Raw genomic sequence first — 55,726 nt, 5'->3', positions numbered from 1 at the left:
CAAGACGGTGGCCGTGGTGGGCCCCTCGGGCTCGGGCAAGTCGACGCTCGCGCGGCTGCTCTACCGCTTCTACGACGTGCAGCAGGGCCGCATCACCATCGGCGGGCAGGACATCCGCGAAGTGCAGCAGTCGAGCGTGCGGCGCGCGATCGGCATCGTGCCGCAGGACACGGTGCTGTTCAACGACACGGTCGAATACAACATCGCCTACGGCCGCCCCGGCGCCACGCGCGAAGAGGTGGAAGGCGCAGCTCGCGCCGCGCGCATCCACGACTTCATCTCGGCCACGCCCAAGGGCTATGAAACCACGGTCGGCGAGCGCGGCCTCAAGCTGTCGGGCGGAGAGAAGCAGCGCGTGGCCATTGCGCGCACGCTGCTCAAGAACCCGCCGATCGTGATCTTCGACGAGGCCACCTCGGCGCTCGACTCGGCCAACGAGCGCGCCATCCAGTCGGAGCTCAGGAGCGCCGCGCAGGACAAGACCACGCTGGTGATCGCGCACCGCCTGTCGACCGTGGTCGACGCGCACGAGATCCTGGTGCTCGAAGCGGGCGTGATCGTCGAGCGCGGCACGCATGCCGAGCTGCTTGCGAAGCAGGGCCGCTATGCGCAGATGTGGGCCTTGCAGAAGAGCGAAGCCACACCGCTGATGTAGCCCGACCATTTTTGATATCGATGAGGAGTTCAGACGTGTCGACCAAGATTCCCCTGCTGGTGCTCAACAGCCTTTCGAGCGCCCACCAGGCCCAGATTGCCGAGGTCTACGACATGACCTATGCCTTCGACCCCGCCGCGCGCGCCGCGGCGATTGCCGAGCACGGCAAGAAATTCCGCGCGGTGCTGACCATCGGGGTGATCGGCATCACGCCCGAAGAGATCGCGGCCATGCCGGCGCTCGAGCTGATCTGCTGCCTGGGCGCGGGCTACGAAGGCGTGCCGCTCGAAGTGACGCGTGCGCGCGGCATCGCCACCGCCAATGGCGCAGGCACCAACGACGACTGCGTGGCCGACCATGCCTTCGGTCTCTTGATCGGCATCGTGCGCGAGTTCCGCAAGCTCGACCGGCTGTGCCGCGAGGGCGTGTGGCGCGAAGCCATTCCGCAGCCGCCGAACGTGTCGGGCAAGAAGCTCGGCATCCTGGGGCTCGGCACCATCGGCCAGAAGATCGCGAAGCGCGCGGCTGCCTTCGACATGGAGATCGGCTATCACAACCGCAAGCCGCGCGAAGGCGCAGCGCACCGCTACTTCGATGACCTGAAGTCGCTGGCCGCCTGGGCCGATTTCCTGGTGCTGGCCGCGCCGGGCGGGCCTGCCACGCGCCATCTCGTGAATGCCGAGGTGCTCGATGCGCTCGGGCCGCAGGGCTACCTGGTCAGCATCGGGCGCGGCAGCGTGGTCGACACCGAGGCGCTGGCGTCGGCGCTGCGCGAGCACCGCATTGCCGGGGCCGGCCTCGATGTGTACGAGAGCGAGCCGAATCGTCCCGAACCGCTGGTCGGCCTCGACAACGTGCTGCTGACGCCGCACATGGCGGGCTGGTCGCCCGAGGCCACGCAGAAGTCGGTCGACCATTTCCTTGCGAATGCCGAAGGGCACTTCGCGGGGCGCGGCGTCCTCACCCCCATCTGAATCCTTGCTCCTTCCCCCTCTGGGGGAAGGTTGGGATGGGGGCAGGCAGAGCGCTCGATGGATGCGCCGCGTGCCCCCACCCCAGCCTTCCCCCAGCGGGGGAGGGAGTCAAGCCAATACGGGGGGGTGACGAGAGCCCCAGCCGCAGGCCTGGTCATAGGCATGCCCCAGCCGCAGCACCTCGAGGTCCGCATGGATCGGCCCGGCCAGCTGCAGCCCCATCGGCAGCCCGCCTTCGCCGAAGCCGGCGCGCACGTTCAGCGTCGGCAACCCGGCCAGCGTGAACGGCGTGACGATCTCCATCCAGCGGTGATACGTGTCGCTCGCCACGCCAGCGACTTCCTTCGGCCAGTGCAATTCCGCGTCGAACGGAAACACCTGCGCGGTCGGCGCCAGCACGAAATCGAAGCGCTCGAACAACTTGAGGAATGCACGGTACACGTTCGAGCGGTAGAGCGAGGCCTGGTAGAGCGAGGCCGCATCGAGATGCCGGCTCTGCTCGATTTCCCACTGCGCTTCCGGCTTGAGCTGCGCGAACAGCTTCGGGTCGCTCAGGTAGGCGCCGAGCTTGCCGCCCACCAGCAGCTGACGCAGCCGCAGCCAGGCGCTCCAGTTGTGCTCGCGCGGCACGTCGAGCGTGCAGGGCTCGACCTCGCAGCCGATGGCGCGGAAGGTGTCCAGCGCCTTCTCCCCGAGTTCGCGGATGCCGGGCGCGAGCGGCAACTCGGGCCAGAGGCTGCCGAGCCAGCCGATGCGCAGGCCTTTTCCATCGCCGTCAAGCGCGATGGCGTCGGGCGAGGGCAGCGCCTGCGGCGACGACAGCGGGACGCGCGTGTCGAAGCCCGCCTGCACCGCGAGCAGCCGCGCGGCGTCTTCCACCGTCCGAGCCATCGGGCCTTCGGTGCCCAGCTGCTGGAAGAACAGCTCCTGCTCGGGATCGCCAGGCACGCGGCCGCGCGAGGGCCGCATGCCGATCACGTTGTTGAACGCGGCCGGGTTGCGCAGCGAACCCATCATGTCGCTGCCGTCGGCCACCGGCAGCATGCCCAGGGCCAGCGCCACGGCCGCGCCGCCGCTGCTGCCGCCGGCGCTGCGCTCGGGCGCATAGGCGTTGCGCGTGATGCCGAACACCGGGTTGTAGGTGTGCGAGCCCAGGCCGAATTCGGGCGTGTTGGTCTTGCCGATCACGATGGCGCCGGCCGCGCGCATGCGCGCGACGTGCAGGCTGTCGGTGCGCGCCGGCGAGCGCGGCGACAGCGGCGAGCCCATCGAGGTCGGCAGGCCGGCCGCGTGGCTCAGGTCCTTCACCGCCAGCGGAAAGCCATGCATCCAGCCACGCCGTTCGCCGCGCGCCAGCTCGGCATCGCGCTCGCGGGCTTCGGCCAGCAGGGCCTCGGGCTCGCGCAGCGAAACGATGGCGTTGAAGCGCGGGTTGAGCGCCTCGATGCGCGCCAGCGAGGCTTGCATCAGTTCTTGGCAAGACACGCTGCGGGCCGCGATGCGGCGCGAGAGTTCGGTGGCGCTGAGGTCGAGCAGGTCGGCTGAAGGCATGGCGAATGCGGGAAAAGGAGGGGGAGCCCAGTATGGCGCGGCGCTCGCATAATCGCCGCGTATGGAAACAAAGTGGCTCGAAGACTTCATCAGTTTGGCGGAAACGCGCAGCTTCAGCCGCTCGGCCCAGTTGAGGCACGTGACCCAGCCCGCGTTCTCGCGCCGCATCCAGGCGCTCGAAGGCTGGGCCGGCACCGACCTGGTCGACCGCAGTTCCTACCCCACGCGCCTCACGCCTGCGGGCCAGACGCTCTACAGCCAGGCCATCGAGATGCTGCAGTCGCTGCAGAGCACCCGCGCCATGCTGCGCGGCCACTCGGCCGCCGGGCAGGACGTGATCGAGATCGCGGTGCCGCACACGCTGGCCTTCACCTTCTTTCCTTCGTGGGTGACCAGCCTGCGCGAGCACTTCGGCCCCATCAAGAGCCGGCTCATCGCGCTCAACGTGCATGACGCCGTGCTGCGCCTGGTCGAGGGCAGCTGCGACCTGCTGATCGCCTACCACCATCCGTCCCAGCCGCTGCAGCTGGACGCCAACAAGTACGAGATGGTCAGTCTGGGCGAGGAAACCGTGGCGCCCTGGGTCAAGGCCGATGCCGACGGCGCGCCGCGCTTCCGGCTGCCCGGCCGGCCCGGCCAGCCGCTGCCCTACCTGGGCTATGCGCCCGGCGCCTACCTGGGGCGGGTGGTCGACCAGCTGCTGAAGGAGTCGGGCACCGCCATCCACCTCGACCGGGTCTATGAAACCGACATGGCCGAGGGACTGAAAGTCATGGCGCTCGAAGGCCACGGCATCGCCTTTCTGCCGCAGAGCGCGGTGCGCAAGGAGATCAAGACGCGCAAGCTCGTGAGCGCGCTGCCGCCCGAGATCGACAGCCTGGAGGCGACGATGGAGATCCGCGCCTACCGCGAGCGGCCCGGCGCGCCCGCGCCGGTGAAGACCGGCACAGGCCGCGCCGCGAAGGCTTCGGCCTCCGAGGGCCTGCAGCCCAAGCGCACGGCCGATGCGCTATGGTCGTATCTGGTTGGCGCCCAGCCCGGACGCTGACATCCATCGATTGACGCGCGGAATTTGTGCGCTGCACAATCTATAAATGCAGCGCATAACACTCCCCGCAAACGGCATTGGCGCCGCGGGCCGGGCGGCACTACAGTCGCGGCAGTTTTTTGCCGCTGTCACACAGCAATCTTTACGGCACGCGCCATCCGCGTGCTTTTTTTTAGCCGAGGAACCTGTATGAGCCCCAATTTCAGGACCGAACACGACTTTCTCGGCGAGAAGCAGATTCCTGCCATTGCCTACTGGGGCGTGCACACGGCGCGCGCGGTCGAGAACTTCGCCATCTCCGGCACCCGGGTGTCGGCCATGCCCGACCTGGTGCGCGCGCTGGCCTTCGTGAAGAAGGCCGCCACCCGCGCCAATGCCGACCTCGGCGCCATCGACCGCGAGCGCGCAGCCGCCATCATCCTGGCCTGCGAGGACCTCATCGAGGGCAAGCTGCTCGACGAATTCGTGGTCGACGTGATCCAGGGCGGCGCCGGCACCTCCACCAACATGAATGCCAACGAGGTGATCTGCAACCTCGCGCTCGAGAAGCTCGGCCATGAAAAGGGCCGCTACGACGTTCTGCATCCCAACGACCACGTCAACGCCTCGCAGAGCACCAACGACGTCTACCCGACGGCGGTGCGGCTGGCGCTGTGGTTCGCCATCGACAAGCTGCTCGAATCCATGGCCGAGCTGCGCCGGAGCTTCGAGGCCAAGGCGCTCGAGTTCAAGGACATCCTGAAGATCGGCCGCACCCAGCTGCAGGACGCCGTGCCCATGACGCTGGGCCAGGAGTTCCTGACCTACGCCATCATGATCGGCGAGGACGAGGCCCGCCTGGGCGAGGCGCGCGCGCTCATCGAGGAAATCAACCTGGGCGCGACCGCCATCGGCACCGGCATCAACGCGCCGCACGGCTACGCCAACCTGGCCTGCCAGTACCTGGCCGAGCAGACCGGCGTGCCGCTCAAGCAGTCGGCCAACCTCATTGAGGCCACGCAGGACACCGGCGCCTTCGTGCAGCTGTCGGGCGTGCTCAAGCGCGTGGCCACCAAGCTCAGCAAGACCTGCAACGACCTGCGCCTGCTCTCCAGCGGTCCGCAGGCCGGCTTCGGCGAGATCCGGCTGCCCGCGCGCCAGGCCGGCTCGTCGATCATGCCGGGCAAGGTGAACCCGGTGATCCCGGAAGTCATGAACCAGGTGGCCTTCGAGGTCATCGGCAACGACATCACCGTGACCATGGCGTCCGAGGCCGGCCAGCTGCAGCTCAACGCCTTCGAGCCGATCATGGGCTGGAGCCTGTTCAAGAGCATCAAGCACCTGGGCAATGCCTGCACGACGCTGCGGCAGAACTGCGTCGACGGCATCGAGGCAAACCGCGAATTCCTGGCCAAGCGGGTGCGCGAATCGGTCACGCTGGTCACAGCGCTCAATCCGCTGATCGGCTACGAGAAGGCGGCGCTGATCGCAAAAACCGCGCTGGCCACCGGCGGGCCCATCGACCTGGTGGCCGAATCGCTCGGCATCATGACGCGCGCCGAGATGGAGGCGCTGCTCGTGCCCGAGAACCTGACCCAGCCCGTGCGCCTGTCCGCGCCGGTGCCGGCGGCTGCCGAGCCCTCGGGCACAAAGGCTGCTTAGTGAAAGTCGGACAATGCCAATGGGTCCACCTGCACCACGACGGCGCTTCGATGCGCGTGGTCGGTGCTGTCGCCATCGAGAATGCACCGGGTTGGTCCGGGTATTCCCCATGACGTGAATGTCTAGAATTTCGTTGTATCTGTATCTTCCAGTCACCTCAGGAGTTTTCCGTATGAACAAGCAAGTATTGGCATTGGCAATCGCAGCCCTGGCTGCCGGCGGCGCCTTTGCACAGGCCAATGACACCCTGGCCAAGATCAAGGCCTCGGGCGCTATCACCGAAGGCGTGCGGGAATCCTCCGGTCTGTCGTACACGCTGGGCAATGGCCAGTACACCGGCTTCCACTACGACGTGTGCGCGAACATCATCAAGGACATCCAGAAGCACCTGGGCCTTGCCAAGCTGGAAACCAAGTACCAGCCCGTGACCTCGCAGAACCGCGTGCCCCTGGTGCAGAACGGCACCGTCGACCTCGAGTGCGGCTCCACCACCAACAACGCCACGCGCCAGAAGGACGTTTCCTTCGCGGTGACCACCTACGTGGAAGAAGTGCGCATCGCGGTCAAGGCCAACTCGGGCATCACCTCCATCAAGGACCTCAACGGCAAGACCGTGGCCACCACCACCGGCACCACCTCGGTGCAGACCCTGCGCAAGAACGAGCGCGCCGGCGGCATCGACTTCAAGGAACTCTATGGCAAGGACCACTCCGACAGCTTCCTGCTGCTCGAATCGGGCCGCGCCGACGCCTTCGTGATGGACGGCTCCATCCTGGCGTCGAACATCGCCAAGTCGAAGTCGCCCGCCGACTACAAGATCGTCGGCGAGGTGCTCAGCGTCGAGCCCATCGCCATCATGATCCGCAAGGACGACCCCGCCTTCAAGAAGGTGGTGGACGACAGCATCAAGGCGCAGATCAAGAACGGCGACCTCGCCAAGCTCTGGGACAAGTGGTTCCTGAAGCCGATTCCGCCGTCGAACGTCACGGTGAACCTGCCGCTGTCCGAAGCCACGAAGGCGGCCTGGGCCAACCCGAACGACAAGCCGATGGAAGACTACGCGGCCAAGAAGTAAGCACGGCAAGGTCATCTGCGCAACGCCCGCCGCCCCCGGCGGGCGTTTGTTTTCGCAAATGCGGCGCGCGGGCACGGCCTTAGCTAGCCAGCAGTCTGGAAATCTGAAAAAAGGAGAGTCCCCGATGGGATCAAACTGGGATTGGCAGGTCTTCTTGCAAGACCCGGGCGGGAAGTTCCCGACCTACTGGCAGTGGATGCTGTCCGCATGGGGCTGGACCGTGTCCGTGGCCCTGCTGGCACTGATCGTCGCGCTGGTGCTGGGTTCGCTCATCGGCATCATCCGCACCTTGCCCGACAGCCCGTGGCTCGTGCGCTTCGGCAATGCCTGGGTCGAGCTGTTCCGCAACATTCCGCTGCTGGTGCAGATCTTCCTCTGGTACCACGTGATCCCGGCGCTGGTGCCGGTCATGAAGGGCGTGCCCAGCTTCGTGCTGGTGGTGCTGGCGCTGGGCTTCTTCACCTCGGCGCGCATCGCCGAACAGGTGCGCTCGGGCATCCAGGCGCTGCCCAAGGGCCAGCGCTACGCGGGCATGGCGGTGGGCTTCACCACGCCGCAGTACTACCGCTACGTCATTTTGCCCATGGCCTACCGCATCATCATTCCGCCGCTCACCAGCGAGACGATGAACATCTTCAAGAACTCGTCGGTGGCGTTTGCCGTGTCGGTGACCGAGCTCACGATGTTCGCGATGCAGGCGCAGGAAGAAACCTCGCGCGGCATCGAGGTGTACCTGGCGGTGACGGGGCTCTACGTGATCTCGGCCTTTGCGATCAACCGCATCATGGCCTTCATCGAGAAGAAGACGCGCGTGCCGGGCTTCATCGTCTCGGCCAGCGGCGGCGGGGGACACTGACATGATGAATCTCGACCTGTCGTTCTACAACTGGGACGTCATCAGCAACTTCGTCGTCAAGGGCTTCTACTTCAGCATCATGCTGACGATCGTCGCCACCATCGGCGGCGTGCTCTTCGGCACCGTGCTGGCGCTCATGCGGTTGTCGGGCAAGAAGTGGCTCGACGCGCCCGCCGCCATCTACGTCAACGGCATGCGCAGCATTCCGCTGGTGATGGTGATCCTGTGGTTCTTCCTGCTGGTGCCGGCCTCGTTCTACGCGGCCTTCGGCTCCGTCGGCTCGAACTACCGCTCGGAAATCTCGGCCGTGATCACCTTCATCGCGTTCGAGGCCGCCTATTTCAGCGAGATCATGCGCGCCGGCATCCAGTCGATTCCGCGCGGCCAGGTGTATGCGGGCCAGGCGGTCGGCATGACCTACGGCCAGAACATGCGCCTCGTGGTGCTGCCGCAGGCCTTCCGCAACATGCTGCCGGTGCTGCTCACGCAGACCATCATCCTGTTCCAGGACACCTCGCTGGTCTATGCCATCGGCGCCTACGACATGCTCAAGGGCTTCGAGACCGCGGGCAAGAACTTCGGCCGCCCGATCGAGGCCTACCTGCTCGCGGCCGTGGTTTACTTCATCATGTGCTATGCCTTGTCGTGGCTCGTCAAGCGCCTCCACAAGAAGATTGCCATCATTCGCTGATCGAGTGGCTGAACCGGAGAGAAAGAAATGTCCGAAAAAATGATTGAAATCAAGAACGTCTCGAAGTGGTATGGCCCGGTGCAGGTGCTCAACGATTGTTCGGTGAGCATCTCCAAGGGCGACGTGGTGGTGGTGTGCGGGCCCTCGGGCTCGGGCAAGTCCACCCTCATCAAGACCGTGAACGCGCTCGAGCCCTTCCAGAAGGGCGAGATCACCGTCAACGGCATTCCGCTGCACGACCCCAAGACCAACCTGCCCAAGCTGCGTTCCAAGGTCGGCATGGTGTTCCAGCACTTCGAGCTGTTCCCTCACCTGTCGGTCACCGAGAACCTCACGATCGCGCAGATCAAGGTGCTCGGCCGCAGCCCCGACGAAGCCAAGGCCCGCGGCCTCAAGATGCTCGACCGCGTGGGCCTGATGGCGCACAAGGACAAGTTCCCGGGCCAGCTCTCGGGCGGCCAGCAGCAGCGCGTGGCCATTGCCCGTGCGCTCAGCATGGACCCGATCGTGATGCTGTTCGACGAGCCCACCTCGGCGCTCGACCCCGAAATGGTCGGCGAAGTGCTCGACGTGATGGTGAGCCTGGCCAAGGACGGCATGACCATGATGGTGGTCACGCACGAAATGGCTTTTGCCCGCAAGGTGGCGAGCCGCGTGATCTTCATCGACGTGGGCGGCAAGATCCTGGAAGACTGCCCGAAGGACGAGTTCTTCAGCCATCCGGAGAACCGCCAGCCGCGCACCAAGGACTTCTTGAACAAGATCCTGCAGCACTGATCCGCTGCGGCGCAAGGACAAGAGCCACGCTGTTTTGCAGCGTGGCTTTTTTATTGCCTACGGCAGCCGTGCGATGTGCTCCGTCAGCAGGTCGAAGAAGCCCTGCGCATCGCCATCGGCGATCCAGTTCACATTGGGCGTGCGATGCAGGCTGCCGTGCCAGTCGGCCGCCGTCTGGCCAAAGCCCATGCCCTCGCGGCTGTCGATCTCGACGTGGATGCGCCTGCCCTTGAAGAGCGAAGGCCGCAGCAGGTAGGCCGTGACGGTCGCGTCATGCACCGGCCCGCCGGGCATGCCGTAGTGCTGCATTTCCTGCGGCGCGTAGGCGTCCAGGATGTCGGCGACGATGGCGCCGGCCCGGTTGCCGAGGCCGCGCAGCCGCGCGATGCGCTCGTCGCTCGTGAGGATCTTGTGCGTGACGTCGAGCGGCAGCATGGTGATTGGCACGCCGCACTTCAGCACGGCCTCGGCCGCATGCGGATCCGCAAACACGTTGAACTCCGCCGTGGGCGTGATGTTGCCGCCGTTGAAGTGCGCGCCGGCCATGAGCACCAGTTCGCGCAGGCCGCGCGCGATGTCGGGCGCTTGTTCAAGGGCCAGCGCCAGGTTCGTCTGCGGCCCGAGCATCGCGAGCGTGATGCTCTTTTCGGGCGCGGCGCGCAGCGTGCGGACCAGGTAGTCGACCGCATGGCCTTCGGCCAGCGGTGCGGCGGGCTCGTGCACCTTCACGCCGGTGATGCCTTCGCGGCCATGGATGTTGGCCGCGTAGATCGGCGTGCGCCGCAGCGGCCGTTCGGCGCCCGCATACACCGGAATCTCCGGCCGGCCGGCCCATTCGCAGGCGAGCCGCGCGTTGCGCGAGGTCTTGGCCAGCGGCACGTTGCCGGCCACCGTGGTCAGCGCCTGGACCGCGAGCGATTCGGGCGCCGCCAAAGCGAACAGCAGCGCGATCACGTCGTCCGCGCCGGGGTCCGTGTCGATGATCAGGGTGTGCATGGCCGCATTGTCGCGGCCCCCGCCCCGGTCCACGGGGACGCGGGCTTTACTTCTGGCGCGCCGCGATGGCTTTCTCGGCCTTGGCCACGAGGTCCGCGCCCACGGTCGACTTCCACTTGTCGTACACCGGCCGCGTGGCCTTCACGAAGGCGTCGCGCTCGGCGGGCGTGAGTTGGGTCACGGTGACGCCCATGGCGGCAATGTCCTTGAGCACCGGCTTGTCGGCTTCCACCAGGCCCTTGCGCGCGAGCGCGATTTCCTGCTTGCCGGCGTCGACGGCGGCCTGGCGCACGATGGCCTGGTCGGCCGGCGTCCACGAGGCCCAGATCTCCTTGTTGACCACGAACACCAGCGGGTCGGCCACATAGCCCCAGGTGGTCACGAATTTCTGGCCCACGGTGTGCATCTTGAGCACGGTGAACAGGAACAGCGGGTTCTCCTGGCCATCCACGGCGCCGCTGGCGAGCGCGGGCTGCGCGTCGGCCCAGCTCATTTGCGTGGGATTGGCGCCGAGCGCGGTGAACATGTCGGAATAGATCGGCGAGCCGACCACGCGGATCTTCATGCCCTTCAGGTCGGCCGGCGACTTGATCGGCTTCTTCGAGTTGGTGATCTCGCGGTAGCCGTTCTCGCCCCAGGCGAGCGGCACCACGCCGGCCTTGTCGAGGGTCTTGAACATGTCCTTGCCGACCTCGCCCTGGGTGAGCGCGTCGATGGCCGCGTAGTCGGGCATCAGGAAGGGCATGGAGAACAGGTTGAGCTGCTTGACCTGCGGCGACCAGTTGATGGTCGAGCCCACGGCCATGTCGATCACGCCCTGGCGCAGCGCGCTGAACTCGCGCGTCTGGTCGCCCTGGATGAGCGACACACCGGGGTACAGCTTGATGTTGATCCGGCCCTGGGTGCGCTCCTTCACGAGGTCGGCCCAGATCTTCCCGGCCTGGCCCCAGGGCGTCGGCGGGCCGAGCACCAGCGACATCTTGTACTCGGGCTTGTAGGCGGCCTGCGCCATGGCGCCGGTCGAGAACAGGCCCAGGGCGGTGGCTGCGGCGGCAAGGCCGAGCAGGGTGCGGCGGAATTTCATGAGAGGTCTCCTTGTTTTCTGAACACAACTAAGCGATGGATGTTTTCGGGAACGGTACTGGGCTGGAGGTGTTCTTGGCGGTGTTGTTCAGGGCGCGTGCACAGGCCACCGGGTACTCCCCTCCGCGAATGTCCCCCGGCCTGCGGCCTCCTCCTTGATTCGCTGCGGGGAGCACCCGATGCCCTGTGCACAGTGGACGCGGCTCTGGTGCTGGCCGATCAACGACCGCTCTGACCAACGATCACGTCGATGGGGTGCCTTGCGCAGCGAAATCAAGGAGGAGCCCGAAGGGCGGGGGACATTCGCGGAGCAAGGCACCCCGTCGGCGTGATCGCACCCTGAACAAAGCATCCAAACGCACCGCCCCATTTCAGTACCCCAGCTTCCTCGGAAGCCACAAGGCAAGTTCCGGGAACGCGATCACCAGCACCATCACCACGAACATCGAGAACAGCATCCAGCCGACCCACTGCACGGTCTCTTCCATGCGCACCTTGGCGATGCGGCACGACACCATCAGGTTGACCGCGAGCGGCGGCGTGAACTGGCCGAGCGCCACCTTGAGCGTGAGGATCACGCCGAACCACACCGGGTCCCATTTGTAGTACTGCACGATCGGCAGCAGCAGCGGCACGAAGATCAGGAAGATCGATACGCCGTCCAGGAACATGCCGACCGTGATGAGCAGCAGGATCAACAGCGCCAGGATGCCGTATTCGCCCAGGCCCGAATTCACGATGGCGCGCGTCACCGGGTCGATGATGCCGAGCGTCGAGAGCGAGTACGCGAAGATGCCCGCGAGCGACACCACCAGCAAAATCACCGCCGAGAGCTCGCCCGATTCGCGCAGGATGACGAACAGGTCGCGCACCTTGATGGTCCGGTGCACGCACATGCCCACGAACAGGCCGTAGAACACCGCCACCACCGCGGCTTCGGTGGGCGTGAACCAGCCCGCGCGCATGCCGCCCAGGATCAGCACCGGCGCCGCCAGGCCCCAGCTTGCATCGCGAAAACTCTTCCAGAACGGCGGGCGCGGCAGCGTCGCTTCGAGCGCGCCCATCTTGTGCTGGCGGGCCAGCAGCACGGCCGGGATCATCAGCGCCAGGCCGGCCATCACGCCCGGAACCATGCCGGCCGCAAAGAGCGCCGGCACCGAGGCGCCGGGCACCAGCACCGAGTACACGATGAACGCGACCGAAGGCGGAATCAGGATGTCGGTGGCCGCCGCGGCGCCCACCACGCTGGCCGAGAAGGCGGCCGGGTAGCCCGCGCGCGACATGGCCGCGATCATCACCGCGCCCACGGCGGCGGCATTGGCCGGGCCCGAGCCCGAGATGCCGCCGAGGAACATCGCCACCGCAATGGCCACCAGCGGCAGCATGCCGGGCCCGCGCCCGACGATGGCGACCGCAAAGTTCACGAGCCGCAGCGCCACGCCCGAGCGGTCGAAGATGGAGCCCACCAGCACGAACATCGGAATGGCCAGCAGCGGGTACTTGCCGAGGCCGGCATAGAAGTTCTGCGGCACGGCCAAGAGGCCGAACCACTGGGCGTCGCTGTTGGCGAGCGCGATGCAGGCGGCGCCCGCCAGGCCCAGCGCGGCGCCGATGGGCACGCCCACCAGCATCATCGCGACGAAGGCGACGAAGAGCAGGGTGGGGATCACGATGCGTCGCCCTTGCCGCCCGGGTTCTTCGTGTCGCTGCGGTATTCCTTGCGGCCGCGGCGGACCATGAGGCCCACCGCGCGCAGCGCGATGGCGAACGACACGACCGGCAGCCAGATCGAATACCACCAGGCCGGCAGGCCGATGCCCGGCGTGGTCTCGTCGAAGCGGTAGTCGTCCCACACCATGCGGATGCTGAGCGCGCCGATCAGCGTGAACAGGATGGCGATCATGAGCGCGCCGAACTGCGCGAGCCGCTTGCGCCGCGCCATCGAGCCGCTTTCGGAAAAGTATTCGATGCGGATGTGACGGTCGCGCGCCACCGCGGCCGAGCCGGCCACCAGCGCCAGCATGATCATCAGGAAGACCGAGAACTCTTCGGTCCATGCGAACGAAGAGTCGGTGAAGTAGCGCACCAGCACGTTGGCAAAGGTGATGAGCGCCAGCGCGCCCATGATGATGACGGTGAGCCAGTCCTCGATGGCGAGCGGCACCCGGGTGGGCTCGTCGGCGGCTTCGATGTCTGGGGGAAGGGGGCTGGCGGCGTCCAGCAGGGGGCCGGACTCGTTGGGAGTGGTCATCGAGAGGGAGGGGGAAAGCAGCTATGGATGGTAACGATCCATGTCCATTCGTTCATCGGGGTTTTCCTAAGCTGCGGCCCCGCTCCGCTCTCCTCCGGCCCTCCCGGAACGGGCTACTCGAGCTTGGCGCCCGACTCCTTGATCAGGCGCTCCCAGACCGGGCTTTCCTTCTTGTACACGGCGGCAAAAGCCTCGGGCGAACTCTCCTTCAGGTCGAAGCCCATCGCCGCCACGCGCGCCTGCACGTCGGGCTGGCGCGTGGCCTTGCCCACCTCTTCGGCAATGCGCTGCACGATCGGCTTGGGCGTGCCGGCCGGCATGGCAATCGCGAGCCAGCCGGCCACGCGGTAGGCCTCGTCGTCCAGGCCCTGCTCGGCCAGCGTGGGCACGCTGGGGAGCGTGGCCATGCGGCGCTCGCCGCTCACGCCGATGGCCTTGAGCTTGCCGGCCTCGATGTGCGGCTTGGCCACCAGCGCGCTGGCAAAGGCCATCTGGATCTGGCCGCCGATCAGGTCCTGCAGCATCGGCGCCTCGCCCTTGTAGGCGACGTGGTTCATCTCGGCCTTCTGCGTGAGGCTCATGTGCGCGCCGGCCAGGTGCGGGTAGGCGCCCACGCCGTACGAACCGTAGGCCACCTTGCCCTTGTTGGCGGCCACGTATTTCAGGAGCTCGGGCCCGCTCTTCACGGGCACGCTGGGGTGCACCACCAGCACCAGCGGCGCGGTGGCGATCTGGTAGACCAGCGTGAGGTCGCGCTGCGTGTCGTAGGGCAGCTTCTGGTAGAGGAACTGGTTGGTGAGCAGCGAGTTGCTCAGCGCCAGCACCAGGGTGTAGCCGTCGGCCGGCGCCTTGGCCACCGCGTCGGTGCCGATGATGCCGGCGGCGCCGGGCTTGTTGTCGATGATCACGGGCTGGCCCAGGCCCGCCGCCATCTTCTCGCCGATCACGCGAGCCAGCACGTCGGTGGCGCCGCCCGCGGCAAAGGGCACCACCATGCGGATCGGCTTGCTCGGATAGGCCTGCGCCCAGGCGGCCGTGGAAGTGGCCGCGATCGCGAGCGAGGCGATGCCGCAGTGCAGGGCGCGGCGGGTGATCCCGCGCATGGTGGTGGTGAAAGTTGCGCTCATGTTCGATGTCTCCGGCTGTCGTTGTTGTCTGTCGAAAAAAAGAAGCGGGGCGCGCGGCTATTCGGCCAATACCTGGGTCTTGAAGGGAAGCGCCTCGAGCGCCGTGCGGATTCGCGCCTGCAGCGGCGCCGCGAGCGCGCCCGCGGCCGCGGCATCGATGCGCACCTGCACCAGGCTGTCGCCCTCGCTGCGCACGCGCGGCCGGGCGGCCGGCGCCACGCCGAGCTCGCTGCAGACCTGCGCCACCGCGTCTGCCACCACGCGGCTGGCGGCCATGGCGCGCAGCTCGGGCTTGTAGATCTTGCCGACGTTGGTCATCGGCATCTGCTCGATGACGGTCACCGAGCGGGGCCTGGCGGGCGCCTCGTCGACGCGGGCGGCGGTGAAGGCCAGCAGTTCGTCCTCGGTGGCCGAGGCGCCGGGCACCAGCGTGGCGAAGACCACCGGCAGCTCGCCCGCATAGGCATCGGGCGCACCCACCGCGGCGCACAGCTGCACCGCGGGATGCGCGCCCAGCGCGTCCTCGATCACCTTCGGGTCGATGTTGTGGCCGCTGCGGATGATCAGGTCCTTCGAGCGGCCGCTGAGGTTGAGCCTGCCCTCGCCGTCGATCCAGCCCAGGTCGCCGGTGGCGAGCCAGCCGTCGGCCGTGAAGGCCTTGGCGTTGTCGGCCGGATCGACGAAGCCCGAGAACAGGTTGGGCGACTTGAACAGCACCATGCCCTGCTCGCCGGGCGGCAGCTCGCGGTCGCTGGCGTTGCCGTTCTCGTCGAGCGCCACGATGCGCATCCGCATGTAGGGCAGCGCAAAGCCGACGCAGCCCGCGGGCCCGTCCACGCCCGGCGGCGTGATGGTCGAGATGCCGGCCATCTCGGTCATGCCCAGGCTCTCGTGCACATGCAGGCCGAACAGGCGCTCGAAGCGCGCGGCCAGCTCCGGCGAGAGCACGGCGGCGCCCGTGCGGCAGTAGCCGATCGAGGAGATGTCGGCGCCGTCCAGCGGCACGTTCGCCAGCGCCGCCAGCACCGTGGGCACGGCCGAGAGCGAGGTCGGGCGGTACTTCTCGACCAGCTTCCAGTAGTTGGCGAGCACCTCCTTGTTGCGCAGCAGCGAGGTGGTCGGAATGATCACTTCCATGCCCGCGGAGAGCGAGGCCAGCGAGGCCGGCAGCACGCCCGCCACATGGAACAGCGGATAGCCGTTGATCGAGATGCCCTCTTCGTTCATGCCCGCGACCTGCACGCTGGCCCAGGCCGTGAACGCCTGCGCGCCGTGGCTGTGGCGCGCGAGCTTCGGCGCGCCGGTGGTGCCGCCGGTGTGGAAGTAGGCGGCGATGTCGGCCGGCGCGATGTCGCGGCCGCTCACGAGGCGGTCGGCCGGCTGTGCCGAACGCAGCACGTCGAAGTCGGCCACGCCTTCAGGCAAGGGACCTGCTCCGCCCGGCGCTTCGTCATGCGGCGCCACGCGCAGCACGGTCGCGAGCGTCGGTACCTGGCTGCGCAGGCGCATCGCCTTCGACCACATGCCCGATTCGCCGTCCGAACCGTAGGCGACCAGCACCTTGGCGCGGCCGGCGGTCATCAGCGCCACCAGCTTCTCGTCGGTCAGCAGCGGGTTGAGCGGCTGCACGATGCCGGCCGCCTCCCCGCCCCAGAGCGCGAGGTGGTATTCGAGGCAGCCCGGCAGCAGCACCGCCACCGCATCCTGCGGGCCCACGCCCAGGGCGTGCAGCATGTTCGCGGTCTGGTGGATGCGCGCCAGCAGTTCGGCGTACGACCAGCGTATCGGCGCGTCGGCCGGGTTGCCGGTGCGCAGGAAGGTCAGCGCGGTCTTGCCGCCGAAGGCCGCGCCCGCGTTGCGGAAGATCTCGTAGGTGCTGCGGACCGTCAGCGCCTCTTCGAGCGGGGTCTCCTCGAGCTTGCGGATGTCGGCAAGGCTGCGGACCGGGAGCGTCGGGCGGAAGGGTGCGCCGGCCGCGTTCGTCTTGTTGCTGTCTGCCATGGCGTGTCTCCTGGATATTGTTGTGTTGCCGGCCGCGCGCAAAAGCGCTGTTCTACTGGTTCGTGATCTTGTTGTCGCGGATGACCTTGCCCCAGCGCTCGAAATCCTGGCGCATGCGCGTGCCCGTCTGCTCCGGCGTGCCGTAGGCCGCGAAGGAACCGACGCCCTCGAGCTTGTCCTGCACTTCCTTGTCGGCGAGCGCGGCCTTGAGCTCGGCGCTCATGCGATCGACCACGTCCTTGGGCGTGCCCGCCGGTGCCAGCAGGCCGCCCCACGAGGTCGCATCGAAGCCCGGGAAGCCCTGCTCGGCGACCGTCTTCACATCGGGCAGCAGGCTCACGCGCTTGCCCGAGCCGACCGCGATGGCGCGCAGCGTGCCCGAGCGGATGTGCGGCATCACCGCCACCAGGTCCGAGAACATCGCAGGCACCTGCCCGCCGATCAGGTCGGTCACCGCCGGTGCGCTGCCGCGGTAGGGCACGTGCTGCATCTCGAACTTGCCGATGTTCTTGAGCTGCTCGGTCGTCAGGTGGCCGAAGCTGCCCGCGCCGGCGGTCGTGTAGTTGAGCTTGCCGCCCTCGGCCTTGGCCTTGGCGATCAGGTCCTGCAGGCCGTTCACGCCGGGCAGTACCTTCGGGTTGACCACCATCACGATCGGCAGGTCGTACACCGTGCCCACGGGCGTGAAGCTCTTGAAGATGTCGTAGGGCGTCTGGCCGTACAGGTGCGCGGCCAGCAGCGTGGGCGTGGCCAGCATCACGAAGGTGTAGCCGTCGGGTGCGGCCTTGGCGGCCACCGCTGCGCCGATGGTGCCCGAGGCGCCGCTGCGGTTGTCGATCAGGATGTTCTGCTTCAGGCCCTGCGACATCTTCTGCGCCACGATGCGCGTGGCGACGTCGGTCGGTCCGCCGGGCGGAAAGGGCACGATGACGGTGATCGGCTTGGCCGGCCAGGCCTGCGCGAAGGCAGCGCCGGCGACGAGCGGAAGGGCGAGTGCGAGAAGGGCGCGGCGAAGGGGACTGCGGGGGGAGGAAAGGGATGCCATTGGGTCTTGTCTACTTTGGAAATGCGGGCGCCTGTCTTGTTCAGACGACACCACTTGTCTTCAATGCCGCCAGCTTCTCGTCCGACAGGCCGAGCAGGGACTGCAGCACCTCGTGCGTGCCTTCGCCCAGTTGCGGCGGCGCGCTGCGCACGGGCAGGCGCTCGCCGTCGAAGCGGTAGGGCGGCGCCAGCACGTTGACCTTGCCGGCCACCGGATGCGGCTGCTCAGTGACGAGGCCGGCATCGGTCGCGCGCCTGGAGTTGAGCGCTTCGAGCAGGCCCAGCACTTCGCCGCAGGGAATGCCCGAGGCGCTGAGCTTGGCCAGCAGGTCGGCGCGCGGGCGCCTGGCGAGCTCGGCGTGCAGCTCGGGCAGCAGCACCGCGCGGTTCGCCGAGCGCAGGATGTTGGTCTTGAAGCGCTCGTCGGCCGCAAGGTCGGGCCGCTCGATCACCTCGGTGCAGAAGCGTGCGAACTGGGCGTTGTTGCCCACCGTGATGACCAGCGGGCCGTCGGCCGCATCGAACACGCCGTAGGGCACGATCGAAGGATGCGAGTTGCCGTAGCGCGGCGGGTCTTCGCCCATCAGCAGCGCTTCGAGGCCGTAGTAGGCGGTGATCATCAGGCCGCAGTCGAACAGGGCCATCTCCACATGGCGCCCCTTGCCGGTCTTCTCGCGCTGGTAGAGCGCCGCGAGCACGGCCTGCGCCGAGTACATGCCGGTGAACAGGTCGACCATGGCCACGCCGAACTTCAGCGGCGGCTGGCTGGCCTCGCCGTTGAGCGCCATCAGGCCGGCCTCGCCCTGCACCACGAGGTCGTAGCCCGGGCGCGCGGCCTCGGGGCCGGTGCGGTCATAGCCCGAGATCGAGCAGTAGATGAGGCCCGGATGCTCCTTGCTGAGCTGCTCGTAGCCCAGGCCCAGCTTGTCGATGCCGCCGAACTTGAAGTTCTGGATCACCACGTCGCACTGCTTGGCGAGGTCGCGCGCGATCTGCTGGCCTTCGGGCGTCTGCAGGTCGAGCGTGACCGAGCGCTTGTTGCGGTTCACGCTGTTGAAGTAGGCGGTCTCGGTCTTGCCGACGCGCAGCCCCCAGTCGCGCGTGTCGTCGCCGCGGCCCGGATGCTCGACCTTGATGACCTCGGCGCCCATGTCGGCCAGCACCATGCCGCACCAGGGGCCCGCAAGGATGCGGGACAGATCGAGGACACGCACGCCGGCCAGCGGCAGCGAGGAATTCAGCATGGGCATGAGAGCAGCTCCCTTGAAACGAGAAAGCCCCGCGGCGTGCGCGAGGCGTGAAAGTGGGGTCGTGCGGCCGGCGTCAGGGTGCGTCCTGCTTCTTGCGGCGCAGCGCGGAAAAGTCCGCGCGGCGCTTGCCGAGGAAGGCGCCGATGCCTTCGGCCGCCTCGTCGTCGGCCTGCGACTCGACCATGAAAACGGCCTCGGCTTCGAGCTGCTGCTCGAGCGTGGCGCGGTGCGCCTGGCGGCACAGCGCCTTGATGCGTGCGCTTGCGCGCTCGGGACCGTCGGCCACCTTGGCCGCGAGCGCGATGGCCTCGGCCAGCGCGGCGCCCTTGTCGGTCAGGCGGTTGACGGCGCCCAGCGCATGCAGGCGCTCGGCCGTCATGCGGTCGCCGGTCAGGCACATCTCGGTCAGCACCTGGCGCGAGACGAACTCCGCGAGGAAGGCGGTGGCGCCGCCGTCGGGCGTGAGGCCGACCTTGACATAGGCGACCGTGTAGAACGCGTCGCGCGCCGACACCAGCATGTCGCAGGCCAGCGCCATCGACAGGCCCGCGCCCGCTGCACCGCCTTCGACGGCCGCAATGACCGGCTTGCCGAAATCGCGGATGTCGCGGATCAGGTCGTGCAGGCCTTCGAGCTTTTCGCGGCGTTCCGCAGCGGGCAGTTCGCGGCGCTTGGCCAGCAGGTTCAGGTCGCCGCCCGAGCAGAAGAAATCGCCCGCGCCGGTGAAGACGACGGCGCCCACTTCGGGGTCGTTTGCGGCATCGGCGAGCGCGGCGCTCAGCTCCGCGTACAGCGTTGGCGTGATCGCATTGCGCGCGCCGGGATTGCTGTTGGTCAGGATGCGGACGGCACCCTGCTGCGAGATCAGGACGGTCTTGTCCGTCATGCGCTCATCTCCTTGCCCAGCGCAATGTAGCGCTGCAGGTGGTGGTCTTCGTCGCCGAGCTGATGGTCGATCATCACGAGCCGCTTGGCGTAGTGCGGCAGCGGCAGCTCCCAGGTCATGCCGATGCCGCCGTGCATCTGGATGCTCTCTTGCGCCACCAGCGCGCCGATGCGGCCGATGCTGAACTTGGCAGCCGACAGCGCGCGCTCGCGCGCCACGCGGTCGGTGCCGTCGATGGCGGCGGCGGCGTTGATCACGGCCGAGCGGGCCTGTTCGATCTCGAGCAGCAGGTCGGCCATGCGGTGCTGCAGCGCCTGGAAGCTGCCGATCAGCATGCCGAACTGCTTGCGCGTGCGCAGGTAGTCGAGCGTGGCGGCCTTGGCGGCTTCCATCGCGCCCAGCGCTTCGGCGCAGAGCGCGAGCACGCCGCGGCCGATGGCGCGTTCCAGCGTGGCATGGCCCTGGCCTTCGGCGCCCAGCAGCGCATCGGCGCCCAGCTTCACGCCGTCGAGCGTGAGCTCGGCGACCCGGCCGCCGTCGATGGCGGGGCAGCCGCGTACCGAAAGGCCTGCGGTCTTCGCGGGCACGAGGAACAGCGAGATGCCGGCTTCGTCGTCGACCTTGCCCGAGCTGCGGGCCGAGACCAGGAACAGGTCGGCCTGCTCGCCTTGCGGCACCACGGCCTTGGCGCCGTGCAGCACCCAGTCGTCGCCGCTGCGTTCGGCCTTGGTGGCCACGCGTGTTCGTTCGTAGTGCGTGTCGGCCTCGTCATGTGCGAAGGCCGCGACGGTCACGCCGTTGATGATGTCGCCGAGCATTTGCTTCTGCGCATCGCTGCCGGCCGCGCTGATCGCCTCGCCGACCATCACCGCACCCAGCAGCGGCTCGACCACGAGCCCGCGGCCCAGCGCCTCGAAGACCACCGCAACGTCGAAGCCCCCGCCGCCGAAGCCGCCATCGGCCTCGCTGAACAGCGCGCCGATCACGCCCAGTTCGGCGAACTGCTGGAAGATCTCTTTGCTGAAGCCGTGCTGGGACTTCGCGATGCGGTCGCGCGCATCGAAGGCGTACTGCTCGGCGATGAAGCGGTTCAGGCTGTCGGCGAGCATGCGCCGGTCTTCGGTGTGTTCGAAGTTCACTGCATGTCTCCTTTACAGGCCCAGGATCATCTTGGAGATGATGTTCTTCTGGATTTCATTGGAGCCGCCGAAGATCGACAGCTTGCGGTTGTTGAAGTAGCGCGCGGCTGCGGCCGATGCATAGGCCGGGCCGACGGTCTCGCCCTCGAAGCCGTCGTGCAGCGCTTCCTCGATGAAGGGCCGGCCGTAGACGCCCATCGCGCGGCGCGCGAGCGACGAGATCTCCTGGCGGATCTCGGTGCCGCGGATCTTGAGCATCGAGCTTTCCGCACCCGGCACGCCGCCGCCGGCCACCGCCGCGATCACGCGCAGGTTGGTGGTCTTCATGTTTTCCAGGTCGATCTCGACACGCGCCATGCGCGCGGCAAACGCCGGGTCTTCGGCCAGCGGCTTGCCGTTCTTCGTCTGCGTGGCCGCAATGCCCTTGAGCTGTTCGAGCGCCGCCACCGAGAAGCCCACGCCCGCGATGTTGGTGCGCTCGTAGGTCAAGAGGTACTTGGCGCAGGTCCAGCCCTTGTCCTCTTCGCCGACGAGGTTCTCGGCCGGCACGCGCACGTCGGAGAAGAACACCTCGTTCACTTCATGCTCGCCATCGAGCGTGATGATCGGCCGCACTTCCACGCCGGGCGATGTCATGTCGATCAGCAGGAAGCTGATGCCTTCCTGCTTCTTCGCCTCGCGATTCGTGCGCACCAGGCAGAAGATCATGTTGGCATGCTGGCCCAGCGTGGTCCAGGTCTTCTGGCCGTTCACGATGTAGTGGTCGCCCTGCGCGTCGATGCCGCGCACGGCCGAGGTCTTCACGGCAGCCAGGTCGGAGCCCGCGCCGGGTTCCGAATAGCCCTGGCACCACCATTCGTCGCCGTTCAGGATGCGCGGCAGCCAGTACTTCTTCTGCGCCTCGTTGCCGTACTTGATGAGCACCGGGCCCAGCATGTTCACGCCGAAGGGCACGATGCGCGGCGCGAAGGCCAGCGCGCATTCGTGCTCGAAGATGAACTTCTCCACCGCCGTCCAGCCGGGGCCGCCGTACTGCTCGGGCCAGTGGTTGGCGAGCCAGCCGCGCGCGTTGAGGATGGCGTGCCATTCCTCCATGTCGGCCTTGGCGAGGATCTTGCCGCTGCGCACTTTCTCGGACAGCCGCACCGGCAGCTTGGCCGCCAGGAAGGCGCGCACCTCGCTGCGGAAGGCTTCTTCTTCGGTCGTGAAGTTCAGGTCCATCGCAGGCTCCTCAATAAATTTCGAACAGGCCCGCGGCGCCCATGCCGCCGGCAATGCACATCGTGACCACCGCGTACTTCACGCCGCGGCGCTTGCCTTCGATCAGCACATGGCCCGTGAGGCGCGCGCCGGTCATGCCGAAGGGGTGGCCGATGGAGATTGCGCCGCCGTTCACGTTGAGCCGTTCCGACGGAATGCCCAGCTTCTCCTGGCAGTAGATCGACTGCGAAGCGAAGGCTTCGTTGAGTTCCCACAGGCCGATGTCCTCGACCTTCAGGCCGTGGCGCGCGAGCAGCTTGGGCACCGCGAACACCGGGCCGATGCCCATCTCGTCGGGTTCGCAGCCGGCCACCGCAAGGCCGCGGAAGGCGCCCAGCGGCTTGAGGTTGGCGCGCTCCGCATCCTTCGCTTCCATCAGCACGCAGGCCGAGGCGCCATCGGACAGCTGCGAGGCGTTGCCGGCGGTGATGAACTTGTCGTCGCCCATCACCGGCTTGAGCTTGGCGAGCGCCTCGTAGGTGGTGCCGCGGCGGTTGCAGTTGTCTTCGGTGGCGGTGACTTCGCGGTAGCTGACTTCCTTGGTTTCCTTGTCGGTCACCGCCATGGTGGTGGTGCAGGCGACGATCTCGTCCCTGTAGCGGCCGGCCAGCTGCGCCTCTTCGGTCTTGCGCTGGCTCTCGGCCGAGAAGCGGTCCTGCGCTTCGCGGCTGATGCCGTAGCGCTGGGCCACGATGTCGGCGGTCTCGATCATCGCCATGTAGAGCGCGGGCTTGTGCTGGACGATCCACGGGTCCATGCCGCTGTCGCCGGCATCGGTGGCGCTGCGCGAGCGGATCTGCGAGATGCTTTCCACGCCGCCCGCGATCATGGCCGGCGCGCCGTCCACCACGATGCGGCCCGCCGCCATCGCGATCGCCTGCAGGCCCGAGGCGCAGAAACGGTTGACCGTGGTGCCGGCGATGGAGATCGGCAGACCCGCGCGGATGATGGCCTGGCGCGCGATGTTGCGGCCCGTGGTGCCTTCGGGGTAGCCGCAGCCGAGGATCGCGTCCTCGATCAGCGCGGGGTCCAGGCCGGAGCGCTCGACCGCGGCCTTCACCGCAAAGGCCGCGAGCGTGGGGCCCGGGGTGATGTTGAACTCGCCGCGGTGCGCCTTGGTGAGCGGGGTGCGGGCGGTGGAAACGATGACGGCTTCGCGCATGGGGATGGCTCCTGGACGGCTGGCTCTTACTCGGATTGATTCAGGCTGGCGAAATCGGCACCGCGCTCGACCAGTTCCACCAGCAGCGGCGAAGGCTTCCAGAAGATCGGGTCTTCTTTCGCGAACTCGCGGATGTCGGCCAGCACTTTCGGCAGGCCCACGGTGTCGGCGTACTTCATCGGGCCGCCGCGGTGCCGCGGAAAGCCGTAGCCATAGAGGAAGGTCACGTCCACGTCGAGCGGGCGCAGCGCGATGCGCTGGAGCACCACGTTGGCGCCCTCGTTGATCATCGCGGCCATGTAGCGGCGCATGATTTCTTCCTCGGTGAAGGCGCGCGGCGTGATGCCGGCGCGCTCGCGCTCGGCGTCGATGATGGCCAACACCTCGGGGTCGGGCTGGCCGGTGCGCGCGCCTTCGGGATACAGGTAGTAGCCGCGCTGCGTTTTCTGGCCGAACCAGCCGCGCTCGCAGATGCGGTCGGCCACCTGCACGTAGCGCGCCTGTGGATCGCGCGTGGCGGCCTTGCGCTTGCGCGTGGCCCAGCCGATGTCGCCGCCCGCGAGGTCCGACACCTGGAACGGGCCCATCGGGTAGCCGAAGTTGCGCACCGCCTCGTCGATCTGGTACGGAGACGCGCCGTCTTCCATCATGTGGTCGGCGGCCTGGCGGTACACCGCGAGGATGCGGTTGCCGATGAAGCCGTCGCACACGCCGGCGCGCACCGGCACCTTCTTCAATTTCTTTGCGAGCTCGAAGCCGGTGGCGACCACGTCGGCGCTGACCTTGGCGGGCACCACGATCTCGAGCAGCTTCATGATGTTGGCCGGCGAGAAGAAGTGCAGGCCCACCACGTCCTGCGGACGCGAGATGCTGTCGGCGATCTCGTCGATGTCCAGGTACGAGGTGTTGGTGGCGAGCACCGCGCCGCGCTTGCACACGCGGTCGAGCTCGGCGAACACGGCCTTCTTGACGCCCATCTCTTCGAACACGGCCTCGACCACGATGTCGACCTGTGCCAGCGCGTCATAGCTCGTCGAGCCCGAGAAGCGCGCCATCACGCTGTCCTTGGCCTCGGGCGTCATGCGGCCCTTCTTGATCAGGCCGTCGTACACCTTCTCGACATTGGCGCGGCCGCGCGCGAGCTGGGTATCGTCGCGCTCGATCATGGTCACGGGCAGGCCTGCGTCGAGCATCGCCACCGCAATGCCCGCACCCATGGTGCCGCCGCCGACGATGCCGGCCGATGCGAGCGCGCGCGGCGCGGCGGACCGGGTCTCGGGCGCCTTCAGCACTTCGCGCTCGGCGAAGAAGGCGTGGATCAGGCCGGCGCGTTGCGGGCTGTCGATGCATTGCAAAAACAGCTTGCGCTCCAGCGCCATGCCTTCGTCGAAGGGCAGCGTGAGCGCGGCCTCGACGGCCTCGATGATCTTCATCGGCGAGAACAGGCCGCGGCTCTTCTTCGCGGTGTCGGCGCGTGCGGCTTCGAGGGCGGCGCGGCTGGCTTCCTTGTCGGCCAGGCCGCCAGCCTCGCGCGTGCGGCGCACGGGCGCCTTGGCGGCGACCAGTTCCTTCGCATAGGCGAGGCCTTCGGCGCGCGCGTCGGCCTCATTGCCGAGACGGTCGACGAGGCCGAGCGACAGCGCTTCCTTCGCGCCCGCATGGCGGCCGCTGAGCATCAGTTCGAGCGCGGGCTTCACGCCGATCAGGCGCGGCGCGCGCTGCGTGCCGCCCGAGCCGGGCAGGAGTCCGAGCTGCACTTCGGGCAGGCCGAGCTTGGCCGACGGTGCGGCCAGGCGGTAGTGGGCCGACAGCGCCACTTCGAGCCCGCCGCCGAGCGCGGCGCCGTGGATGGCGGCGACCACCGGCTTCGTGCAGTTCTCGATCTTCAGGCACACCTCGGGCAGCGAGGGCGGCTGCGGCGTCTTGCCGAACTCGCGGATGTCGGCGCCCGCGATGAAGTTGCGGCCCGCGCCGACGATCAGCACCGCGGCAGCGGCGCCGTCGGCCTCGGCCGCCTCGATGGCGGCCACGAGGCCGCGGCGCACGTCCACGCCCAGGGCGTTGACGGGCGGGTTGTCGATGGTTACCACGAACACGTCGCCAAGACGCTCGAAGCTGACGGGACCGGAAGACGTGGAGGGGCTGGAGGATGTGGTGGCCATGTGCTTTGTCTCTTGCGTGGCGAGCCCTGCTGCAAACGCGAGGGGCCCGAGGCTCTGGGGTGAACCCCGCATTCTTGGCCCGTGCCGGTGCTTTGACAATTGCATAGGCCATTGACAGACTGTCAAAGGATTTTTGACACAATCCGCTGCATGGACCTCCAATCGCTGACCCTGCTGGTGGAAATCCTTGACGCCGGCAACCTGAGCGCGGCGGCGCGCCGGCTCAAGATGAGCCGCGCCAACGTCAGCTACCACCTGAACCAGCTGGAGCGCTCGGTCGGCGCGCAGCTGGTGCGGCGCACCACGCGGCGCGCCGAACCGACCGAGATCGGCCTGCGCCTGTACCAGCATGGCGTGGCCATCCAGGCCGAGCTGCTGGCCGCAAAGGAATCGGTCACCACGCTGGGCCAGGGCCTGCAGGGCCGCGTGCGGCTGAGCGTGCCCAGCGGCTATGGGCAGCTGGTGATGGCCGGCTGGCTGATCGACTTCAAGCGGCAGTACCCCGGCATCGTGCTCGACGTGGTGTTCGAGAACCGCATCGAGGACTTGCTGCGCGACGAGGTCGACATCGCGATCCGCGTGATTCCCGAGCCGCCGCAGAACCTGGTCGCGCGCGAGATGGGGCCGGTGCGCTACGTGGCTTGCGCTTCGAGCGGCTATGCGCAGAAGCATCCGCTGCCGGTGCAGCTCGACGAACTGCAGGGCGCGCCGGTGGTCACCGCCGCCGTCATCGGCCGGCAGCTGCGCGTGTCGGCCTACCAGGGACAGAATCTGGGAGAGGTGCGGCGCGAGGTGATCCTGGAGCCGACGCTGATCTCGGAGAATTTTTTATTCCTGCGCCAGGCCATCCTCGCGGGCCTGGGCATCGGCCTGGTGCCCGACTACGTGGTGCAGGAGGACGTGCGCAGGGGCGACGTGGTGACCACGCTCGACGACTGGCGCCTTTCGATCTTCGGCACGCAGATGTTCATGCTCTACATGCCCAACCGGCAGCACACGCGGGCGATCCGCACCTTCATCGATTTCATCCTGGAGCAGGTGCGGGCGCCCGGCACGGAACCGGGCGATCAGTCGCAGCGGTAGCTGACTTCGCCCGCCGGCGCGCCGGTTGCCGCCGCCTTCGGATCGAGGAAGCGCATCGGCGCGCCGAAGTTGCGGCAGTAGGCTTCGGCTTCCTGCACGGTGGGCGACTTGAATACACCGTCGCCGAGCCAGCTGACGCGCGGCGCGGGGCCCGATGCGCACGCTGCGACAAGAAGAGCGGCTGGAACGGGGAGGCAAAGGATGAGGGAGCGTCGCATCGGGAAGCGCTGGCTGCGCAGGTGAGGGCGAAAGAGAAAAGGGGCCCGCGGACTGTAGCGCCTGGTGACCATCGGCATGTTTTCTGCTGTACTCCGCCGCATGAACGATGCTGCTCCCCACGCCCCGGTAATGCTCGCGGCGCAAGCGCTGACACCCGAGGCCTTCGCGCCCTACGGCACGGTACTGGCTGCGCCCGCCGGCACGGGACGCCTGATCAATGGCGGCAATGCCGAACGCTTCGACCTCGTCGGCGACCTGCAGCTCGGCGCGCAGGGCGGCCGGCCGATGCTCGCGCTGTTCCGCGCGCAGGCGCGGCGTTTTCCGCACGAAGTCGCGGAGTTGGAGCGCCACGCGCTGGGCAGCCAGACTTTCGTGCCGCTGGGCGAGCGGCGCTTCGTCATCGTCGTGGCGCCGGCCGGCGAAGCGCCCGCGCCTGGTGCGCTTGCTGCGTTCGTCACCGACGGGCTGCAAGGCGTGACGCTCGCGCCCGGCACCTGGCACCACGCGCTGCTGGCGGTGGATGCGGGCGACTTCGTGGTGGTGGAGCGGGCTGCGGCGAGTGTCGATTGCGATACCTGCGCGCTGGCGGCGCAGGTGGTCGTCGACTGGCACAACTAGGCGCTCTTGCCGGCCGGTTTCTTTTTCTTCAGGCCTTGCGCCGCGAGAACGGATTCCCTTGCCAAGGCGGCCAGCGCCTCATGGTCCTCGATGATCTCGATGGGCACCTCGAAGTACTTCCTGACCTGGACCCGCCGCGCCCTGGTGTCGTAGGCAAAGCAGGTGCTGCCGAGTTTCTCGTACCTGGGCCGGGTGTTCTCGTCCACGACGAAGTAGAGGCTGCCGCCCATGACCATCGCGAACTGCGTGGCGTGGGCCGAGAGGCCGGTGCCGCCGAAGAAGCGGTTCGTCGTGATGCCGCCGATTCCAGAGAGCCGGTCGACGATGAAATCCACGAATTGCGGCGAGGCCTGCGACATGTTGCTGTTCCTGCGCTCAACGCATGATGGAAGGCAGCAGTGTCGCCCAGTTCAGGGCGCAATCGGCTCGTCAGCCGCCGGCAATGCGCTCCGCCAGGGCGATCAACGACCGGTCCGACCCCGCCGGCCCGAGCAGCGAAATGCCGAGCGGCGCACCGTGGCATTGCGCGAGCGGCATCGACAGCTGCGGAAAGCCGGCAAGGCCCGCGATGCACAGCATCTGGATCGCGCGGTTGCGGTAGTCCTCCAGGCCGGCCTCGCCTTCGCTGCGCAGCGGCGCGATGTCGGGCATGGTCGGCATCAGCAGCACGCCGTCGCTGCCGAGCAGCTTGGCCAGATGGCTGCGGAAGGCGGCGCGGAAGGCGCGGCCGGCAACGATCTGCGCATCGGTCACGCCGCGCGACCAGGCAAAGCGCTCGGCCACGCCCGGGCCCAGCGGCGGCGCGTAGCGCTCGATCAGCGGACCGTCGGTCAGCCAGGCCTCGTGCGCTTGCACGTAGCGGAAGTTCCAGTACATCGCATCGAAGGAGTCGAGCGCGACCTCGATGCCTGCCGCATCGCCGAGCACGCGCTGCACGCGCGCGGCGGCATCCGCCAGCGCATCGGCCGCGGCCGGCACCGCGAGCGACCACACGTCCTCGGGGCGCAGCAGCCGCACGCGCGCGGGCAGCGCGGCCGTGTCGGCGCCCAGCAGCACGTCCGCCACGCGCGCGAAGGTGCCGATGTCGCGTGCGAACCAGCCGCAGGTGTCGAGGCTGGGCGCGAGGTCCAGCGCGCCTTCGAGGCTCACGCGGCCGTGCGTGGGCCGCAGGCCGTACAGCCCGCAGTGGTTGGCCGGCGCGCGCACCGAGCCGCCGGTGTCGGTGCCGAGCGCGAAGTCGCACAGGCCCGAGGACACGGCCGAGGCCGAGCCGGACGACGAACCGCCGGTGATACGGTCCTTCGCGGCGCCGTTGACCGGCGCGCCGAAGTGCGCGTTGTTGCCGTTCATCGAGAACGCGAGTTCGTCGGTCACGGTCTTGCCCGCGAAGCGCGCGCCCGCATCGAGCAGCTTCTGCACGGTGGGCGCGGTGCGGGTCTTGATGCCCGACATCGCGAGCACGATCGGGCTGCCGCCGCCGGTGGGATAGCCGGCCACGTCGAACAGGTCTTTCGCTGCAAAGCGCAGGTCGGCCAGCGGACCGGTGGGCGCATGCGGCACCGGTGCGTCGGGGTAGGGAACGAAGGCGTGGGCGGGGTCGTGCAGGGGCATGGCGTGTTGTCGTGTGTGTGCAGGGGCGGGTCAGGCCACCAGCGTGGGTGCGATGGCGGCGGCGGCATCGGTATGGATGCAGCGCGCGCGGTGGTTCGGCGCGAGCTCGACCACCGGCGGCTGCGCGGCGCGGCAGGCATCGGTGGCGAGCGTGCAGCGTTCGGCAAAGGCGCAGCCGGGCGGCAGCGCCGAGAGATCGGGCGGCGCGCCGCCGATGGTCTCCAACCGCGCGCCGCGCGCCAGTGCGCCATGCGCGCGGCTCTTGAGCAGCGCGATGGTGTAGGGGTGGCGCGGCGAGCGGATCAGCTCGCGCGCGGTGCCTTCCTCGACGATGCGGCCGGCATACATCACGGCAATGCGGTCGGCCACCTCGACCGCGGCGCCGATGTCGTGCGTGACGAAGATCACCGACAGGCCGAGGTCGCGCTGCAGCTCGCGCAGCAGCAGCAGGATCTGGATCTGCACCGTGGCGTCGAGCGCGGTGGTCGGCTCGTCGGCCAGCAGCAGCTGGGGCTTGCAGGCCAGCGCGAGCGCGATCATCGCGCGCTGCCGCATGCCGCCCGACATCTCGTGCGGATAGGCCGCCAGGCGCCGCTCGGGGCTCGGGATGCGCACGCGCTCGAACAGCGCGAGCGCACGCTGATGCGCCTCGGCCTTGCTCACCGACTCGTGGCGGCGGATCGACTCGACGATCTGCGCGCCGACCGAATACACCGGGTCGAGCGCGAGCAGCGGCTCCTGGAAGATCATCGAAGCGACCTTGCCGCGGAAGTCGTCGAGCTCGCGCGCGGGCATCGCGAGCACGTCGCGCCCGGCCACCTGCACCTGCCCGCCGATGCGCGTGCGGCGCTCGGGATGCAGGCGCAGCAGCGTGCGCAGGGTCACGCTCTTGCCGGAGCCCGATTCTCCGATCAGCGCGACCACCTCGCCGCGCCGCACCTCCAGGCTCACGCCGCTGACCGCTTGCACGGGCTTGCGGCCGCCGCTGAAGCTGACGCTGAGATCGCGCAGGCGGACCATCGGCTCGGAGGAGGAAGAAGTCGGGTTGTTCATGGTCGTCATGCGTTCACGCCGCCCTGGCCAGCGGCACGGCCATCGGATGTCCGCTGCCGGCCTCATGGACCAGGCAGCTCGCTGCATGCCGCGCCCCGGTGGCGATGGGCTCGGGCACCACCTGGCTGCACACCGGTGCGGCCAGCGCGCAGCGCGGATGGAAGCGGCAGCCCGTGGGCGGGTTGATCGGATTCGGCGGGTCGCCGGCCAGCGCTGCCTCTTCGGTGCGGTGGTCGGGGTCCATCGAGGGCATCGACGAGAGCAGGGCGCGGGTGTAGGGATGCGCCGGCGCATCGTAGAGCGCGTCGGCCGGCCCGATCTCGGCCACCTGGCCCAGGTACATGACCATCACGCGGTCGCTCACGTAGCGCACCACGTTGAGGTCGTGGCTGATGAAGAGGTAGGTCAGGCCGAACTCGGCCTTGAGGTCGAGCAGCAGGTTGATGACCTGCGCCTCCACCGACTTGTCGAGCGCCGACACGGCCTCGTCGAGGATCACCATGCGCGGCTGCAGCGCGAGCGCGCGCGCGATGTTGACGCGCTGGCGTTGGCCGCCCGAGAGTTCATGCGGATAGCGTTCGGCAAAGCGCTGCGGTTCGAGCCCGACGCGCGCGAGCAGGTCGCGCGCACGCGCCACGGCCTCGCGCCGTCCGACGCCGTGCACCTGCGGGCCGAAGGCAACGGAGTCTTCGATGGTCAGGCGCGGGTTGAGCGAGGCATAGCTGTCCTGGAACACCATCTGCACCTGGCGCCGGAATTCCTTGAGCGGCAGTTCGCGCCCGCCGACCTCGCGGCCGTCGAACACCACTTCGCCCCGCGTGGGGGCAATCAGCTGCATCAGCAGCCGCGCGGTGGTCGACTTGCCGCAGCCCGATTCGCCGACCACGCCGAGCGTCTCGCCCTTGAGCACTTCGAAATCGACGCCGTCGACCGCGCGCACCACGCCACCGCCGCGGCCCAGCGGATCCTTCTTGAGCGGAAAGTGCTTGACCAGGCCGGTGATGGTGAGCAGCGGCTGTGCGGGGCCGCCGATGTCTTTCAGTGCGTCCATGTTGTCACGCTCCTTCGTTGCTTTGTTCTTGGCGCTGTTGTTTCAGGGCGCGTGCACAGGCCACCGGGTACTCCCCTCCGCGAATGTCCCCCGGGCTTCGCCCTCCTCCTTTATTTCGCTGCGGGGAGCACCCGATGCCCTGTGCACGATGGGCGCGGCGCTTGTGCTGGCGGATCAACCACCGCTTTGTCCAACGATCCCGCCGATGGGGTGCCTTGCGCAGCGAAATCAAGGAGGAGCCCGAAGGGCGGGGGACATTCGCGGAGCAAGGTACCCCATCGGCGGGAGCGCGCCCTGAATAACCCGCATCAAACACAACGCGCAGAACAAAAAGAAACCCCATCCCTACCCCTTGTTGTCCATCGCCGACCGCAACCCATCGGACAGAAGATTGAAGGAGATCGAAGTGATGAAGATCATCGCGCCCGGCAATGCCGCGACCCACGGCTGCACATAGATCGCGGTGCGCAGCGTGTTGAGCATCAGGCCCCACTCCGGCTCCGGCGGCTTCACGCCCAGGCCCAGGAACGACAGGCCCGAGGCCAGGATCATCGACACCGCGATCAGGCTCGTGGCGTAGACGAAGATCGGACCGAGCACGTTGCCCAGCACATGCACCCGCACGATCGTGAACGGGTTCGCGCCCGAGGCGCGCGCCGCCTCCACGTAGTCGCGCGTGCGCACCTGCGTGGTCACGCTCTCGGCCACGCGCGCGATCTGCGGAATGAACACGATGGTCAGCGAGATCAGCGAGTTGACCACCCCCGCGCCCAGCGTGCCCGACAGCGCAATCGCCAGCAGCACCGAGGGAAAGGCGTAGAACACGTCGATGGTGCGCATGATCAGCGTGTTGGTGAAGCCGCCCGCGTAGCCCGCGACGATGCCGATCACCGTGCCGAGCACGAAGGCGCAGATCACCGGCGTGATGCCGATGAACAGCGACAGCCGCGCGCCGACGATCAGGCGCGACAGCATGTCGCGGCCCAGTTCGTCGCTGCCCAGAGGCAGGCCCTCGGTGCCGATCGGCTTGAGCCGCTTGAGCATCGAGGAGGCGTAAGGGTCGGCCGGCGCGAGCCACGGCCCGAACACGGCCAGGCCGATCAGCAGCAGCACCACGAACGCCGCACCCATGGCGACCGGATCGCGCGTGAAGCGCAGCAGCGCCGAAGTCCAGTAGCCGCGCGAGCGCTGCATCGGCAGCAACGGCTTCACGTCGGCGGTGGCCGAGGAAGAAGAGGGGAGGGGCAGTGCGCTCATGGTCGTCAGGCCCTTGCAATCCGCGGGTCGAGCAGCGTTTGCAGCACGTCGACCAGCAGGTTGAGCACCACGAAGAACAGCGCCAGCACCAGGATGGTCCCCTGCAGCAGCGGCAGGTCGCGCTGGAAGATCGCGGAGTTCAGCAGAAAGCCGGTGCCGGGCCATGAGAACACGGTCTCGATCAGGATCGAGCCGCCCAGCAGGTAGCCCAGCTGCAGGCCCATCACCGCGAGCGCCGTGGGCGCCGCGTTCTTCACCATGTGGCGGAACACGCCCAGGTGCGTGAGGCCCTTGGCGCGCAGTCCGACGATGAATTCCTGGTCGAGGATGTCGGCCACCAGCGCGCGCACCGTGCGCGCGACGATGCCCATCGGGATCACCGACATCGTGAGGGCCGGCAGGATCAGGAACTGCACGTGCGCCCAGTCCCAGGCCCAGTCGCTGGAGCCGCCCGGGCCCGCGCCGGTGGCCGGCAGCCACATGAGCTGCGACGAGAACACGATCACCATCACCATGCCCAGCCAGTAGTGCGGCACGCTCACGCCCAGCACCGACAGCATCGAGGCCAAGCGGTCGAGCCACGAGTTGCGGAAGTAGCCCGCCACGAAGCCGAACAGGCAGCCCAGCACGAAGCCGATGAAGGTCGCCACCACCGCGAGCCGCAGCGTGTTGCCTACGGCCGTGAACACCTCGCCCGCCACCGCGCGGTTGCTCGCGATGGACACGCCGAGGTCGCCATGCAGCGCGCGCCAGACCCACATCGCAAACTGCTCGGGCAGCGATCGGTTGAAGCCGTAGAGCTCGCGCAGCTGCGCCTGCAGATCAGCCGAGGCGTCGGGCGGCAGGATCGACACCAGCGGATCGCCGGGCGCGATGTGCACCAGCAGGAAGCACACGAGCGCCACGCCGACCATGATCGGCACGGCGTAGATGATGCGGCGCAAGAGGTAGGCGAGCATGGTGGCTGGCTGGGATGAGGTCAGTCCATCGCCATCGTCGCGATGTCGATGAACCAGCTCTTGGGCTGCACCACGTTCTTGACCTTGGCCGACATCGCGCGCGGCCCCACGTCGTGCGCGATCCAGACGAAGGGCGCGTCGTCCACGATGTGCGTGTGCAGTTTGGCGAGCGCGGCGTCGCGCGCCTTGTCGTCGAAGCTGGTGCGCGCGTCGGCCACCAGCTTGTCGACCTCTGCGCTGCCATAGTAGCCCCAGTTGTTGGACACCGGCGGGAAGGCCTTGGTGCTCACGAAGCGCACCATCGCGAAAAACGGGTCCATCGCCGCAAAGCTGATGTTGACCGCATTCGCACCGTTGGCCGACGGGTCCTTCGCGCCCTTGCGCCAGTTGGTGAAGAGCGTGTTCCATTCGATCACGTCGAACTGCACGTCGAAGAAGCACTGCTTGAGCGATTGCTGCGCGAACTCGTTCATCGGCAGCGGCTGCATCTGGCCCGAGCCCGAGGCCGAGATCTGCACCTTCACCTTGATCGGCTTGGCGGCCGAGTAGCCGGCCTGCGTCATCAGCGCCTGCGCGGCCTTCACGTCGTAGCGGATGTCGAAGCCCGGCTTGCCGAACCATGGATGGCCCGGCGGCACCGTGCCCTTGGGCTCGGCCATCATGCCGCCCAGCAGCTGCTTCATGCCGCCGCGGTCGATGCAGAGGTTGGCCGCCTGGCGCACGCGCTTGTCGAGCCAGGGCGAGCCTTCGGCGAACGACAGCTGCCACGGCCACACGTGCGGCTGCGCGTTCGAATAGATCTTGAAGCCGCGCTGCGTGATCTGCGCCATGGCGTCGGGTGCGGGCGCCTCGATCCAGTCGACCTGGCCGCCGAGCAGCGCGGCGGTGCGCGCATTGGCCTCGGGCATCGGCAGCATCACGACCTTGTCGATCTTCGGCACGCGCCTGGCGTCCCAGTAGGCCTTGTTGGCGGCCAGTTCCAGGCGCTCGCGGGCCACGAAGCGGGTGACCTTGAACGGGCCCGAGCCCGCGGGGTCGGCCGCGAAGGCGGTCCATGCGGCCTTGGACTTGTCGGCGGGCGTGGCGCCGGCCGCGGCGTCGAACTTCTTCTGCCAGTGGGCGGGCGAGGCCATGAACAGGTTCGTGAGGTTGATCGGCAGGAAGGCGTCGGGTTCGCTGGTGGTGAGCTCGACCGTCATGTCGTCGATCTTGCGCGCGGTGCGCAGCGTGGGCATGCGCGAAGCGGTCACGCCGACCTGGCTCGGGTCGAACTGCGGGGCGTCCTTGTCGAGCACCTTCTGCACGTTCCACACCACAGCGTCGGCATTGAAGGCGGAACCGTCGTGGAACTTGACGCCGGGGCGCAGCTTGAAGACCCACTTGGTCTTGTCCTTGGCGTCGACGGCCCACGAGGCGGCCAGCGCCGGGATCAGCACGCTCGGCGCATCGGCCTTGGACAGGTCCCACTGCGTGAGCGAGTCGTAGATCGGGATGCCGGTGAAGCGGTTGCCCTCGAAACCCTGGTCGGGCTGGCCCAGCGTGCGCGGAATGTCGGCCGCGGTCATGGCGATGCGCAGCGTTTTCTCCTGTGCCAGGGCCGGCGCCGCAAAGGCCAGGGTGGCGAGCGCCGCGCAGGCGGCCAGGGGTTTCAGGATCGAGTCAGGAACGGCACGCTTCACAGGAGCTCCTAGGGGTGAAAGGGCGAAGGGATCGAACCGGTGGTGAAGCACGACGTGTGCCAGCCGCAAGGCCGCGATGCGACAATGGCCTTCCCATGACAGACACCCTCACCATCACCCGCCCGGACGACTGGCACCTGCATGTGCGCGACGGCGCCGCCCTCGAAGCCGTGGTCCCGCACAGCGCGCGCCAGTTCGGCCGCGCGCTGGTCATGCCCAACCTGCGCCCCCCTGTGACCACCGCGGCGCAGGCCATGGCCTACCGCGACCGCATCCGCGCGGCGGTGCCGCCGGGCACGGCCTTCGAGCCCGTGATGTCGCTCTACCTGACCGACAGGCTGCCGCCCGAGGAAATCGCGCTGGCCGCGGAAGCCGGCGTGCGCGCGCTCAAGCTCTACCCGGCCGGCGCCACCACCAACAGCGATGCCGGCGTGACCGACATCCGCCACACCTACAAGACGCTCGAGGCCATGCAGAAGCACGGCCTGCTGCTGCTGGTGCATGGCGAGGTCACCGATCCGGCGGTCGACCTGTTCGACCGCGAGGCCGTCTTCATCGACCGCGTGATGATCCCCCTGCGCCGCGACTTTCCCGAGCTCAAGGTGGTGTTCGAGCACCTCACCACGAAAGAGGGCGCCCACTACGTGCGCGATGCCAACCGCTTCACGGCCGCCACCATCACCGCGCACCACCTGCTGTACAACCGCAACGCCATCTTCACCGGCGGCATCCGCCCGCACTACTACTGCCTGCCCGTGCTCAAGCGCGAGACGCACCGCGTGGCGCTGGTGGAGGCGGCCACCAGCGGCAGCGACCGCTTCTTCCTCGGCACCGACAGCGCGCCGCATCCGGCCCACCTGAAGGAGCATGCGCTCGGCTGCGCCGGCTGCTACACCGCGCTGACCGCCATCGAGCTCTATGCCGAGGCCTTCGACAACGCCGGCGCGCTCGACAAGCTCGAAGGCTTCGCGAGCTTCCACGGCCCCGACTTCTACGGCCTGCCGCGCAACAGCGGCACCATCACGCTGAAGCGCGAAAGCTGGACTGTGCCGGAAACCGTGCCCTACGGCGACGCCACGCTCAAGCCGCTGCGCGGTGGTGAAACGCTGAACTGGCGCATGGGCTGAGTTCGACCGTCGCCCCGTGCGTCAGGGGGGATCGCTCAATTGCCGGCCCCCCATAACAAGTTGCAGATAGCCTTGCGTGGCTGGATTGCCGGAACGGCCCACCACCATCAGCAATGCACTGGGCTCGACGGTAGCATCGTATTGGTCTGCGGGCGAGGCGGTGTCCCATCCGATGCGAATGCCGCTCGCGTGGGGGCGCGCAGTAGGGTAGGTTGATATGGGCTCAAGGGTGATGGAAAAGGGAAGTGAGCTGCCGTCGGGCTGATTGAAAACCGTGTTTATCGCGTTGACGGAAGTTCCACCGCTACCATAGCCGCCGAGCGTCGATACCGTCAGCGGAAATGAGTTTGCCGGCCACTGGAAGGGTGCCCAAGTCGTGAGGCCAACCTCAAAGACCGCGCGGTTCGATGAATCAACGGCGGCGCGCAGGTAAACATTTTTGCCCCCGATGCGTGCCACGGAGAAATGGAAGTTGTCGCTCGCGTTCGCCGTGTTGGTGGCGACCCAATCTCCGGCTTCCGAGCCCGTGGTGACTGAGTAGTTCCGATCTGGCGTACACATTGGCTTCAACGGATCTGTGGAACAGACGCCAAGCGTGGGCGTGTTGGCACCGCTGTAGTACAGATCGAACGTGCTGGTCGTCGAGTCGGCTATTCCTGCGCCACGCGCCACGCTAAACATGTTGAAACGCGGGAGACTGCCAACAAGATGAAATTCTGTTGCGTCAATGACCAGATTGCGAGCCGCGACGAATGGTTGGAGCGCATAGCGACCCGAACCGTTCGACTCCAGAAATGGAAAGGCGCCGATGACAGCGTCAATAGTGACCTGGAAGCGCGCAGCTGACGAAGGGGCTACCCTATCTGTGGCAAATACATAGACATTTTTTTGCACCGGATCGGCAGCGAAGGGCCCGCGAACCGAGTGGCCTGACTCATCCACCATCTCGTATTGATGCATGTCGAAATCAAGTCGCAAGCGCTGCTTGGTGCCATTGGAGGCGAACACCGTGTAGCTGTCGTTGCGTGGATCCACGGCCACCCCTTCGCCGGTTCCCCATAAACCGATCACTCCATTCTGGTAAGGCTCGCTAGTACCCGGCCGCGGGAGGGCTACCATGGCCCACAGTCCGGCGCCGCGTGCACCGTACAGCGTCGAGTTACCCGATTGGAGTCCGCGCGCACCGATCGGTGCATCGTTGGCTAGCGTGACCAGCGGGCGCTGTTCGACGGTCCAATTACCGTCTGCATACACAGCGGATTGTCGGACACTGTCCGCATGCACGCTTGTTCGGGTCCACGCGTCACCGACTTGGAGCGCAGGCTCGTTTCCGCTGGTGCTACTCGCGGTAAAAGCGCCGTACATCGTGGCGGCTGTCCATTCGGTAGTTTCTGGCAAGCCGATACGAAACTGGAGATCAAGGTTCGGCAGCCGGCCGGCAGCCAAATAGACGTTCTGCCCCCCCACTCGGGCCACTGAAAAATCGATCTGCTCTGTTGTGTCGGCCGTTGTTAGACGCCAGATGCCGGGACGCTCTGTAGCGACGATGGCATAGGTCTTCAAGAGCTGCGTGGGACAAACCTCGAGTCGGTAGAAACCGGTATCCGAGCGGCACACCCGCAGTTGCGTCCCGCCGCCGGAAATGCTGATTTGGTGTGCCAGCGAGTAAGCGACGTTTTGAAACGGTGTACCGTAGGTGAAGCGGTTGTAGGTGCCGTCCATTGCGGACTGGGCGCTAACCAGGTTCGTAACGCCCAAGAAGGGATAGGAGATGCCAACCGTGCCTTCCAAGGATGTCCGAGCCAGTGGAAACGTACCGACGATGGCATCACCGAGAAGACGAAAGCGAGCGAGGTTGACTACGGAATTGACTTTGCTACGCTGAAGCACAAAGGTGCCTGGCTGCATAGGATCATCAGAAAACTCACCAGATGCGATCATGCCAACAACGGGCGAGTTGATCGGCTGTAGTACGTTGCTATTTCCTCCATCGCTTGGAGCAAATACGTAGCGTCGATTGCTGAAATCGAGGTCAAGGGTGTACTGCCCTCCGTTGGCGGAAAAAACCCGATAGCGGCGCTTAAAGGGACTTTTCGCGAGCGGACGCAGAGGCGTGGCCAGTTCCTTGTTGGCAACGGGATCCTCGATGAGCGCGCTAGCCTGCGTCTGCCCTGACGCTGTGATTGAAGCGGGGAGCACGGAACCATCCCCTCCGCCGTTCCCGCCACAACTTGTGAGACATATCGCCGAGAACCCGCCAAACAGTATGCGATGCACTTGCACGCTTCCTCCGTTTTGAGATTTATCCGATCAATCGTAACTGAATGTCTTTGATGGATGCGACATGCTGCGCGGGACTGCCTCATGGGCCGCGCAGGTGGGTCTGCATAGAGGAAGCGGGAGATACTCGTCCTTCGACTTTGATAGGAACTTCATATGACCTCCACGCCGTGCGTGATGCTCCTGATCGACGCCGACAACGTCTCCTCCGACGTGATCGAGCAAGCCGTGCAGCGCACGCTGACGGAGCACGGCGCCGTGCACGTGCGCCGCGCCTATTGCAACGCCGAGACGGCGGTCAAGCAGCAGGCGCTCTTCAAGCGGTTGTCGGTGCGGCCGATGGTCAATATTTCGGCCGGCAAGAACAGCACCGACATCGCGCTCGCCGTGGATGCCATCGATCTCGTGATCGCCGAGCGCCCCGACGTGGTGGTGCTGGTGTCTTCCGATTCCGACTTTGCGCCGCTCGTGATCCGGCTGCGCGAGAAGGGCTGCCGCGTCTGCGGCCTCGGCCAGCAGGGCAAGACCGGCGAAGAGACCGTGGCGGTCTACGACGGGTTCACCGACCTGCAGCACCACGGCGCGCCGGTCGCGCCCCGCAGCGCGCCCGCGAAGAAGGCCGCGGCCAAGGTGGCCGCGAAGCGTGCGCCGGCCAAGACGGAAAAGACGGAGAAGAGTGCGGCCGCGACGGCCCGCAAGACCGCGGCCAAGGCCCCGGTCCGAAAGACCGCCAAGGCCGCAGCGAAGCCGCTCGCGCCGCAGCCGCCTTCTGAAGCCGCCGAATTCATCCTGCGGGCGGCACCCGCGCTGCGCAGTGGTGCCGACGTGCCGCTCAACGACGTGGCCCAGGCCCTGCGCGCGGCCGGGCTGCTCGGCAAGCACGGCAGTTCGCTCAAGCTGTTCGACAAGCTCCCGGCGGAGTTCGCCGTGCTGCAGCACCCCGACCGCATCCGCTGGACCGGAGCCGCCACGCCTTGAGCCTGGCGGCGGTCGACTGGGCGCAGCCCTGGCTCGCGCCTTATCGCGCCATCGGCCAGGCGGCGGCGCAGACGGCGCTCGACACCTCGGTCGCTGCCGCGCTGCAGCGGGAAGCAGCGCCGGGTTTCAGGCCCGCCTTCGTGCCGCAGTCGGCGCTGCCCGCGGGGCAGGCCTACGAGGCCCACATCTTCCAGACCGGCACCGTGCCGACGCGCGACAACCTGCACGACTTCTTCAACGGCCTCGTCTGGCTCGCCTTTCCGGAGGCCAAGCGTCGCCTGAACGAACTGCAGGCCGCCGAGATCGCCCGTGCGGGCATCGGCGCCACGCGCGGCCCGCTGCGCGACGCGCTCACGCTGTTCGACGAGAACGGCGCCGTGCTCGATGCGCCCGAGCCGCTGTGGCAGGCGCTGGCCGCGCGCGACTGGCACACCCTTTTCGTGGCGCAGCGCGCGCTGTGGTCCCGGGCGCGCCTCTGGATCTTCGGCCATGCGCTGCTCGAGAAACTCGCCACCCCGCGCAAGGCGCTCACCGCGCATGTGCTGCGGCTGCCGCCACCCGCTGCCGGCGGATCGGCGGCGCCCTGCGATCGGGCGCTGGCACGCAGCCTCGATCCGCATCAGCTGGCGCAAAAACCCTTCGTTCCGCTGCCCGTGCTGGGCGTGCCGGGCTGGTGGGCCGGCAACGAGGAGGCGAATTTCTACGACGATCCCAAGGTCTTCAGGCCCGGTCCGTAGAACTTTTGCTCCTATCATCGCTCTACCCGCGAGCCGCGGTGCGGCTCCTCCAGAATCCAAACAACAACACAGGAAGAGCGCCATTCCTGCACGGCTTGAAGAGGGCCATCCGGTCCTCATCTAGGCGGCAGCATTCCCCCACGGAGAATTCAACTTGAAACGTATCCTTCTGTTCGTTTTGACCAATGTGATGGTCGTTGCAGTGCTCGGCATCGTCGCCAGCCTGCTCGGCGTCAACCGCTTTCTGACGGCCAACGGGCTGAACCTCACGGCGCTGCTCGGCTTCGCGCTCATCATGGGCTTCGGCGGCGCGATCATTTCGCTCCTGATCAGCAAGCCCATGGCCAAGTGGACGACCAAGCTGCACATGATCGACAACCCCCAGTCGCCCGACGAGGCCTGGATCGTCGGCACGGTGCGCAAGTTCGCCGACAAGGCCGGCATCGGCATGCCCGAGGTCGGCATCTTCGAAGGCGAGCCCAATGCCTTCGCGACCGGCGCGTTCAAGAACTCGTCGCTGGTGGCGGTGTCCACCGGCCTGCTGCAGAACATGACGCGCGAAGAAGTCGAGGCCGTGATCGGCCACGAGGTGGCGCACATCGCCAACGGCGACATGGTCACCATGACGCTGATCCAGGGCGTGATGAACACCTTCGTCGTGTTCCTGTCGCGCGTGATCGGCTATGCGGTCGACAGCTTCCTGCGCCGCGGCGACGACCGTTCGTCGGGCCCGGGCATCGGCTACTACGTGAGCACCATCGTGCTGGACATCGTGCTGGGCTTTGCCGCCGCCATCGTGGTGGCCTGGTTCTCGCGCCAGCGCGAATTCCGCGCCGACGCCGGCTCGGCCGCGCTCATGGGGCAGAAGCAGCCGATGATGAATGCGCTGGCCCGCCTGGGCGGCCTGCCGGCCGGCGAACTGCCCAAGGCGGTGGAAGCCATGGGCATCACGGGCAGCATCGGCAAGCTCTTTGCCACGCACCCGCCGATCGAAGAGCGGATTGCGGCGCTGCAGAACGCGCGCGGCTGATCGATCGAATCGCACTGCAACAGCAAAAGAAAAGCCGCCACGGGTTGCCGTGGCGGCTTTTTCATTGGGGCCGGCGCGGGCGTGGCGGCCCGGGCGATCAGGCCGCCGGAGCCGCCGGCTGCCGCTCGGCCCGTGCGCGGGCGAGCGTGCGGCCCACTTCGCCGGCATCCATGCCGTACATCTCGGCGAACTCGTGTTCGCTGCTGCGGCCGCTGGCCTCGAAGGCGCGCAGCAGCGCCTCGCGCTTGGCGGCCTGGCGGGCCAGCTCGGCCAGCGCTTCGTCGAGCACGGCGTTGGTTTCCTCGTCGCGCGAGCGCACCAGCACCGCGTAGGCCTCACGGTCCAGGCCCGAGGCTTCCACGGCACGGGCGATGCGCGCCACGAGCTGCGCACGCAGGTCCTCGCCGGGGTTGCGCTGCACGCGGCGGCGGTGCAGCTCGAGGATGGCGTGGTGCACATGCTCGGGCGCGACCGGCTCCACTGCGTTGCCGTCGAGGTCGTGGCGCGCAAGGCCCGCGGCCACCGCCTCGAGGTAGCGCGTGGAGCGTGCGTGCAGGCCCAGCGCAACCTTGAGCTCGTCCTTCTTGAAGTCGTCGGGGTGCTTTTCGAGCAGGTCCTGGAACACGCCGAGCTTGAGCGGCAGGAAGCGCGCGCCGAACATGTGGGGGTACAGCTCGAACAGTTTCTCCAGCGCGGGGTGCACCTTGCGCGCGCGCTGCGGCTGTTGCTGCTGTGCCGCCTGCTTGGGCTTCTGCTTTTGTGTCTGCTGCTGCCGCGGCTGGCGCGGCGCGCGCGGCGCCCGGGGCGGGCGTCCGTCGGCGCTCGGCTGCTGCTGCGCAGCGGTGCCCTCGGCTTCCGCCGGCTGGACTTCCTGGATTTCTTCTTGGGGCGTGGCGGTGTCGGTCATCGGTCGGTCTTGTCTGGTTGGCTGGCAGCGGCGGAAAAAATGGATGCCGCGCGTTCAGCGCGGGCGGAACATCTTGAAGAGATTGTCGGGGCTGATCTCGAAGTAGTCGGCCGGGCCGCCGCCGCGCAGGATGGGCTGCGCCGCGGCGGTGTCGTAGATGCCGTTCTTCAGCAGGTGGCGCGCGATGTGCACGCCCACCACTTCGCCGAGGATCAGCCAGGTGGGCACCGGCACGCCGTCCACGCCCTCGAGCTGCAGCAGTTGCGTGAGCCGGCATTCGAAGGACACCGGGCTCTCGGCCACGCGCGGCACCGCGATGCGGCGCGACGCCGCGGGCGTGAGGCCGGCGAGCTCGAACTCGTTCACCTCGGGCGGCACGGGGGCGCACGACTGGTTCATCTGCTCGGCCAGCGGCCGGGTGGCCAGGTTCCAGCCGAACTCGCGCGTCTGGCGGATGTTGTGCAGGCTGTCCTTGGCGCCGATGCTCGCAAAGCCCACGATGGGCGGCGTGTAGTTGAAGGCGTTGAAGAAGCTGTAGGGCGCGAGGTTGAGCCTGCCGTTCTCGTCCTGCGACGAGATCCATCCGATCGGCCGCGGGCCGACCATCGCATTGAACGGATCGTGCGGCAGGCCGTGGCCCTTGGCGGGTTCGTAGAAGTGGAAGTCGTCGTTCGGCACGGCCATCGGTTCCTTGCTCATGTTCCGGCGACGCTGCGCGCCACGGCTTCGGCGACCTTGATGCCGTCGACGCCGGCCGACAGGATGCCGCCCGCATAGCTCGCGCCTTCGCCGGCGGGATAGAGGCCGCGCACGTTGAGGCTCTGGAAGTCGTCGCCGCGCGTGATGCGGATCGGCGAGGAGGTGCGCGTTTCCACGCCGGTGAGCACCGCATCGTGCAGGTCGAAGCCCTTGATCTTGCGGCCGAAGGCGGGGAAGGCCTCGCGCATCGCCTCGATGGCGTAGGCCGGCAGCGCCTGGTTCAGATCGGTGGGCGTGACGCCGGGCTTGTACGAAGGCAGCACGCTGCCGAGCGCGGTCGAGGGCCGGCCCGCGATGAAGTCGCCCACCAGCTGGCCGGGCGCGCGGTAGTCGCCGCCGCCGAGCACGAAGGCCTTCGACTCGAGCTCGCGCTGCAGCGCGATGCCGGCGAGCGCGTCGCCCGCGGCCTCGGGCGTCCAGCCGGGAAAGTCGCGCGGGTCGATGCCCACCACGATGCCCGCGTTGGCGTTGCGCTCGTTGCGCGAATACTGGCTCATGCCGTTGGTGACCACGCGGCCCGGCTCGCTGGTGGCCGCGACCACGGTGCCGCCCGGGCACATGCAGAAGCTGTAGACCGAGCGGCCGTTGCTCGCGTGGTGCACCAGCTTGTAGTCGGCCGCGCCGAGCAGCGGATGGCCCGCATGGCGGCCCCAGCGCGCGCGGTCGATCAGGCCCTGCGGATGCTCGACGCGAAAGCCGATGGAAAAGGGCTTGGCCTCGATGTGCACGCCGCGCGCATGCAGCATCGAAAAAGTGTCGCGCGAGCTGTGGCCGAGCGCCATCACCACGTGGTCGGCGCGCAGCTCGCTCGCCTGGCCGGTGGCCTGGTCGAGCACGGTGAGGCCGCGAAGCTGGCCGTTCTCGATCTGCACGTCGGTCACGCGCTGCTCGAAGCGGATCTCGCCGCCGAGCGCCACGATCTGCTCGCGGATGTTCTCCACCACCTTCACCAGCTTGAAGGTGCCGATGTGCGGATGCGCGACGTAAAGGATCTCGGGCGGGGCGCCGGCCTTCACGAACTCTTCCATCACCTTGCGGCCGAGGAAGCGCGGATCCTTGATCTGGCTGTAGAGCTTGCCGTCGGAGAAGGTGCCGGCGCCGCCTTCGCCGAACTGCACGTTCGACTCGGGGTCGAGCACGCTCTTGCGCCACAGGCCCCAGGTGTCGCGGGTGCGCTGGCGCACGGTCTTGCCACGCTCCAGCACGATGGGCTTGAAGCCCATCTTCGCGAGCATCAGCGCCGCGAAGATGCCGCAGGGGCCGAAGCCGATCACCACAGGCCGAGGCGCGCCTTCGGGCGCCTGCGCGGGCGGGGTGTAGCGCATGTCGGGCGCGGCCTGGATGTGCGGATGCGCAACGTGCTTTGCGAGCAGCGCGGCTTCGAGCCCGGCGTCGGCGATCTGCACGTCGGCGATGTAGACCGTGAGCAGGTCGGCCTTGCGCGCATCGAAGCTGCGCTTGAAGACGGTGTGGGAAGCGATCGCTTCGAGCGGGACGTCCAGCGTCCGGGCGATCAGGGCGGCCAGCGCGTCGGGGGCGTGGTCCAGCGGGAGTTTGAGTTCGGAGAGTCTCAGCATGTCGTGGGGCTTGTGTTTATCAAGCAGGCCACGGATTTTACGCGCCGAGGCGCTATGAAAGGGATAGCTGGGTCAGGCTGGCAGGAAGCCTTCGACCGAGAGATAGCGCTCGCCGGTGTCGTAGTTGAACCCCAGCACCACCGCATCGGGCGCCAGCGAGGGCAGCTTCTGGGCGATGGCCGCGAGCGTGGCGCCGGAGGAAATGCCCACCAGCATGCCTTCCTCGACCGCGCAGCGGCGGGCCATTTCGCGCGCCGGTTCGGCGTCGACCTGCAATACGCCGTCGAGCAGCGAGGTGTCGAGGTTCTTCGGGATGAAGCCCGCGCCGATGCCCTGGATCGGGTGCGGCGAGGGCTGGCCTCCCGAGATCACCGGCGAGGCCACCGGCTCCACCGCGAACACCTGCAGCTTCGGCCACTTCTTCTTGAGCACCCGCGCCACGCCCGTGATGTGGCCGCCGGTGCCCACGCCGGTGATCAGCACGTCGATGCCGTCGGGGAAGTCGGCCGCGATTTCCTCGGCCGTGGTGCGCACGTGCACGTCGATGTTGGCGGGGTTGTTGAACTGCTGCGGCATCCAGGCGCCCGGCGTGCCGGCCACGATTTCCTCGGCCCGCGCAATGGAGGCCTTCATGCCGCCGGCGCGCGGCGTCAGGTCGAAGGTGGCGCCGTAGGCGAGCATGAGGCGGCGGCGCTCGACCGACATGCTGTCGGGCATCACGAGGATCAGCTTGTAGCCCTTGACGGCGGCGACCATCGCCAGGCCGATGCCGGTGTTGCCCGAGGTGGGTTCGACGATGGTGCCACCGGGCTTCAGCGCGCCGGACTTCTCGGCGTCTTCCACCATCGACAGCGCGATGCGGTCCTTGATGGAGCCGCCGGGGTTGGCGCGCTCGGACTTGATCCACACCTGCTGCTTCGCATTGCCGAACAGGCGGTTGATGCGGATATGCGGCGTGTTGCCGATGGTCTGGAGGATGTTCTGGGCCTTCATGGGATCTCCTTGGGCTTTTGTCGGGGCAGGGCTGGTCGGTCGAAGCGCCATTGTGGAGCGGACGGCCGGCGCCTGCGAGGGTATCGAGCGATAATCCCCCTCGTGAAGCACGCCAGACCGCCGCTGGTGCAAGCCCGAAAGGGGCGACGCCGCAAGGCGCCGCGTCGAAAGACCGCACTGGAGGAACGTCCGGACTGCACAGGACAGCGCAGGAGTTAACGACTCTCCACCGTGAGGTGAGGATCAGAGCAACAGAGACGAGCCGATTCAGTTCGGGTGAAACGGGCAATCTCTGCGCGCAGCAACACCAAGTAGGCCAGTATCGAGGTGGTTCCGCTGAGCTGGCGGGTAGGTGGCATCGAGCCGTTTGGCGACAAGCGGCCCAGAGTAATGGCGGTCACGTTGGGGGCAACTCCAACGCACAGAATCCGGCTTATCGGCGGGCTTCACACTTTTCTTTTTCCTTCTCCCTGATTCGCCGTGGGGTTCTTCCATGGGCAGCAGCGGTGCCGCGGCTTTTCTCCTAAAATAGATAGCAAGCTAACTAATTGGAGAGAAGCCATGGCCCATGTCTCGAAGACGCGCGAAGCCGCGCTGATGTCGCTCGGCATGGCGCTCTCGCTGCTGCAGCGCGGCTACCGGGCCGCGGCCGACAAGGCGGTGGCGCATGTCGGGCTTTCGCAGTCGCTGGCGTGGCCGATCGTGATGATCGGCCGGATGCACGGCGGCGTGCGCCAGGGCGTGCTCGCCGAGGCGCTGGGCATCGAGGGGCCTTCGCTGGTGCGCTCGATCGACCAGCTGGTGGAGGCCGGTTTCGTGGAGCGCCGCGAAGACCCGGCCGACCGCCGCGCCAAGACGCTGCACCTCACGCCGGCCGGCGAGGCCGCCTGCCAGCCCATCGAGGCCGCGCTGCGCGGCATGCGCGCCACGCTGTTCGAAGGCGTGGCCGACGAGGACATCGCCGCCTGCCTGCGCGTGTTCGCGGTGCTCGGAGAACGGCTCGGCCGCGCAGCGCCGGGGCCGCAGGAAGGGCGCAGGTAGATGGCCGCGTTCCGGCTGCCGCGCTTCAGCCGCGCGGAGCTTCTCTTTTCTGCCAAGAGCTTTGCCGCCGCGATGCTGGCCATGTACCTGGCCAGCCGCGCCGGCCTGCCGCGTCCGTTCTGGGCCTTGATGACCACCTATGTCGTGGCCCATCCGCTGGCCGGCGCGGTGCGCTCCAAGGCCCTCTACCGCTTCTGCGGCACCTTGATCGGATGCGTGGCCACGGTGCTGCTGGTGCCCGCGCTGTCGAATGCGCCGGAGCTGCTCACGCTGGTGCTCGCGCTGTGGGTGGGGCTGTGCCTGTGCATTTCGCTGTTCGACCGCACGCCGCGCTCGTATGTCTTCATGCTCGCGGGCTACACCGCCGCGCTGATCGGCTTTCCTTCGGTGCAGACGCCGCTCGCGCTGTTCGACACCGCGGTGGCGCGGGTGGAGGAAATCGGCCTGGGCATCCTGTGCGCCACGCTGGTCCACAGCATTGCGTGGCCCACGGGCCTGGCGCCGACCGTGCTGGGCCTGCTCGACCGCACGCTGCTGGATGCGCGCCAGTGGCTCACCGACCTGCTGCAGCCCGCGGGCCGCAGCACCGACGCCGATCCGCAAACGCTTGCTGCCGACCGCCGCCGGCTGGCCGGCGACATCACCCAGCTGCGGCTGCTGTCCACCCACGTGCCGTTCGACACCACGCACCTGCGCTGGACCGCCGGCGCCATCCGGGCCATGCAGGACCGCGTGGCGGCACTCACGCCCGCGCTGTCGGCCGTGGAGGACCGGCTGCTGGCGCTGGAACAGGCCGAAGGGGCGCTCGCGCCGGACGTTGCGGCGGTGCTTGCGCAGGCCGCGCAATGGCTGCAGGAAGACGATGCCGCGCGCGCGCAGTCGCTGCAACTGCTGCGCCGCTCGATCCAGGCGCTGGGCGCCACGCCGCAGCACAGTCCCTGGAGCCGCGCCTTGCGCATCGGGCTCGCGGGCCGGCTCGAGGAACTGGTCGAGGGATGGCGCGCCTGCGCGCGGCTGCGCATGGACATCGACGAGGGCCTCCAGGGCGCTCTGCCGCCGCGCCGCACGGCCGCGCTCGGCAGCCGCGTGCTGCACCGCGACTACGGCATGGCGCTGCTGTCTGCGCTGGCCGCGGTGCTCGCCATCTGCCTGTGCGGCGCCTTCTGGATCGTGACGGGCTGGCCCATGGGCTCGGCCGCCACCATGATGGCCGCGGTGTTCTGCTGCTTCTTCGCGACCATGGACGACCCGGTGCCCGCGATCCACGGCTTCCTGAAGTACACGCTGTGGTCGATTCCCGTCTCCGCGCTCTATGTGCTGGTGCTGATGCCGCTGGTGCAGGACTTCGGCATGCTGGTGGCGGTGTGCGCGCCGGCCTTCCTGCTGCTGGGCGTCTACATGGCGCGGCCGGCGCATTTCATGGCGGCCATGGCGCTGCTGTTCGGCGTGGCCGGCACGCTGGCCCTGCACGACACCGCCAATGCCGACCTGGTGAGCTTCATCAACAGCATGCTCGGGCAGGTCATCGGCGTGGTGGTTGCTGCGCGCGTCACGCGGCTGGTGCGCTCGGTGGGCGCCGACTGGAGCGCACGGCGCATCCAGCGCGCCACCTGGCGCGAGCTCGGCGAGATGGCCGGCGTCTCGCAGCGCCAGGGCGCGCAGGGCGACGCCTACGCCGTGCGCATGCTCGACCGCATCGGCCTGCTCGCACCGCGCATCGCGCAGGCCGGCGGCAGCATCGAGGGTGTGGCCGCCAACGACGCGCTGCGCGACCTGCGCACCGGCGCCGACATCGACGTGCTGCAGCGGGTGCGCGCGCAGCTGCCGCCGGCGTCGGCCTCGGCGCTTCTGGGCGGCATCTCGCAGTTCTTCCTCCAGCGCGGCAGGGGCCGCATGCAAGCGCGCCCCGCCAGCCTGCTGCCGCAGATCGACGAGGCGCTGTCGGCGGTGCTTGGCGCGCAGCATGCGCCGTCATCCGCATCGCGCAGCGCAGTGACCGCGCTGGTGGGCCTGCGCCGCAATCTTTTCCCCGATGCACCGCCGCGCCTCGCCGTGGCCGGACAAGGAGCCTCCAGATGATTGGCGAAGCAAGTTTCTACGGCCTCTACGTGCCATGGCTGCTGGTGCTGGCCGGCATTGCGCTGGCCGCCCTCTGGGGCGTACGCCATCTGCTGGCCCTGGCCGGCCTCTACCGCTGGGTGTGGCATCCCGCGCTGTTCGACATGGCGCTTTATCTGCTGCTGCTCTACGGCATCAGCCGCGCGGCCTCCTTCCTTCAATGACGAGATCCAGATGAAAGCCCCTTTTCCCACCGACAGCTCCTGGCCGATGCGCCTCGGGCGCATTCTTCTCACCGCGGCCGTGGTGGCGGCCGCCGCATGGGCCGGCCTGCAGCTCTGGGACCATTACGAGCTCGCTCCCTGGACGCGCGACGGCCGCGTGCGCGCCAACGTGGTCCAGATCGCGCCGGACGTGTCCGGGCTGGTCACCGCGGTGCCTGTGCGGGACAACCAGGCCGTGCAGGCCGGGGCCCTGCTGTTCGAGGTGGACCGCGCGCGCTACGACCTTGCCGTGCGCCAGGCCCAGGCCGCGCTGGCGGCGCAGCGTGCCGCCAGCGCACAGGCGCAGCGCGAGAACGCGCGCAACGCGGGGCTCGATGCGCTGGTGTCGCAGGAGGCCCGCGAACAGGCCCGCGCCCGCGCGGAGCAGGCGCGCGCCGCCGTCGCACAGGCCGAGGTGGCACTCGATGCGGCGCGCCTCAACCTGCAGCGCGCCGAGGTGCGCGCGCCGGCCGACGGCCTGGTGACCAACCTCGACCTGCGCACCGGCAGCTATGCATCGGCCGGGCGGCCGGTGCTGGCGCTGGTCGATGCGCATTCCTTCTTCGTCGAGGGCTACTTCGAGGAAACCAAGCTGCCGCGCATCCACCTGGGCGATCGCGTACGCGTGACCCCGATGGGCGGCGGCGCAGTGCTCGAAGGCGCGGTCGACAGCGTGGCCGCCGGCATTGCCGATCATGACCGTTCGACCAGCGCCAACCTGCTGCCCAGCGTCAACCCGACCTTCAACTGGGTGCGGCTCGCGCAGCGCATTCCGGTACGCATCAGGCTCGATCCTTTGCCGCAGGGCGCGCGGCTCGTGGCCGGCCAGACCGTGACCGTGCAAGTGCTCGAGCATCCGCCGGCGCGCCATGCGGGTGCACCGGCCGCCGAGCCGAAGAAGGGATGAGCGCCATGTCACCTGCTTTTCGCATGGCTTCGCTCATGGTTGCGGCGGGGCTGGCGGCCTGCGCGGCGGTCGGCCCCGACTACCGCCAGCCGCCCGAGGCGCTGGCCAGCCAGCCCGGCGCCGCGCGCCCGTTCGCCGAGGCGCCCGCGCACGCCGCGCCGCTGCCCGCGCACTGGTGGCGGCTGTACCGCGACCCGCTGCTCGACCAGCTGGTCGCGCAGGCCCTCGCGCACAACACCGACTTGCGGCAGGCCGTCGCGAACCTGGAGCGCGAGCGCGCCATCGAGGCCGAGGTCGCCGGCGCCCGGCGCCCCACGATCGGCGTGAACGGCGGCCCTTCGTTCGGCCACGCGTCGGGCCTGTCGATGCTGCAGAAGGGCTACGAGCCACCGGATCGGTTCAACTACAGCGCGGGCGCTTCGCTGTCCTACCAGGTCGACCTGTTCGGCCAGATCCGCCGCAGCATCGAAGCCGCGGGCGCCAGCACCGAGGCCGCCGCGGCCGCGCTCGACCTCGTGCGCGTGAACGTGGCCGCGGGCACCGCGCGCGCCTACGCTCAGGCCTGCTCGACCGGCCTGCGCCTGCAGATCGCGCAGAAGTCGGTCGCGCTGCAGCAGGACGCGCTGGATGCCACCGAGCGCCTGCAGCGCGCGGGCCGTGCCGGCGCCATTGACGCGAGCCGCGCACGCGCGCAGCTGGAGCAGTTGAACGCCGCACTGCCGCCGCTGCAGGCCGAGCGCCAGGGCGCGCTCTACCGCCTGGCCACGCTGACCGGTGCGCTGCCGCAGGACTTCCCGCGCGAGGTGGCCGGCTGCGCCGTGCCCCCGCGGGTGGCCGGCACGCTGCCGGTGGGCGATGGCGCGGCACTGCTGCGGCGCCGCCCGGACATCCGCCAGGCCGAGCGCAGCCTGGCGGCAGCCACCGCCCGCATCGGCGTGGCCACGGCCGATCTCTATCCGAAGGTGACGCTGGGGCTCTCGGCCTCGTCGGCCGGGCCGGCCAGCGATTTCGGCCGCAAGGACACCGTCGGCTGGAGCATGGGCCCGCTGATCTCCTGGACCCTTCCGAACACCGGCATCGCGCAAGCCCGCATTGCCCAGGCCGAGGCCGGCACGCGCGCCGCGCTCGCGAAGTTCGACGGCACCGTGCTGACCGCATTGCGCGAAACCGAGACCGCGCTCGGCACCTATGCGCGCGAGCTCGACCGCCGCGCCGCGCTGCAGGCCTCGCGCGACCAGAGTGCCAAGGTGGCCGCGCAGGCGCGCCAGCTCTACCAGAGCGGCCGCACCGCATACCTCGACGCGCTCGATGCCGAGCGCTCGCTGGCCGCGAGCGACGCGGCGCTCGCGGCCAGCGAGGCGCAACTGGCCGATGACCAGGTGGTGCTGTTCATGGCGCTTGGCGGCGGGTGGGAGCCGGACGATACGGCCGCCGTTGCCGCGCCCGCATCCGGCCCCGCCACCACGATCCGCTGACCGCGGCGGCCGCTTCCCGGCCGCGCGCGATGCCCACGCGCCTCAGCGCGTGAAGAGCCAGCCGCCCTTGGGCTGGCGCGTCAGTTCATGCCGCCGCACCGAACGCTCCTCGCCGTCGTCCCCCACGTACACCACCTCGAAGCGCAGCCGCTTCGGCGAGACCATCTTCCAGTTCTGGATGCGCTTGACCGTCACGCAGGCGGTCCTGTCGTGGTACTGCATCTCCGCCATCGGTCCGCCCTGGAAGCCGGTGCCGTCGAACAGCCGGCCCGGCGCCGCGAACGGATTGAGCACGGCGCCGTTGCGCGCGGTGATGCAGCCTTCGGTCCGCACGAAGGATTCGATGGTGGGCGCGGCGCTTTGCACCACCTTGGCCACGGCCGGCGAAGGCGGCTTGGTCACGATGGCCTCGCGGATGCGTTCCACCTGCTCCTCGGTGATCGGCGCGAGCCCGCTGGGCGACACGACCGGCGGCGGTGCCGGGGGCGGTGGTGGCGCGGACAAGGGCAGCAATGGCGCGAGATAGCTGCAGCCCGCCAGCGCCAGCGGCGCGGTGCAGGCGAGTGCGGCGATCCGGGTTCCGAACTTCATGGACGGGTCTCCTGTCGTCGATTCCTCTTCGGGCCTTGTTCGTGCCTCTTCTTCGATGTCAAAAGCGCTCGTGCGGCGAAAGATAGCGCCACTGGCCGGGCTCCAGCCCCGCCAGCGGCACGCGGCCGATGCGGATGCGCCGCATGGCCAGGATGCGCAGGCCGGCTTCGTCGCACAGGTGCGCGATCTGTCCGGGCCGCGCGCCCTTGAGTGCAAAGCGCAGGCCGGTCTGGTCGTCGGCCTGGCGGCCGATGCTCACGCGTGCGGGCGAACGCTCGAAGCGCGCGAGCTGCTCGGGGCTCACCTTGCCGGCCACGTCGACCATCACCTCGTGTTCGAGCACGCCCGCATCTTCCTGCAGCTTGCGCTCGATGCGCCATTCCTGCGTGTAGACCACGAGCCCGCTGGCGCCGGTTTCGAGCGGCGTCATGCAGCGCTGCGCCTTGGCGTGCGCCGGCAGGAAGCGCATGCCCGCGCGCTCGGGCTCGTGGTGGTTGGCGGCCACCAGCAGCCGGTGCGCGGAGTCGGTGGCCATGCCGGCCGGCTTGTGCAGCAGCAAGGTGACGGGCAGCACCGGCTCGGGCTTGGCGCCGGGCTCGATCTCGACCTTCTGGTGGCCCTGCACGCGCGACTGCGGCAGCAGCGCCGGCACGCCGTCGACGCGCACCGCGCCGTTCTCGATCAGCAGCTCGGCCTCGCGCCGCGAGCAGCCCGCGATGGCGGCCACGCGCTTGGCAAGGCGGATGCCTTCTTCTTCGGAAGCGCCGCTCATGGCGTGGAGGCCCGTTGCCGGATGCGCGCCACGTGCGCGGCCAGCGAGCGGGCGGCCACTGGCCACATGCGCTCGGGCACGTCGTCGTAGGCCAGCGGCAGCCAGTCGTCCGGCGTGCCCCCGGGCAGCCTCTGCATGGCCGCGGCGATCTTGGCTTCGCGCTTCAGGCGGTGCGCCTTCAGCTGCGCGATGGCGCTGCGCGCGCTGCCGATGACGTGGCCGTGCGCCGGCAGGATGAAATCGATGCCGCCGGCCTCGCAGGCCGCATCGAGCTTGTCGAGCGAATCGAGATACGCGTTCATGTCGCCGTCGGGCGGATCGACCACCGTGGTGCTGCCGTTCAGGATGTGGTCGCCGGAGAACAGCAATCCGTCTTCCTCCAGCACCAGGCACAGGTGGTTGGCCGCGTGGCCCGGCGTGTGGATGGCACGCAGCGTGTGGGTGACGGGCTCGCCTTCGGCCGTGCTGCCGCTGATCACCAGGCGCTCGCCGTCGCGCAATTCGCGCTCCGCGGCAAAGCGCGCCGAGGAGCGCGCCGTGGGCGCCGAAGACAGCCCGAGGATCTGCGGCTTCGCCTTGCACAGCGCCTGCAGCGGTGCCGCACCGGGCGAATGGTCGGCATGCGAATGGGTGCACACGATCATGCGGATGTTTCCTTCGGTGGCACGCCAGAGCCGATCAATATGCGCCGCGTCGTTCGGGCCCGGGTCGATCACGAGGTAGCCCGTGGCTGCGTCGCCCACGATGTAGCTGTTGGTGCCCGGGCCGGTCATGGCACCGGGGTTGGGCGCGGTCAGGCGCTGCACGTTCCTGAGCAGCGGCACGGCGCGCTCGCTCTGCCAGTCGAGTGCATGCAGCAGCTGTCCGTCGGGGCACACCAGCGCGAGTTCGCCATAGGGCGAGTCGCTTTCCATGTAGCGCGCGTCCTGGCCGCGCAGCAGGCCCGCGCGCGGGCAGCTGGTCCACAGCGGCTGCTCGGCGGCGCAGGCTTGCAGCACCGCGTCGACGCTGGCATAGGCCGCGAGCCGCTGCAGCGTGCGCACCGTCGGAAAGATCATGAAGAAGCTGCCCGCCGCATGGCGCGCCAGCGCATCGGCCGGCCGCACCCAGCAGGGCTCGAACTGCTCGCTCTCGTCGGCCGTGGGCGTCTGGCCTTCGGGCATGCGCGCCACCAGGAAGGGCACGTCGAAGCGCTTGGGCAGGTCGCGGTCGGTGATCCAGTGCGCGAAGCTGAACACCTGGTCGCACGCGAGCACCAGCCCGCGCGCGGCGCACTGCTCGGCAAAGGACACGGGCGACGTGGTGCTGCGGTCCATCGACGCGATGTCCTGCGCGCTCACGGGCCGGCCGTCGGCATGGCGCGCGAGCAGAACGCCGAGCTCCTCGAAGCCTTCGCGGATGGCCGCGATGGCTTGCGTCAGCTGCAGGCCGCTCTGGGTGGGCCGTCGCGCGGCGATGCGGCTGGCGGCTTCGTCGGCTGCATCGATCTGCCCGCCGGGGAACACATAGGCGCCTGGCGCGAAGCTTGCAGTGCCGGAGCGGCGCGTCATCAGCACTTCGACGCCGGCCTCCGAATCGCGCAGCAGCAGCACGGTGGCTGCCGCGCGCACGGGTGCGGGCTCGCGTGCGGGGTGGAGTTGTTGGGTGGGACGGACCATGCGGCGATTATGGAGAGATCGTTCGATGCAGTTGCGTGCCGCATAAGCTCATACCGGATCGGGCATGAACCGCGCGCCACAATCCCGGGCTGCACCGCCCGCATCGAGGAAAGACAGTCATGATCCATTCTCCCTTCTCTCACCACCTCAGGTTCTCGTCGTCGTTCTTCACGCGGCGCCTGCGCCCGGCCCTGCTGCTGGCGGGCGCCGCCCTTGGCGCAGCCGCATCGTCCGCCGCTTTTGCGCAGGGCGACTGGCCGCAGCAGCCGGTCACGCTGATCATGGGTTTTCCGGCCGGCTCGGGCGTCGACGTGGTGGCCCGCGCCATCCAGGAACCGCTCGCCCGCCAGCTGGGAAAGCCCGTGATCATCGACTACAAGTCGGGCGCGGCCGGCAACATCGCGAGCGAGTACGTGGCCCATGCCAAGCCCGACGGCTACACGCTTTCGTTCGGCACCGCCGCCACCCATGGCAGCAACGCCGCGCTCTACAAGAAACTGCCGTTCGACGTGGAGGCCGACTTCGTGCCGGTGGCGCCGGTGCTCGACGTCTCGAACGTGCTCACCATCAACCCGGACGTGATCAACGCCAGGACCTTGAAGGAGTTCGTCGATCTCGTCAAGGCCAACCCCGGAAAGTACAACTATGCGTCTACAGGCAACGGCGCCGGCACGCACATGGCCTTTGCCGAATTCAATTCGCGCCTCGGCTTGAACATGGTGCACGTGCCCTACAAGGGCGGGCCCGAGGCCATCACCTCCGTGGTGCGCGGCGAGACCTGCTGCATCATGAACCAGGTGCAGACCGTGCTGCCGCACTACAAGGCCGGCAAGGTGCGCCTGCTGGGCGTGACCACCGCCGCGCCGGTGGCCGCGGTCAAGGAAGTGCCCACCATCGCCTCCAGCGGCCTCGCGGGCACCAAGGGCTTCGACAGCTCGATCTGGTTCGGCATCTTCGCGCCCAAGGGCACCGATGCGCAGATCGTCGACAGGCTCAACGCCGCGGTAAAGGCCGTGCTCGAACAGCCCGAGATCCGCGAGCGCTTCGAAAGCCAGGGCAACACCGTGCGCATCGAGTCGCCCGCGCAGTTCAAAAAGACGGTGCACGACAACCGCGTGAAGTGGGCCGAGGTTGCGAAGGCCGCGAACATCAGCATCGACTGAGGGGCCGCTGCCGTGCGCTACAGCGTCTTGCTGAGCGTAACGATGAAGCGCGCCTTGTTGGGCGAGTAGATGGTCTGGCCGAAGGTGCCGAAGCCGAAGTCGTAGCCGGGGTTGGCCACCGCCAGGTACGAGCTCTTCTTGTTGGCGCCCTGCACAGAGCCGGCCAGCGCCAGGCCGTTGCCGAAGTCGTACGACACGCCCACGTTGTAGTCCACGTAGCTCTTGTAGCCCAGGCTGCGGATGTCGCTGGA

General features: G+C 68.3%; 50 protein-coding genes, 1 other RNA gene and 1 pseudogene (1 of these 52 cut by a window edge). 21 read left to right on the top strand and 31 right to left on the bottom strand.

Annotated features, from left to right (window positions below; genetic code table 11):
• Together FB547_RS10905 and FB547_RS10900 are read left to right on the top strand one after the other, a co-directional pair.
• On the top strand, window positions 1-655 hold the 3' end of the coding sequence (locus FB547_RS10905; protein ID WP_145742962.1) for an ABCB family ABC transporter ATP-binding protein/permease. The gene continues 1,181 nt to the left of window position 1, outside the view; 655 of the gene's 1,836 nt are visible here — the last part of the coding sequence; the start codon falls outside the window, past its left edge; the stop codon is at window positions 653-655.
• A 35-nt stretch (window positions 656-690) separates the two neighbouring features.
• Complete coding sequence (locus tag FB547_RS10900; protein WP_145742118.1) at window positions 691-1,629, top strand: 2-hydroxyacid dehydrogenase; 939 nt, start codon at window positions 691-693, stop codon at window positions 1,627-1,629.
• 108 nt (window positions 1,630-1,737) lie between these two features.
• Here the strand turns inward: FB547_RS10900 and FB547_RS10895 are convergent, their stop codons facing one another.
• The gene (locus FB547_RS10895) at window positions 1,738-3,180 is read right to left on the bottom strand and encodes an amidase (RefSeq protein WP_145742116.1); all 1,443 of its coding nucleotides are present in this window, start codon (window positions 3,178-3,180) and stop codon (window positions 1,738-1,740) included.
• Between the two features lie 61 nt (window positions 3,181-3,241).
• Here FB547_RS10895 and FB547_RS10890 point away from each other — a divergent pair, with 61 nt between their 5' ends.
• The 6 genes from FB547_RS10890 (at window position 3,242) to FB547_RS10865 (ending at window position 9,268) form a co-directional block, all read left to right on the top strand.
• A complete protein-coding gene (locus tag FB547_RS10890; protein WP_145742114.1) occupies window positions 3,242-4,228 on the top strand; it encodes a LysR substrate-binding domain-containing protein in 987 nt (328 codons plus the stop codon).
• Between the two features lie 189 nt (window positions 4,229-4,417).
• Window positions 4,418-5,869, top strand: coding sequence for an aspartate ammonia-lyase (locus FB547_RS10885; RefSeq protein ID WP_145742113.1), 1,452 nt, complete (start codon window positions 4,418-4,420; stop codon window positions 5,867-5,869).
• A 172-nt stretch (window positions 5,870-6,041) separates the two neighbouring features.
• The gene (locus tag FB547_RS10880; protein ID WP_145742111.1) at window positions 6,042-6,944 is read left to right on the top strand and encodes an amino acid ABC transporter substrate-binding protein; all 903 of its coding nucleotides are present in this window, start codon (window positions 6,042-6,044) and stop codon (window positions 6,942-6,944) included.
• Window positions 6,945-7,068: 124 nt separating this feature from the next.
• On the top strand, window positions 7,069-7,800 hold the full coding sequence (locus tag FB547_RS10875) for an amino acid ABC transporter permease (RefSeq protein ID WP_145742109.1): 732 nt from the start codon (window positions 7,069-7,071) through the stop codon (window positions 7,798-7,800).
• Window position 7,801: 1 nt separating this feature from the next.
• Window positions 7,802-8,491, top strand: a complete 690-nt coding sequence (locus tag FB547_RS10870; RefSeq protein ID WP_145742107.1) for an amino acid ABC transporter permease — start codon at window positions 7,802-7,804, stop codon at window positions 8,489-8,491.
• Between the two features lie 39 nt (window positions 8,492-8,530).
• Window positions 8,531-9,268 (top strand): amino acid ABC transporter ATP-binding protein, encoded by a 738-nt coding sequence (locus FB547_RS10865; RefSeq protein ID WP_145742959.1) that lies wholly within the window; start codon window positions 8,531-8,533, stop codon window positions 9,266-9,268.
• Between the two features lie 57 nt (window positions 9,269-9,325).
• Here the strand turns inward: FB547_RS10865 and FB547_RS10860 are convergent, their stop codons facing one another.
• The 13 genes from FB547_RS10860 to FB547_RS10800 all read right to left on the bottom strand — a co-directional run bounded on the left by FB547_RS10860 (window position 9,326) and on the right by FB547_RS10800 (window position 25,629).
• Complete coding sequence (locus FB547_RS10860) at window positions 9,326-10,264, bottom strand: nucleoside hydrolase (RefSeq protein ID WP_145742105.1); 939 nt, start codon at window positions 10,262-10,264, stop codon at window positions 9,326-9,328.
• Window positions 10,265-10,310: 46 nt separating this feature from the next.
• Window positions 10,311-11,348 (bottom strand): DctP family TRAP transporter solute-binding subunit, encoded by a 1,038-nt coding sequence (locus FB547_RS10855; RefSeq protein ID WP_145742103.1) that lies wholly within the window; start codon window positions 11,346-11,348, stop codon window positions 10,311-10,313.
• Window positions 11,349-11,718: 370 nt separating this feature from the next.
• Window positions 11,719-13,017 carry a TRAP transporter large permease gene (locus tag FB547_RS10850; RefSeq protein ID WP_145742101.1) on the bottom strand — a complete coding sequence of 433 codons (1,299 nt, stop codon included), beginning with the start codon at window positions 13,015-13,017 and terminating at the stop codon, window positions 11,719-11,721.
• Window positions 13,014-13,598: a TRAP transporter small permease gene (locus tag FB547_RS10845; protein ID WP_145742099.1), complete on the bottom strand. Its 585-nt coding sequence runs from the start codon at window positions 13,596-13,598 to the stop codon at window positions 13,014-13,016. The genes FB547_RS10850 and FB547_RS10845 overlap by 4 nt, the downstream gene beginning before the upstream one ends.
• Window positions 13,599-13,711: 113 nt before the next feature.
• Window positions 13,712-14,725, bottom strand: coding sequence for a Bug family tripartite tricarboxylate transporter substrate binding protein (locus FB547_RS10840; protein ID WP_145742098.1), 1,014 nt, complete (start codon window positions 14,723-14,725; stop codon window positions 13,712-13,714).
• A gap of 57 nt (window positions 14,726-14,782) precedes the next feature.
• Window positions 14,783-16,726 carry an acyl-CoA synthetase gene (locus FB547_RS10835; RefSeq protein WP_145742096.1) on the bottom strand — a complete coding sequence of 648 codons (1,944 nt, stop codon included), beginning with the start codon at window positions 16,724-16,726 and terminating at the stop codon, window positions 14,783-14,785.
• Window positions 16,727-16,778: 52 nt separating this feature from the next.
• Window positions 16,779-17,771, bottom strand: a complete 993-nt coding sequence (locus FB547_RS10830) for a Bug family tripartite tricarboxylate transporter substrate binding protein (RefSeq protein WP_145742094.1) — start codon at window positions 17,769-17,771, stop codon at window positions 16,779-16,781.
• Window positions 17,772-17,811: 40 nt separating this feature from the next.
• Window positions 17,812-19,020, bottom strand: coding sequence for a CaiB/BaiF CoA transferase family protein (locus tag FB547_RS10825; protein WP_145742092.1), 1,209 nt, complete (start codon window positions 19,018-19,020; stop codon window positions 17,812-17,814).
• A gap of 73 nt (window positions 19,021-19,093) precedes the next feature.
• On the bottom strand, window positions 19,094-19,906 hold the full coding sequence (locus FB547_RS10820; RefSeq protein ID WP_145742090.1) for an oxepin-CoA hydrolase, alternative type: 813 nt from the start codon (window positions 19,904-19,906) through the stop codon (window positions 19,094-19,096).
• Window positions 19,903-21,045, bottom strand: coding sequence for an acyl-CoA dehydrogenase family protein (locus FB547_RS10815; RefSeq protein ID WP_145742088.1), 1,143 nt, complete (start codon window positions 21,043-21,045; stop codon window positions 19,903-19,905). Before FB547_RS10815 ends, FB547_RS10820 begins: the two co-directional genes overlap by 4 nt.
• Before the next feature lie 12 nt (window positions 21,046-21,057).
• Entirely contained in the window at window positions 21,058-22,266 is a 1,209-nt protein-coding gene (locus tag FB547_RS10810) for an acyl-CoA dehydrogenase family protein (protein WP_145742086.1), read from the bottom strand.
• A 10-nt stretch (window positions 22,267-22,276) separates the two neighbouring features.
• Complete coding sequence (locus FB547_RS10805) at window positions 22,277-23,467, bottom strand: acetyl-CoA C-acyltransferase (RefSeq protein ID WP_145742084.1); 1,191 nt, start codon at window positions 23,465-23,467, stop codon at window positions 22,277-22,279.
• Window positions 23,468-23,493: 26 nt separating this feature from the next.
• Window positions 23,494-25,629 carry a 3-hydroxyacyl-CoA dehydrogenase NAD-binding domain-containing protein gene (locus FB547_RS10800; RefSeq protein WP_145742082.1) on the bottom strand — a complete coding sequence of 712 codons (2,136 nt, stop codon included), beginning with the start codon at window positions 25,627-25,629 and terminating at the stop codon, window positions 23,494-23,496.
• A gap of 150 nt (window positions 25,630-25,779) precedes the next feature.
• Here FB547_RS10800 and FB547_RS10795 point away from each other — a divergent pair, with 150 nt between their 5' ends.
• Window positions 25,780-26,712: a LysR family transcriptional regulator gene (locus FB547_RS10795; protein ID WP_145742080.1), complete on the top strand. Its 933-nt coding sequence runs from the start codon at window positions 25,780-25,782 to the stop codon at window positions 26,710-26,712.
• On the opposite strand, the gene FB547_RS10790 is transcribed toward FB547_RS10795, so the two are convergent.
• Entirely contained in the window at window positions 26,697-27,008 is a 312-nt protein-coding gene (locus FB547_RS10790; RefSeq protein WP_261380259.1) for a hypothetical protein, read from the bottom strand. The genes FB547_RS10795 and FB547_RS10790 overlap by 16 nt on opposite strands.
• Window positions 27,009-27,030: 22 nt before the next feature.
• On the opposite strand from FB547_RS10790, the gene FB547_RS10785 reads away from it, so the two are divergent.
• Window positions 27,031-27,549, top strand: coding sequence for an ureidoglycolate lyase (locus FB547_RS10785; protein ID WP_145742078.1), 519 nt, complete (start codon window positions 27,031-27,033; stop codon window positions 27,547-27,549).
• Here the strand turns inward: FB547_RS10785 and FB547_RS10780 are convergent.
• The 7 genes from FB547_RS10780 to FB547_RS10750 all read right to left on the bottom strand — a co-directional run bounded on the left by FB547_RS10780 (window position 27,546) and on the right by FB547_RS10750 (window position 35,159).
• The gene (locus FB547_RS10780) at window positions 27,546-27,908 is read right to left on the bottom strand and encodes a TfoX/Sxy family protein (RefSeq protein ID WP_145742076.1); all 363 of its coding nucleotides are present in this window, start codon (window positions 27,906-27,908) and stop codon (window positions 27,546-27,548) included. The genes FB547_RS10785 and FB547_RS10780 overlap by 4 nt on opposite strands.
• A gap of 70 nt (window positions 27,909-27,978) precedes the next feature.
• The gene (locus FB547_RS10775; protein ID WP_145742074.1) at window positions 27,979-29,160 is read right to left on the bottom strand and encodes an amidase; all 1,182 of its coding nucleotides are present in this window, start codon (window positions 29,158-29,160) and stop codon (window positions 27,979-27,981) included.
• 30 nt (window positions 29,161-29,190) lie between these two features.
• The gene (locus FB547_RS10770; protein WP_145742955.1) at window positions 29,191-30,180 is read right to left on the bottom strand and encodes an ABC transporter ATP-binding protein; all 990 of its coding nucleotides are present in this window, start codon (window positions 30,178-30,180) and stop codon (window positions 29,191-29,193) included.
• 46 nt (window positions 30,181-30,226) lie between these two features.
• Entirely contained in the window at window positions 30,227-31,264 is a 1,038-nt protein-coding gene (locus tag FB547_RS10765; RefSeq protein ID WP_145742072.1) for an ABC transporter ATP-binding protein, read from the bottom strand.
• 345 nt (window positions 31,265-31,609) lie between these two features.
• The gene (locus FB547_RS10760; RefSeq protein WP_145742070.1) at window positions 31,610-32,521 is read right to left on the bottom strand and encodes an ABC transporter permease; all 912 of its coding nucleotides are present in this window, start codon (window positions 32,519-32,521) and stop codon (window positions 31,610-31,612) included.
• A 5-nt stretch (window positions 32,522-32,526) separates the two neighbouring features.
• On the bottom strand, window positions 32,527-33,480 hold the full coding sequence (locus tag FB547_RS10755) for an ABC transporter permease (protein WP_145742068.1): 954 nt from the start codon (window positions 33,478-33,480) through the stop codon (window positions 32,527-32,529).
• A 20-nt stretch (window positions 33,481-33,500) separates the two neighbouring features.
• Window positions 33,501-35,159 carry an ABC transporter substrate-binding protein gene (locus tag FB547_RS10750; protein ID WP_145742066.1) on the bottom strand — a complete coding sequence of 553 codons (1,659 nt, stop codon included), beginning with the start codon at window positions 35,157-35,159 and terminating at the stop codon, window positions 33,501-33,503.
• A gap of 95 nt (window positions 35,160-35,254) precedes the next feature.
• On the opposite strand from FB547_RS10750, the gene pyrC reads away from it, so the two are divergent.
• Window positions 35,255-36,286 carry a dihydroorotase gene (gene pyrC, locus FB547_RS10745; RefSeq protein ID WP_145742064.1) on the top strand — a complete coding sequence of 344 codons (1,032 nt, stop codon included), beginning with the start codon at window positions 35,255-35,257 and terminating at the stop codon, window positions 36,284-36,286.
• 21 nt (window positions 36,287-36,307) lie between these two features.
• On the opposite strand, the gene FB547_RS10740 is transcribed toward pyrC, so the two are convergent.
• Window positions 36,308-38,485, bottom strand: a complete 2,178-nt coding sequence (locus tag FB547_RS10740) for a hypothetical protein (protein ID WP_145742062.1) — start codon at window positions 38,483-38,485, stop codon at window positions 36,308-36,310.
• Between the two features lie 237 nt (window positions 38,486-38,722).
• Between FB547_RS10740 and FB547_RS10735 the strand changes: the two genes are divergently transcribed.
• The 3 genes from FB547_RS10735 (at window position 38,723) to htpX (ending at window position 41,311) form a co-directional block, all read left to right on the top strand.
• Window positions 38,723-39,544 (top strand): NYN domain-containing protein, encoded by an 822-nt coding sequence (locus FB547_RS10735; protein WP_145742060.1) that lies wholly within the window; start codon window positions 38,723-38,725, stop codon window positions 39,542-39,544.
• Window positions 39,541-40,281, top strand: coding sequence for a DUF3025 domain-containing protein (locus FB547_RS10730; protein ID WP_145742058.1), 741 nt, complete (start codon window positions 39,541-39,543; stop codon window positions 40,279-40,281). Before FB547_RS10735 ends, FB547_RS10730 begins: the two co-directional genes overlap by 4 nt.
• A gap of 154 nt (window positions 40,282-40,435) precedes the next feature.
• Window positions 40,436-41,311, top strand: a complete 876-nt coding sequence (htpX, locus tag FB547_RS10725; protein ID WP_145742056.1) for a protease HtpX — start codon at window positions 40,436-40,438, stop codon at window positions 41,309-41,311.
• Window positions 41,312-41,408: 97 nt separating this feature from the next.
• On the opposite strand, the gene FB547_RS10720 is transcribed toward htpX, so the two are convergent.
• From FB547_RS10720 to cysK, 4 genes are all read right to left on the bottom strand, one after another.
• On the bottom strand, window positions 41,409-42,218 hold the full coding sequence (locus FB547_RS10720) for a ProQ/FINO family protein (protein ID WP_145742054.1): 810 nt from the start codon (window positions 42,216-42,218) through the stop codon (window positions 41,409-41,411).
• 54 nt (window positions 42,219-42,272) lie between these two features.
• Window positions 42,273-42,902, bottom strand: a complete 630-nt coding sequence (locus FB547_RS10715) for a flavin reductase family protein (RefSeq protein ID WP_145742953.1) — start codon at window positions 42,900-42,902, stop codon at window positions 42,273-42,275.
• An 11-nt stretch (window positions 42,903-42,913) separates the two neighbouring features.
• The gene (locus FB547_RS10710) at window positions 42,914-44,554 is read right to left on the bottom strand and encodes an NAD(P)/FAD-dependent oxidoreductase (protein WP_145742052.1); all 1,641 of its coding nucleotides are present in this window, start codon (window positions 44,552-44,554) and stop codon (window positions 42,914-42,916) included.
• 72 nt (window positions 44,555-44,626) lie between these two features.
• On the bottom strand, window positions 44,627-45,547 hold the full coding sequence (gene cysK, locus FB547_RS10705) for a cysteine synthase A (RefSeq protein WP_062363213.1): 921 nt from the start codon (window positions 45,545-45,547) through the stop codon (window positions 44,627-44,629).
• 104 nt (window positions 45,548-45,651) lie between these two features.
• On the opposite strand from cysK, the gene rnpB reads away from it, so the two are divergent.
• The 6 genes from rnpB to FB547_RS10675 all read left to right on the top strand — a co-directional run bounded on the left by rnpB (window position 45,652) and on the right by FB547_RS10675 (window position 51,291).
• Window positions 45,652-45,999, top strand: an RNA gene (gene rnpB / locus FB547_RS10700) — RNase P RNA component class A.
• Window positions 46,000-46,108: 109 nt separating this feature from the next.
• Window positions 46,109-46,588, top strand: a complete 480-nt coding sequence (locus FB547_RS10695; RefSeq protein ID WP_145742050.1) for a MarR family winged helix-turn-helix transcriptional regulator — start codon at window positions 46,109-46,111, stop codon at window positions 46,586-46,588.
• A complete protein-coding gene (locus FB547_RS10690; protein WP_145742048.1) occupies window positions 46,589-48,667 on the top strand; it encodes an FUSC family protein in 2,079 nt (692 codons plus the stop codon).
• The gene (locus tag FB547_RS10685; protein ID WP_145742046.1) at window positions 48,664-48,870 is read left to right on the top strand and encodes a DUF1656 domain-containing protein; all 207 of its coding nucleotides are present in this window, start codon (window positions 48,664-48,666) and stop codon (window positions 48,868-48,870) included. The genes FB547_RS10690 and FB547_RS10685 overlap by 4 nt, the downstream gene beginning before the upstream one ends.
• Before the next feature lie 10 nt (window positions 48,871-48,880).
• Window positions 48,881-49,816, top strand: a complete 936-nt coding sequence (locus FB547_RS10680) for an HlyD family secretion protein (RefSeq protein ID WP_145742044.1) — start codon at window positions 48,881-48,883, stop codon at window positions 49,814-49,816.
• Window positions 49,813-51,291: an efflux transporter outer membrane subunit gene (locus FB547_RS10675; protein WP_145742042.1), complete on the top strand. Its 1,479-nt coding sequence runs from the start codon at window positions 49,813-49,815 to the stop codon at window positions 51,289-51,291. The genes FB547_RS10680 and FB547_RS10675 overlap by 4 nt, the downstream gene beginning before the upstream one ends.
• A gap of 42 nt (window positions 51,292-51,333) precedes the next feature.
• Here FB547_RS10675 and FB547_RS10670 read toward each other — a convergent pair whose 3' ends face one another.
• Genes FB547_RS10670 through FB547_RS10660 form a run of 3 tightly spaced genes read right to left on the bottom strand, consistent with a single transcriptional unit; the run spans window position 51,334 to window position 54,312 of the window.
• Window positions 51,334-51,882 (bottom strand): hypothetical protein, encoded by a 549-nt coding sequence (locus FB547_RS10670; RefSeq protein ID WP_145742041.1) that lies wholly within the window; start codon window positions 51,880-51,882, stop codon window positions 51,334-51,336.
• Window positions 51,883-51,940: 58 nt separating this feature from the next.
• A complete protein-coding gene (locus tag FB547_RS10665; RefSeq protein WP_145742039.1) occupies window positions 51,941-52,654 on the bottom strand; it encodes an RNA pseudouridine synthase in 714 nt (237 codons plus the stop codon).
• Window positions 52,651-54,312 (bottom strand): MBL fold metallo-hydrolase, encoded by a 1,662-nt coding sequence (locus FB547_RS10660; RefSeq protein WP_145742037.1) that lies wholly within the window; start codon window positions 54,310-54,312, stop codon window positions 52,651-52,653. Before FB547_RS10660 ends, FB547_RS10665 begins: the two co-directional genes overlap by 4 nt.
• Before the next feature lie 119 nt (window positions 54,313-54,431).
• On the opposite strand from FB547_RS10660, the gene FB547_RS10655 reads away from it, so the two are divergent.
• Window positions 54,432-55,475, top strand: a complete 1,044-nt coding sequence (locus FB547_RS10655) for a Bug family tripartite tricarboxylate transporter substrate binding protein (protein ID WP_145742035.1) — start codon at window positions 54,432-54,434, stop codon at window positions 55,473-55,475.
• A 17-nt stretch (window positions 55,476-55,492) separates the two neighbouring features.
• Here the strand turns inward: FB547_RS10655 and FB547_RS10650 are convergent.
• Window positions 55,493-55,726 (bottom strand): annotated as a pseudogene (locus FB547_RS10650) (hypothetical protein); the annotation flags it as partial.

This window comes from Variovorax beijingensis (assembly GCF_007828835.1).
GTDB classification, from domain to species: domain Bacteria; phylum Pseudomonadota; class Gammaproteobacteria; order Burkholderiales; family Burkholderiaceae_C; genus Variovorax; species Variovorax beijingensis_A.
This window is presented reverse-complemented; position numbering and strand designations above follow the sequence as displayed.

What these genes read in the sequence shown, in the direction of transcription:
- FB547_RS10895 (WP_145742116.1), bottom strand. Translation starts at nt 3,180, where the DNA reads ATGCCTTCAGCCGACCTGCTCGACCTCAGCGCCACCGAACTCTCGCGC.
- FB547_RS10670 (WP_145742041.1), bottom strand. Translation starts at nt 51,882, where the DNA reads ATGAAGTTCGGAACCCGGATCGCCGCACTCGCCTGCACCGCGCCGCTG.
- FB547_RS10795 (WP_145742080.1), top strand. Translation starts at nt 25,780, where the DNA reads ATGGACCTCCAATCGCTGACCCTGCTGGTGGAAATCCTTGACGCCGGC.
- FB547_RS10775 (WP_145742074.1), bottom strand. Translation starts at nt 29,160, where the DNA reads ATGCCCCTGCACGACCCCGCCCACGCCTTCGTTCCCTACCCCGACGCA.
- FB547_RS10835 (WP_145742096.1), bottom strand. Translation starts at nt 16,726, where the DNA reads ATGGCAGACAGCAACAAGACGAACGCGGCCGGCGCACCCTTCCGCCCG.
- FB547_RS10865 (WP_145742959.1), top strand. Translation starts at nt 8,531, where the DNA reads ATGATTGAAATCAAGAACGTCTCGAAGTGGTATGGCCCGGTGCAGGTG.
- FB547_RS10885 (WP_145742113.1), top strand. Translation starts at nt 4,418, where the DNA reads ATGAGCCCCAATTTCAGGACCGAACACGACTTTCTCGGCGAGAAGCAG.
- FB547_RS10715 (WP_145742953.1), bottom strand. Translation starts at nt 42,902, where the DNA reads ATGGCCGTGCCGAACGACGACTTCCACTTCTACGAACCCGCCAAGGGC.
- FB547_RS10845 (WP_145742099.1), bottom strand. Translation starts at nt 13,598, where the DNA reads ATGACCACTCCCAACGAGTCCGGCCCCCTGCTGGACGCCGCCAGCCCC.
- cysK (WP_062363213.1), bottom strand. Translation starts at nt 45,547, where the DNA reads ATGAAGGCCCAGAACATCCTCCAGACCATCGGCAACACGCCGCATATC.
- FB547_RS10870 (WP_145742107.1), top strand. Translation starts at nt 7,802, where the DNA reads ATGATGAATCTCGACCTGTCGTTCTACAACTGGGACGTCATCAGCAAC.
- FB547_RS10660 (WP_145742037.1), bottom strand. Translation starts at nt 54,312, where the DNA reads ATGGTCCGTCCCACCCAACAACTCCACCCCGCACGCGAGCCCGCACCC.
- FB547_RS10770 (WP_145742955.1), bottom strand. Translation starts at nt 30,180, where the DNA reads ATGGTCCGCCTGCGCGATCTCAGCGTCAGCTTCAGCGGCGGCCGCAAG.
- FB547_RS10755 (WP_145742068.1), bottom strand. Translation starts at nt 33,480, where the DNA reads ATGCTCGCCTACCTCTTGCGCCGCATCATCTACGCCGTGCCGATCATG.
- FB547_RS10690 (WP_145742048.1), top strand. Translation starts at nt 46,589, where the DNA reads ATGGCCGCGTTCCGGCTGCCGCGCTTCAGCCGCGCGGAGCTTCTCTTT.
- FB547_RS10765 (WP_145742072.1), bottom strand. Translation starts at nt 31,264, where the DNA reads ATGGACGCACTGAAAGACATCGGCGGCCCCGCACAGCCGCTGCTCACC.
- FB547_RS10695 (WP_145742050.1), top strand. Translation starts at nt 46,109, where the DNA reads ATGGCCCATGTCTCGAAGACGCGCGAAGCCGCGCTGATGTCGCTCGGC.
- FB547_RS10710 (WP_145742052.1), bottom strand. Translation starts at nt 44,554, where the DNA reads ATGCTGAGACTCTCCGAACTCAAACTCCCGCTGGACCACGCCCCCGAC.
- FB547_RS10855 (WP_145742103.1), bottom strand. Translation starts at nt 11,348, where the DNA reads ATGAAATTCCGCCGCACCCTGCTCGGCCTTGCCGCCGCAGCCACCGCC.
- FB547_RS10735 (WP_145742060.1), top strand. Translation starts at nt 38,723, where the DNA reads ATGACCTCCACGCCGTGCGTGATGCTCCTGATCGACGCCGACAACGTC.
- FB547_RS10810 (WP_145742086.1), bottom strand. Translation starts at nt 22,266, where the DNA reads ATGGACCTGAACTTCACGACCGAAGAAGAAGCCTTCCGCAGCGAGGTG.
- FB547_RS10685 (WP_145742046.1), top strand. Translation starts at nt 48,664, where the DNA reads ATGATTGGCGAAGCAAGTTTCTACGGCCTCTACGTGCCATGGCTGCTG.
- FB547_RS10890 (WP_145742114.1), top strand. Translation starts at nt 3,242, where the DNA reads ATGGAAACAAAGTGGCTCGAAGACTTCATCAGTTTGGCGGAAACGCGC.
- FB547_RS10860 (WP_145742105.1), bottom strand. Translation starts at nt 10,264, where the DNA reads ATGCACACCCTGATCATCGACACGGACCCCGGCGCGGACGACGTGATC.
- FB547_RS10680 (WP_145742044.1), top strand. Translation starts at nt 48,881, where the DNA reads ATGAAAGCCCCTTTTCCCACCGACAGCTCCTGGCCGATGCGCCTCGGG.
- FB547_RS10780 (WP_145742076.1), bottom strand. Translation starts at nt 27,908, where the DNA reads ATGTCGCAGGCCTCGCCGCAATTCGTGGATTTCATCGTCGACCGGCTC.
- FB547_RS10825 (WP_145742092.1), bottom strand. Translation starts at nt 19,020, where the DNA reads ATGCCCATGCTGAATTCCTCGCTGCCGCTGGCCGGCGTGCGTGTCCTC.
- FB547_RS10805 (WP_145742084.1), bottom strand. Translation starts at nt 23,467, where the DNA reads ATGCGCGAAGCCGTCATCGTTTCCACCGCCCGCACCCCGCTCACCAAG.
- FB547_RS10875 (WP_145742109.1), top strand. Translation starts at nt 7,069, where the DNA reads ATGGGATCAAACTGGGATTGGCAGGTCTTCTTGCAAGACCCGGGCGGG.
- FB547_RS10830 (WP_145742094.1), bottom strand. Translation starts at nt 17,771, where the DNA reads ATGGCATCCCTTTCCTCCCCCCGCAGTCCCCTTCGCCGCGCCCTTCTC.
- pyrC (WP_145742064.1), top strand. Translation starts at nt 35,255, where the DNA reads ATGACAGACACCCTCACCATCACCCGCCCGGACGACTGGCACCTGCAT.
- FB547_RS10790 (WP_261380259.1), bottom strand. Translation starts at nt 27,008, where the DNA reads ATGCCGATGGTCACCAGGCGCTACAGTCCGCGGGCCCCTTTTCTCTTT.
- FB547_RS10675 (WP_145742042.1), top strand. Translation starts at nt 49,813, where the DNA reads ATGAGCGCCATGTCACCTGCTTTTCGCATGGCTTCGCTCATGGTTGCG.
- FB547_RS10785 (WP_145742078.1), top strand. Translation starts at nt 27,031, where the DNA reads ATGAACGATGCTGCTCCCCACGCCCCGGTAATGCTCGCGGCGCAAGCG.
- FB547_RS10655 (WP_145742035.1), top strand. Translation starts at nt 54,432, where the DNA reads ATGATCCATTCTCCCTTCTCTCACCACCTCAGGTTCTCGTCGTCGTTC.
- FB547_RS10820 (WP_145742090.1), bottom strand. Translation starts at nt 19,906, where the DNA reads ATGACGGACAAGACCGTCCTGATCTCGCAGCAGGGTGCCGTCCGCATC.
- FB547_RS10760 (WP_145742070.1), bottom strand. Translation starts at nt 32,521, where the DNA reads ATGAGCGCACTGCCCCTCCCCTCTTCTTCCTCGGCCACCGCCGACGTG.
- FB547_RS10720 (WP_145742054.1), bottom strand. Translation starts at nt 42,218, where the DNA reads ATGACCGACACCGCCACGCCCCAAGAAGAAATCCAGGAAGTCCAGCCG.
- FB547_RS10665 (WP_145742039.1), bottom strand. Translation starts at nt 52,654, where the DNA reads ATGAGCGGCGCTTCCGAAGAAGAAGGCATCCGCCTTGCCAAGCGCGTG.
- FB547_RS10880 (WP_145742111.1), top strand. Translation starts at nt 6,042, where the DNA reads ATGAACAAGCAAGTATTGGCATTGGCAATCGCAGCCCTGGCTGCCGGC.
- FB547_RS10800 (WP_145742082.1), bottom strand. Translation starts at nt 25,629, where the DNA reads ATGGCCACCACATCCTCCAGCCCCTCCACGTCTTCCGGTCCCGTCAGC.
- FB547_RS10840 (WP_145742098.1), bottom strand. Translation starts at nt 14,725, where the DNA reads ATGAGCGCAACTTTCACCACCACCATGCGCGGGATCACCCGCCGCGCC.